The organism is Pontibacter rugosus (genome assembly GCF_042678745.1).
In the GTDB taxonomy this organism is placed as follows: Bacteria; Bacteroidota; Bacteroidia; order Cytophagales; family Hymenobacteraceae; genus Pontibacter; species Pontibacter rugosus.
This window is the reverse complement of record NZ_JBHTLD010000005.1, coordinates 1-50,579: the sequence shown is the minus strand read 5'-3', so window position 1 is coordinate 50,579 and position 50,579 is coordinate 1. Positions and strand designations below refer to the sequence as shown.

Annotated in this window: 49 protein-coding genes; 34 read left to right on the top strand and 15 right to left on the bottom strand. The window is 51.8% G+C overall.

Annotated elements, in window-relative coordinates; all coding sequences use genetic code 11:
• Positions 1-635 precede the first annotated feature (635 nt).
• From ACFQ2O_RS01330 to ACFQ2O_RS01305, 6 genes are all read right to left on the bottom strand, one after another.
• Positions 636-1,241 carry a transporter associated domain-containing protein gene (locus tag ACFQ2O_RS01330; protein WP_377522306.1) on the bottom strand — a complete coding sequence of 202 codons (606 nt, stop codon included), beginning with the start codon at positions 1,239-1,241 and terminating at the stop codon, positions 636-638.
• Between the two features lie 211 nt (positions 1,242-1,452).
• On the bottom strand, positions 1,453-2,625 hold the full coding sequence (locus tag ACFQ2O_RS01325) for a TolC family protein (RefSeq protein ID WP_377522303.1): 1,173 nt from the start codon (positions 2,623-2,625) through the stop codon (positions 1,453-1,455).
• Between the two features lie 4 nt (positions 2,626-2,629).
• Entirely contained in the window at positions 2,630-5,722 is a 3,093-nt protein-coding gene (locus ACFQ2O_RS01320) for an efflux RND transporter permease subunit (protein ID WP_377522302.1), read from the bottom strand.
• 56 nt (positions 5,723-5,778) lie between these two features.
• Positions 5,779-7,401 carry an efflux RND transporter periplasmic adaptor subunit gene (locus ACFQ2O_RS01315; RefSeq protein WP_377522301.1) on the bottom strand — a complete coding sequence of 541 codons (1,623 nt, stop codon included), beginning with the start codon at positions 7,399-7,401 and terminating at the stop codon, positions 5,779-5,781.
• A 31-nt stretch (positions 7,402-7,432) separates the two neighbouring features.
• Positions 7,433-7,699 (bottom strand): hypothetical protein, encoded by a 267-nt coding sequence (locus tag ACFQ2O_RS01310; protein ID WP_377522300.1) that lies wholly within the window; start codon positions 7,697-7,699, stop codon positions 7,433-7,435.
• Between the two features lie 157 nt (positions 7,700-7,856).
• Positions 7,857-8,189, bottom strand: a complete 333-nt coding sequence (locus tag ACFQ2O_RS01305; protein ID WP_377522299.1) for a hypothetical protein — start codon at positions 8,187-8,189, stop codon at positions 7,857-7,859.
• Between the two features lie 265 nt (positions 8,190-8,454).
• On the opposite strand from ACFQ2O_RS01305, the gene ACFQ2O_RS01300 reads away from it, so the two are divergent.
• From ACFQ2O_RS01300 to ACFQ2O_RS01290, 3 genes are all read left to right on the top strand, one after another.
• Positions 8,455-9,501 (top strand): PDDEXK nuclease domain-containing protein, encoded by a 1,047-nt coding sequence (locus ACFQ2O_RS01300; RefSeq protein WP_377522297.1) that lies wholly within the window; start codon positions 8,455-8,457, stop codon positions 9,499-9,501.
• Positions 9,502-10,015: 514 nt separating this feature from the next.
• Positions 10,016-10,330 (top strand): hypothetical protein, encoded by a 315-nt coding sequence (locus ACFQ2O_RS01295; protein WP_377522294.1) that lies wholly within the window; start codon positions 10,016-10,018, stop codon positions 10,328-10,330.
• Positions 10,327-10,878 (top strand): DNA-3-methyladenine glycosylase I, encoded by a 552-nt coding sequence (locus tag ACFQ2O_RS01290; RefSeq protein WP_377522291.1) that lies wholly within the window; start codon positions 10,327-10,329, stop codon positions 10,876-10,878. The genes ACFQ2O_RS01295 and ACFQ2O_RS01290 overlap by 4 nt, the downstream gene beginning before the upstream one ends.
• Positions 10,879-11,258: 380 nt before the next feature.
• On the opposite strand, the gene ACFQ2O_RS01285 is transcribed toward ACFQ2O_RS01290, so the two are convergent.
• On the bottom strand, positions 11,259-11,579 hold the full coding sequence (locus ACFQ2O_RS01285) for a four-helix bundle copper-binding protein (protein ID WP_377522287.1): 321 nt from the start codon (positions 11,577-11,579) through the stop codon (positions 11,259-11,261).
• Positions 11,580-11,797: 218 nt separating this feature from the next.
• On the opposite strand from ACFQ2O_RS01285, the gene ACFQ2O_RS01280 reads away from it, so the two are divergent.
• Positions 11,798-12,817 carry an ion channel gene (locus tag ACFQ2O_RS01280; protein WP_377522285.1) on the top strand — a complete coding sequence of 340 codons (1,020 nt, stop codon included), beginning with the start codon at positions 11,798-11,800 and terminating at the stop codon, positions 12,815-12,817.
• 24 nt (positions 12,818-12,841) lie between these two features.
• On the opposite strand, the gene ACFQ2O_RS01275 is transcribed toward ACFQ2O_RS01280, so the two are convergent.
• From ACFQ2O_RS01275 to ACFQ2O_RS01265, 3 genes are all read right to left on the bottom strand, one after another.
• On the bottom strand, positions 12,842-14,173 hold the full coding sequence (locus ACFQ2O_RS01275) for an amylo-alpha-1,6-glucosidase (protein ID WP_377522283.1): 1,332 nt from the start codon (positions 14,171-14,173) through the stop codon (positions 12,842-12,844).
• Positions 14,157-15,740, bottom strand: coding sequence for a vitamin K epoxide reductase family protein (locus ACFQ2O_RS01270; protein WP_377522281.1), 1,584 nt, complete (start codon positions 15,738-15,740; stop codon positions 14,157-14,159). The genes ACFQ2O_RS01275 and ACFQ2O_RS01270 overlap by 17 nt, the downstream gene beginning before the upstream one ends.
• A gap of 419 nt (positions 15,741-16,159) precedes the next feature.
• A complete protein-coding gene (locus ACFQ2O_RS01265) occupies positions 16,160-16,792 on the bottom strand; it encodes a DUF2911 domain-containing protein (protein WP_377522279.1) in 633 nt (210 codons plus the stop codon).
• A gap of 352 nt (positions 16,793-17,144) precedes the next feature.
• Between ACFQ2O_RS01265 and ACFQ2O_RS01260 the strand changes: the two genes are divergently transcribed.
• The 25 genes from ACFQ2O_RS01260 (at position 17,145) to ACFQ2O_RS01140 (ending at position 39,330) form a co-directional block, all read left to right on the top strand.
• A complete protein-coding gene (locus ACFQ2O_RS01260; RefSeq protein WP_377522277.1) occupies positions 17,145-19,283 on the top strand; it encodes a copper-translocating P-type ATPase in 2,139 nt (712 codons plus the stop codon).
• 70 nt (positions 19,284-19,353) lie between these two features.
• The gene (locus ACFQ2O_RS01255) at positions 19,354-19,809 is read left to right on the top strand and encodes a hypothetical protein (RefSeq protein WP_377522275.1); all 456 of its coding nucleotides are present in this window, start codon (positions 19,354-19,356) and stop codon (positions 19,807-19,809) included.
• A 68-nt stretch (positions 19,810-19,877) separates the two neighbouring features.
• Complete coding sequence (locus ACFQ2O_RS01250) at positions 19,878-21,257, top strand: hypothetical protein (protein WP_377522273.1); 1,380 nt, start codon at positions 19,878-19,880, stop codon at positions 21,255-21,257.
• Positions 21,258-22,156: 899 nt separating this feature from the next.
• Positions 22,157-22,351 carry a YgaP family membrane protein gene (locus ACFQ2O_RS01245; RefSeq protein ID WP_377522270.1) on the top strand — a complete coding sequence of 65 codons (195 nt, stop codon included), beginning with the start codon at positions 22,157-22,159 and terminating at the stop codon, positions 22,349-22,351.
• A 38-nt stretch (positions 22,352-22,389) separates the two neighbouring features.
• On the top strand, positions 22,390-22,776 hold the full coding sequence (locus ACFQ2O_RS01240) for a DUF302 domain-containing protein (RefSeq protein WP_377522268.1): 387 nt from the start codon (positions 22,390-22,392) through the stop codon (positions 22,774-22,776).
• A 103-nt stretch (positions 22,777-22,879) separates the two neighbouring features.
• Positions 22,880-23,548: a methyltransferase domain-containing protein gene (locus ACFQ2O_RS01235; RefSeq protein WP_377522266.1), complete on the top strand. Its 669-nt coding sequence runs from the start codon at positions 22,880-22,882 to the stop codon at positions 23,546-23,548.
• A 46-nt stretch (positions 23,549-23,594) separates the two neighbouring features.
• Positions 23,595-24,437: a universal stress protein gene (locus tag ACFQ2O_RS01230; protein WP_377522265.1), complete on the top strand. Its 843-nt coding sequence runs from the start codon at positions 23,595-23,597 to the stop codon at positions 24,435-24,437.
• A gap of 57 nt (positions 24,438-24,494) precedes the next feature.
• Positions 24,495-25,892 carry a porin gene (locus tag ACFQ2O_RS01225; protein ID WP_377522264.1) on the top strand — a complete coding sequence of 466 codons (1,398 nt, stop codon included), beginning with the start codon at positions 24,495-24,497 and terminating at the stop codon, positions 25,890-25,892.
• 174 nt (positions 25,893-26,066) lie between these two features.
• The gene (locus ACFQ2O_RS01220) at positions 26,067-27,410 is read left to right on the top strand and encodes an MBL fold metallo-hydrolase (protein ID WP_377522263.1); all 1,344 of its coding nucleotides are present in this window, start codon (positions 26,067-26,069) and stop codon (positions 27,408-27,410) included.
• 60 nt (positions 27,411-27,470) lie between these two features.
• On the top strand, positions 27,471-27,782 hold the full coding sequence (locus tag ACFQ2O_RS01215) for a rhodanese-like domain-containing protein (protein WP_377522262.1): 312 nt from the start codon (positions 27,471-27,473) through the stop codon (positions 27,780-27,782).
• Between the two features lie 451 nt (positions 27,783-28,233).
• The gene (trxB, locus tag ACFQ2O_RS01210) at positions 28,234-29,217 is read left to right on the top strand and encodes a thioredoxin-disulfide reductase (protein ID WP_377522261.1); all 984 of its coding nucleotides are present in this window, start codon (positions 28,234-28,236) and stop codon (positions 29,215-29,217) included.
• Positions 29,214-29,453, top strand: coding sequence for a hypothetical protein (locus tag ACFQ2O_RS01205; protein ID WP_377522260.1), 240 nt, complete (start codon positions 29,214-29,216; stop codon positions 29,451-29,453). The genes trxB and ACFQ2O_RS01205 overlap by 4 nt, the downstream gene beginning before the upstream one ends.
• A gap of 21 nt (positions 29,454-29,474) precedes the next feature.
• Positions 29,475-30,122 carry a Crp/Fnr family transcriptional regulator gene (locus ACFQ2O_RS01200; RefSeq protein ID WP_377522258.1) on the top strand — a complete coding sequence of 216 codons (648 nt, stop codon included), beginning with the start codon at positions 29,475-29,477 and terminating at the stop codon, positions 30,120-30,122.
• A gap of 155 nt (positions 30,123-30,277) precedes the next feature.
• Positions 30,278-31,141, top strand: a complete 864-nt coding sequence (locus ACFQ2O_RS01195) for a sulfite exporter TauE/SafE family protein (RefSeq protein WP_377522256.1) — start codon at positions 30,278-30,280, stop codon at positions 31,139-31,141.
• A 126-nt stretch (positions 31,142-31,267) separates the two neighbouring features.
• Positions 31,268-32,680, top strand: coding sequence for an MBL fold metallo-hydrolase (locus tag ACFQ2O_RS01190; protein ID WP_377522254.1), 1,413 nt, complete (start codon positions 31,268-31,270; stop codon positions 32,678-32,680).
• A 169-nt stretch (positions 32,681-32,849) separates the two neighbouring features.
• Complete coding sequence (locus tag ACFQ2O_RS01185) at positions 32,850-33,176, top strand: rhodanese-like domain-containing protein (protein ID WP_377522253.1); 327 nt, start codon at positions 32,850-32,852, stop codon at positions 33,174-33,176.
• An 81-nt stretch (positions 33,177-33,257) separates the two neighbouring features.
• Positions 33,258-33,815, top strand: coding sequence for a YeeE/YedE family protein (locus tag ACFQ2O_RS01180; RefSeq protein WP_377522252.1), 558 nt, complete (start codon positions 33,258-33,260; stop codon positions 33,813-33,815).
• Positions 33,816-33,862: 47 nt separating this feature from the next.
• Positions 33,863-34,276, top strand: coding sequence for a YeeE/YedE family protein (locus ACFQ2O_RS01175; RefSeq protein WP_377522251.1), 414 nt, complete (start codon positions 33,863-33,865; stop codon positions 34,274-34,276).
• Between the two features lie 113 nt (positions 34,277-34,389).
• Positions 34,390-35,253, top strand: coding sequence for an MFS transporter (locus ACFQ2O_RS01170; protein ID WP_377522250.1), 864 nt, complete (start codon positions 34,390-34,392; stop codon positions 35,251-35,253).
• Between the two features lie 9 nt (positions 35,254-35,262).
• Positions 35,263-35,655 carry an MFS transporter gene (locus ACFQ2O_RS01165; RefSeq protein ID WP_377522248.1) on the top strand — a complete coding sequence of 131 codons (393 nt, stop codon included), beginning with the start codon at positions 35,263-35,265 and terminating at the stop codon, positions 35,653-35,655.
• A gap of 76 nt (positions 35,656-35,731) precedes the next feature.
• A complete protein-coding gene (locus ACFQ2O_RS01160) occupies positions 35,732-36,094 on the top strand; it encodes a hypothetical protein (protein ID WP_377522246.1) in 363 nt (120 codons plus the stop codon).
• A gap of 143 nt (positions 36,095-36,237) precedes the next feature.
• Positions 36,238-37,122 (top strand): DoxX family membrane protein, encoded by an 885-nt coding sequence (locus tag ACFQ2O_RS01155; protein ID WP_377522243.1) that lies wholly within the window; start codon positions 36,238-36,240, stop codon positions 37,120-37,122.
• A gap of 51 nt (positions 37,123-37,173) precedes the next feature.
• Positions 37,174-37,812 (top strand): TlpA family protein disulfide reductase, encoded by a 639-nt coding sequence (locus tag ACFQ2O_RS01150; protein ID WP_377522241.1) that lies wholly within the window; start codon positions 37,174-37,176, stop codon positions 37,810-37,812.
• Positions 37,813-37,939: 127 nt separating this feature from the next.
• On the top strand, positions 37,940-38,386 hold the full coding sequence (locus ACFQ2O_RS01145; protein WP_377522240.1) for a DsrE family protein: 447 nt from the start codon (positions 37,940-37,942) through the stop codon (positions 38,384-38,386).
• 20 nt (positions 38,387-38,406) lie between these two features.
• Entirely contained in the window at positions 38,407-39,330 is a 924-nt protein-coding gene (locus ACFQ2O_RS01140; protein ID WP_377522239.1) for a sterol desaturase family protein, read from the top strand.
• Positions 39,331-39,410: 80 nt separating this feature from the next.
• Here ACFQ2O_RS01140 and ACFQ2O_RS01135 read toward each other — a convergent pair whose 3' ends face one another.
• The 4 genes from ACFQ2O_RS01135 to ACFQ2O_RS01120 all read right to left on the bottom strand — a co-directional run bounded on the left by ACFQ2O_RS01135 (position 39,411) and on the right by ACFQ2O_RS01120 (position 43,939).
• Positions 39,411-41,033 (bottom strand): bifunctional metallophosphatase/5'-nucleotidase, encoded by a 1,623-nt coding sequence (locus ACFQ2O_RS01135; protein WP_377522237.1) that lies wholly within the window; start codon positions 41,031-41,033, stop codon positions 39,411-39,413.
• Between the two features lie 25 nt (positions 41,034-41,058).
• The gene (locus tag ACFQ2O_RS01130) at positions 41,059-42,504 is read right to left on the bottom strand and encodes a bifunctional metallophosphatase/5'-nucleotidase (protein ID WP_377522235.1); all 1,446 of its coding nucleotides are present in this window, start codon (positions 42,502-42,504) and stop codon (positions 41,059-41,061) included.
• Positions 42,505-42,604: 100 nt separating this feature from the next.
• Positions 42,605-43,543 carry a YeiH family protein gene (locus tag ACFQ2O_RS01125; RefSeq protein ID WP_377522233.1) on the bottom strand — a complete coding sequence of 313 codons (939 nt, stop codon included), beginning with the start codon at positions 43,541-43,543 and terminating at the stop codon, positions 42,605-42,607.
• Positions 43,544-43,546: 3 nt separating this feature from the next.
• Positions 43,547-43,939, bottom strand: a complete 393-nt coding sequence (locus ACFQ2O_RS01120) for a rhodanese-like domain-containing protein (protein WP_377522231.1) — start codon at positions 43,937-43,939, stop codon at positions 43,547-43,549.
• Between the two features lie 158 nt (positions 43,940-44,097).
• On the opposite strand from ACFQ2O_RS01120, the gene ACFQ2O_RS01115 reads away from it, so the two are divergent.
• The 5 genes from ACFQ2O_RS01115 to ACFQ2O_RS01095 all read left to right on the top strand — a co-directional run bounded on the left by ACFQ2O_RS01115 (position 44,098) and on the right by ACFQ2O_RS01095 (position 49,165).
• Positions 44,098-44,484 (top strand): hypothetical protein, encoded by a 387-nt coding sequence (locus ACFQ2O_RS01115; RefSeq protein WP_377522230.1) that lies wholly within the window; start codon positions 44,098-44,100, stop codon positions 44,482-44,484.
• A gap of 204 nt (positions 44,485-44,688) precedes the next feature.
• Complete coding sequence (locus tag ACFQ2O_RS01110) at positions 44,689-46,341, top strand: bifunctional metallophosphatase/5'-nucleotidase (protein ID WP_377522229.1); 1,653 nt, start codon at positions 44,689-44,691, stop codon at positions 46,339-46,341.
• Positions 46,342-46,509: 168 nt separating this feature from the next.
• Positions 46,510-47,556 (top strand): c-type cytochrome, encoded by a 1,047-nt coding sequence (locus ACFQ2O_RS01105; protein WP_377522227.1) that lies wholly within the window; start codon positions 46,510-46,512, stop codon positions 47,554-47,556.
• Between the two features lie 616 nt (positions 47,557-48,172).
• The gene (locus ACFQ2O_RS01100) at positions 48,173-48,601 is read left to right on the top strand and encodes a plasmid mobilization protein (RefSeq protein ID WP_377522226.1); all 429 of its coding nucleotides are present in this window, start codon (positions 48,173-48,175) and stop codon (positions 48,599-48,601) included.
• A gap of 147 nt (positions 48,602-48,748) precedes the next feature.
• Complete coding sequence (locus ACFQ2O_RS01095) at positions 48,749-49,165, top strand: hypothetical protein (protein WP_377522224.1); 417 nt, start codon at positions 48,749-48,751, stop codon at positions 49,163-49,165.
• A 44-nt stretch (positions 49,166-49,209) separates the two neighbouring features.
• On the opposite strand, the gene ltrA is transcribed toward ACFQ2O_RS01095, so the two are convergent.
• Positions 49,210-50,547: a group II intron reverse transcriptase/maturase gene (ltrA, locus tag ACFQ2O_RS01090; protein ID WP_377522221.1), complete on the bottom strand. Its 1,338-nt coding sequence runs from the start codon at positions 50,545-50,547 to the stop codon at positions 49,210-49,212.
• Between the last annotated feature and the right edge of the window lie 32 nt (positions 50,548-50,579).

The following is a 50,579-nucleotide window of genomic DNA, read 5'->3' as shown; positions in this document are numbered from 1 at the left end:
GACAATTAATATATAGGTATTTTTGCACTAACAGACTTAGGTAAAGCCTGCGTAAAGGCAAGAGCTGCTTAAGCAACAGCTTATGACCTCACTTGGGGGCTCCAATACTTGCCACCGGCGCTTTACCTTCCCGGGCGGGCTTTGCTACTTCAACTGGTTCAGCAAGCACTTCCCGAATGACTGCGGCTTTTTAATTCTTTTGTTCGAGAAGACAATTATCCTTTTCAATGTCAGCAGACGGAAGCCGATCAGAAGGCGTTCCTGGTTTTCTGCCGCAATACTTACCTGCAAGACAATATAGCCGACTTTGCAGCATGACTGGACAAGTTTACCCAAACAGAAAAATTCTACCGCTTAAGAGTAAAACACCTCGCCATCCACCAGCGACTAAAAAATGAGCGAGACGCCGAGACAAGATACTACCTATGCAGGCCCAATTGGAAGATGAACCGCAGTAACTTGCAAGGGGAAGACATGGCTGCAGCAGTTGCAAAACACCTTCATCCGGTGAAAGGACACAGTACTATATCGACAGCCATGGTTCTTCCGCTAACAATTCTTGCGAACGCTCAGGTTGGTGACTATAACAGTTAAGTTCTTTAGGGGCTCCTCTGTGTCGCCTACATGCTTCAGAATTACCTTGTCACCCTAAACCCATCCATGTCCACTATCTCAACCTCATAGCCGCTAACCTGAAGCTTGTCACCAGCAGCAGGAAGCTTGCCGAACGTATAGGAAATGAAGCCTGCGAGCGTCAGGTAATTATCGGCGTCCATGGGGATTACCTCCTGCTTTAGCTCCCTGTTGAGGTCGTATATTTCGGTAGAGCCGTTCACCAGGAGCGAGCCGACCTCTCTTTTGACAATGCCCGGCTCATCCAACTCGTCCACGTCCGGCAGGTCTCCCACGGTAGCCTCCAGGATGTCGTGCAGCGTGACGATGCCCTCAATCGAGCCGTACTCGTCAATGACAATCCCCAGGTACTGCTTCTGCTTTTTGAAGATGTTGAGAACGGCACTCGCCAGCATTGTTACCGGTATATAAATAGGTTGCTGCAAAACGTTCCTAAGCGGCTCGCCTTTGTTTTCAGCCAGGTACTCATAGAACCGCTTCGCTGTTAGGATGCCGATGATGTTGTCAAAGCTGCCATCGTTTACCGGGAACTTGGGGTGCGCGCTGCGCTGAACTATGTTTTTTACAATTTCAATCGGCTGGTTGATGTTTACGTACTCCACGTCCATAGCCCCGCAACTGGCCCAGGGATTATGGGCGGCGCTTGATGAATTGGGCAGGCACGGCAAAAGTAACAGGATGAAGCATTGAGTATGCTAAGAAAGTATACAACTTTTCAATATGTTCTAAAACGAAGGAGGCAAGGGTAGTTCCTTGCCTCCTCCTATAATTATACCTCCTAAAGTACAAAGCGGATTGCCTATACTTTACCCTCAAACGTTACAACGTGTAGCGCAGCAGCTCCGCTGCCTTATGCTGCGCCTCAGACTCCAGCTCCAGGTACTTGTCGTAGGTGTCGTAGAAAAAGCTCAGCTCCATAAAATACTCTGCGGCCGAGATTTCTCCCAGCCGCAGGGCCTTCTCCAGCAGCCGAAAGTTCTCCGGCCTGGCCATCAGCTCCTGGTAATCACGCAGCGATTCCTGCAGCACCTGGTACTCTTCGTATGTCTGCCTCACTTCCTGCCGGTGCGAAACTAGCTCAGCCTCCAGCTGCGCCTGCGCGTACTGGCTGTAGGCTTGCTGCGTGTTCACGGTGTTGCGGCGCTCCCACAACGGTATGGAAATGCCTGCATGTACTCCTTGGAACGTCTGCCCCAATATACTTTGGTAGCGATAGCCGCCCTCTAGTTTAGGAAGGGCCAGTGCCCTGGCCAGTTTCACCTTCTCCTCCTGCACCCTTGCTTGCTGCTCCAGCGTTTTCAGGCGCGGGTCCGATATTTCAATCAGACTGTCCAGCACTTCAAAAGCGGGAACAGCCGGCATAGCGGAAAAGGCTGTATCGGCTAAAGCAACGGGATTGCCGCCGTTTAGCTCTGCGAGTTTTTCTTCCAGCACCCTGCGTCTGGCCCTGTTTTTCTGCAGCGTGGTGCGGATGTCCAGCAGCCGGACACGTGCCTTGTTCTCGTCCAGCACATTGCCCTCTCCGGCACGCGTGCTTTTCTGGAACCTGAGGTACAGCGCCTCTACATCCTCGTAGCGCCTCTCCAGCTCCCTTGCCTGCTTGTTTAGGTAGATCAGTTGTAGCGCGGCTTGCTGGGCCTCCAGCAAAATGTTCTGCCGCTGCTGGGCATACTGGTACTCCGCCTGTGCCTCCTGCAGGTTGGCCACGCGCCTTTTCCTGCCATAGGCTGTAGGAAAGTCGATGCGCTGCGTCACAGCGAACTCCTTCTGATTTCCGGCTTCTGCGGGCTGACCGTTAAAGTAGACATACTCTACAAAAGGGTCCTCCGGATTTAAACCAGTTTTATACTCCAGCTTCCGGGCTTCGCTGTACTGCGCCGCCGCCTGCAGGGTTTTGTTGTTGGCCGCCACCTGCTGCAACACATTGGCAACGGTTTGCTGTGCCTTTGCCTGCACCGCTACAAGCAGATACAGGCACAGGCTGGTTATCATATATCTATACATTGTCTTTCTCATTTTGATTGGACATCAGGAACACCGCCGGCACAATAAACAGGTTCAGCAAGGTCGAGCTCAACAGGCCACCCAAGATCACCTGGGCCATCGGGCTCTGGATCTCGTTGCCCGGTAAGTCACCGGCCAGGGCCAGCGGAATAAGCGCCAGACCTGCCGTAAGCGCTGTCATCAGGATAGGACTAAGCCTGTCCCTGGAGCCCAGGATCACGCTCTCATACAGGCTGTGCCCCTGCTGCAACAGCAACTGGTAATGCGACACCAGCAGAATACCGTTTCGCGTAGCGATACCGAAAAGCGTGATAAAACCGATAATGGCCGGAATGCTGATGATGCCTGAAGTGAAGAAGATGCTCAGCACACCACCGATCAGGGCCAGCGGCAGGTTCAGCAGGATGATACCAGAAAGCTTGGCCGACTTGAACTCCTGGAAAAGCAGCAGGTAAATAGCCAATAATGAAAGCAGCGAAGCGAACAGCAAGGTGCGCGACGCTTCTTCCTCCGCCTCAAACTGCCCGCCATACTCTATGCGGTATCCTTCCGGCAGGTCCACATTGGCCTGAATCTTTTCGCGCAGCTCCTCCACGGCGCTGCGCTGGTCACGCCCGGCCACGTTGGCCGACACCACCGTCTTGCGCTGCACATTCTCCCGGTTGATGGTGTTCGGCCCGCTGGTCGACACAATGTCGGCCACGTAATGCAATGGTATCTTCTGCCCGTCATGGGTGTCGATCAGGGCGTTCTTCATCTTCTCGAACTCCCCGCGGCTGCTCTCGTCATAGCGCACCACCAGGTCGAAGCTGCGTGCCCCTTCGTATACTTCCGACACCTTCTCGCCAGCAAAGGCCACGTCCACGTACTCGGCAAACTCGCCGGTGGTAATGCCATACTTTGCCAGCATATCGCGCCTTGCCTTGATCTGTATCTGCGGGATCTCAATTTGCTGCTCTACACTCACGTCCACCAGCCCCTCCACGGTTTTGGCCTGCTGCTCCACCTGCTTGGAGATGGAGAACATCTTCGAGAGCTCAGGGCCGAAGATCTTCATAGCGATGTTGGCCCGGGTGCCCGACAGCATGTGGTCGATGCGGTGACCGATGGGCTGCCCGATGGTGATGTTGGCACCGGTAATGCCCGCCAGCTTTTCCCTTACCTCGGCCATAAACTCCTCCCGGCTTCGTTCTTCGAGCACAAAAGGCGCGTCAATCTCGGAGGCGTTCACCCCTTGTGCGTGCTCGTCCAGCTCGGCCCTACCGGTCCTGCGGGTCGTTATTTGTATCTCCGGAACGGTCAGCAGCGCTTTCTCCACCTGCGTGCCGATCTTGTTGCTTTCCTCCAGCGAGATGCCCGGCTTGCTGACGGTGCTGATCACCAGGGAGCCCTCGTTGAACTCCGGCAGGAAGCTGCGCCCAAGCGTGGTCATGACAAAGAGTGCCCCCACCAGCAGCAGCACAGCAGCACCCAGAATCGCCTTCTTATGCCGCATGGCGCCTCTCAACGAGCGCTCATAAACAATGTTCAGGCGGTGCACCAGCCAGCTTTCCCGGTGCTGCTTCAACAACATTTTGTCACTAGTGAGCATGTAACTGCAAAGCACCGGTGTCAGGGTGATGGCCACGATCAGGGAAGCAAACAGCGAGACAATAAAGGCGATGCCCAGCGGTGCCAGCAGCCTTCCCTCCATGCCGGAAAGGAAGAAGAGCGGCACAAAGGCAGCGATAATGATAAAGGTGGCGTTGATCACAGAGGAACGTATCTCCACAGAGGCGTCGTAGATCACCTGTAATTTACTCAACTGCTCCTCCACGGGTTTTCGCGCATTCTCCTTTAACCTACGAAACACATTCTCCACGTCGATGATGGCATCGTCCACCAGGTCACCGATGGCGATGGCCATACCGCCCAGACTCATCGTATTGATGGAAAAGCCAAGCCACTTTAAGGTAAGTATAGCCGCCATCAGCGAGATAGGTATGGCGAGCAGGGAGATGACAGTGGCCCGGATGTTCATCAAAAACAGGATCAGGATCACCACCACAAACACAGCACCCTCCAGCAGCACCTTCTGTATATTGTTGATGGAGGCGTTGATGAAGTCTGCCTGCCGGAAAATTTTCGTGTTGATCTTGACATCCTCCGGCAGGTTCTGGCTCAGGTCGGCCATGGCCTCGTCTATCTCTTCGGTCAGCTCCAGGGTGTTGGTGTTGGGCTGCTTCATCACGGTCATAATCACGGCCGGCTCGCCTTTCAGAGAACCGTCGCCGATCTTCACGGCCGCGCCCACCTTGATGTCGGCCACATCCCCGATCCGTACGGGCGCGTTGCTATTCACCTTGATCACCGTGTTGGCCAGCTCCCCCAGATCGCTGGTGCGGCCGATGCCGCGAACGATGTACTCGTTGCCGTACTCCTGTATAAAACCGCCCGAGGCATTCTGGTTGGCTTCTTCTGCAGCCTGCAGTAACTCATGCAGCGACACGTTGTAGTACTTCAGCTTTTGCGGGGAGGCCAGCACCTGGTACTGCTTGTACTCTCCCCCTATTACCACCACCTGCGACACACCGCCCGTAGCCAGTAACCGCGGACGAATGCTCCAGTCGGCAAGCGTGCGCAGGTCCATTTGGCTGGTGCTGTCTCCTGTCACGCTGATGAGCATAATCTCGCCCATGATGGAAGACTGCGGAGCCAGCGTGGGAGTACCCACGCCCTGCGGCAGTCGTTCGGCCACGGTGGCCACTTTCTCGGTCACGATCTGCCGTGCCTTGTAAATGTCGGTGCCCCAGTCAAACTCCACCCACACGATGGAGATGCCGGCAGAGGAGGAAGAGCGCACGCGGCGTACGTCGGTGGCCCCGTTCACGGCTGTCTCTATGGGAAAAGTCACGAGTCGCTCTGCTTCCTCCGGCGCCATGCCGTGAGCCTCGGTCAGCACCACCACCGTCGGGGCCGTCAGGTCGGGGAACACGTCCACCTCCATGCGGGAGGCCGTGATCCCGCCGAAGACAAGCAGCAGCGAGGAGGCTACGATAACCAGCAGCCGGTTATGCAGCGAAAATTTTATGATATTGTTAAGCATTTCTTCTCTTTTTGATGCTGATGGGCAGGGTTCGTAAAAGCCCTCACCCTCCGTGGTTAATGTTCGTGCCCGTGGGCGGGCACCTCACCCGATGCCGAGGAAAGCTTGATCTGGTAGGCTCCTTTCGTCACCACCCGCTCGCCCGGCTTCACGCCCGAGAGCAGCTGCACGTTAATGCCGTCGGAGGCGCCTAGCTTTACTTCCCGCTTCTCAAAGGTCTCCCCCGCCGTTTGCACGTACACATAGTGCGTGCCCTGGTCTTCCATGATCGCGCTGACAGGCACGGTTAAGGCATTGGGCAACGACGCAGAACGCAGGTATACTTCCACGAAAGATCCAGGAACCAACTCGCCACGGTTGGCTATTTGGAAGGTGATGGGAATAAGATAGGAGTCGGCACCGGCGCTTTTGCCGTAGGCCAGCAGCCTGCCATTCAGGTTATCGGTATCGTATACCTCCCCGCCCGGCACTTTAAAGCTGGCAGACTTCACGTTGGCTAATTGGGATGCTTCCGTCTGCGGCACCTCGGCTCGCAGCACCAGTCGCTCGTTCTGTGTGATGCTGGCCAGTGGCTGCCCCGCCTCCACAAACTCCCCATCAGAAACCAGCACAGATTTGATGAACCCGCCCTGCGGTGCGGACACGCTCAGGCCCTTTGGACCATAGTTGCCGGCAATGGTGCGGTAAGCCGATGCGGCATTTTCGTAAATGGCTTTACGGCTTTCAAACTCCCGCTGAGAGATGATCTGGTCCTTCACCAATTCCTTTGCACGCTCGTAGTCGGCCTGCGCACGCTGGAAATCGGTGCGCGCCTCCCTCACACGGGTATCGATGTTGCCCTCGGCCACGCCGCCGCCGGAAATGGTGAAAAGCCTTTCCCGCGCCGTCACTGGCGCTCCGACGATCACATCGTTACCAGCCAACGACACAACCCCGCTCGCACTGGCCGCGATCGTTTGCTCGTCTCCCGGAGCCGGCATGATCTGGCCGGAGGTTCTGATAATGTTGTGAAAAGGCTGCGGCGTCACCTGCTGCGTGGCAAACTCTACTTTCCAGGCTTGCTCCTTCAGGAACGGTACTTCCTCACCCATTGGAGCGTCGGCCTCTTTGGTATCGGCCAGCGCGGCTTCCGCGTTCGGGTACACCTGTAAACTGTCGATTACGATCCTGTCGGTGACATCCCCTGACTTGACGTCAAAAATAAGTTTGTATCCGCTTCCGGCTTCCCTGGGCTGGAGCGCAGGTCCAAAGATTCCCGGTGAGCGCGGCTCCTGCACCGTCTGGCGGATGCCTTTGTCACCCTTCACAAGGCTGACGGTTAGCTGCCCCTCCGTAAGGGGAGTAAAATTTTCACCGAGTTTGGTGACGTGTGCCGCAAAGGAGGAAGTTTCGCCGACTACCAGGGGCTTAAACTCCACGAACAGTTCGGTTTTATCGGTATAGATAGTATAGGAGACCGGCTCCAGCTCGTCTCCGTGGGGATGGCCGTGTTCCGCTTCGGTTTCTGCCCCGTCGTGGGCGTGCTCCTGATCCTGGCCGCAGCCTGAGGCGAAGAGCACCAGGCAAAAAGCCATAAGGCTTACATATGATTTTAACATGTGATTCTGATATGGCTGTAACTCAAGTGTACATTTAGTCCATAGCGGCTTGCCCGGGAAGAATGCGGCAGTTTGCCGCACTCCCCGGGTAGCGCATCAATGGTTCAGCAGACTAGTGCTGGTGGTCGCCCTGTCCGTCGTGTGAGTGGGTTTCCGTGGCGGCTTCGGTCACGGCAGAGTCGCCCGCTACCGTGAACTCCTCTTGCTCATGCGGGTGTCCGCCGTCGCTATCGTGCGGGTGGCCGTGCTCCTCTTCTGAAGTGGCCTCGTGCTGGTGGGAGTCCGGCCCATGCTCATGCCCTTCTTCGCTTGTGGTGTTCGAAGAGCAGCCGAAAGAAAACAGCGCCATCGCTGCAATAGAGAAAAGAACCTTTTTCATTTTGCTTAAAAGTTAATGTTGTAAAAAACAGGGGTTAATTAAAAGAAGGGGTGCTCTTTGCCATTCACGGAAAAGTATAAGCGCACGCATAAAATGCACTCAAAGACCGTAGCCTAGTAGGTCTCGGCTGAGCTGGCAAGAGCGATAACTGGATGGGTTAGGCAGCCGGAGGGCCGCGCTGCGGGAGGTGGGTTTGGTGTGGTGGAGGCGAAAAGCCTATGATGTGCAAGGCACTTCTCCGCACTATGCCGGCGACCGGTGCCTTAGGTGTAAATAGGAACCCGTCGCTTCTGGCGTCCGAGAGAGGAGCCAAAATTAAATTGTTTTGTCGGGTTGACACATGCGGCTCTCCCTGTACGGCCGAGTGGAAGTAGTGGCTGAAAGGGCTCTCCTTCTCTTCCGGCCCGTCGTGGCCGTGGGAATGCCGGTGGCTATCGTGGGCGTGGTGCCGTGCCTTTATATCTGCTTGGTGGAGATGCTCGTGCGGCATGATGCCGTGCACCAATACCAGCGCATAGGCAAAAAAGGTGAATAACAGGACGGCAACACGTTTAGACATCAACCAAAGTTAGCCAATAATTGGCTTATGTCCAACCTGTGGGATCTCATAGCAAGGTACAGGTACATTTAGGAGCAGCAGTCAGATTGTAGCGTGTGTGGAGGGTCTTCATATAACAAAGAGGGCCACCTTTCGCTGTCCTGCAAAACAGTCAGATAATAATAGGTAAATTGCGTTTTCTTAGATCGCCTACCTTATGACGCAGGATAAAAAACACCTATCGCAAAACCAGGAAGCAAGAGAGCTACTACATCACGTAGTTGCACTCATCGAGGAGAGTAAAAAACAGGTTGCCCTGACGGTTAACCGTGAAGTCACCCTCCTATACTGGCGTGTCGGAAGGACCATCAATCAGGAGCTCCTACAGGAACAACGAGCGGGGTATGGAGAGCAAATAGTTTCTTCCCTGGCCTCTCACCTGACCAAGTCCTATGGTAGAGGTTGGTCAAAGCGCCACCTGTGGCATTGTGTACGCGTTGCGGACACTTTTCCGGGAGACCAGATTGTGAACGCACTGAGTACACAATTGAGTTGGACGCACCTGCGTATACTGGCAGCGATGGAAGATGAACTCAAACGAGTGTTTTACACTGAGCTTACCATTCAGGAGCGGTGGAGCACGCGCGTCCTGCAGGAGCGGATTGACAGCATGCTGTTCGAGCGCTCCGCGTTGTCCAGGAAGCCGGAAGAGCTCCTCAGGCAAGAGCTCAGCACCCTGCAGTCAGCCGGGGCCGTGACACCTGACCTAGTGTTCCGGGACCCTTACGTGCTGGACTTCCTGGGCCTGAGCGACACATACAGCGAAAGGGATCTGGAGTCTGCTATTCTGACGCAACTCCAGCAGTTCATCATTGAGCTGGGAAGTGATTTCGCTTTCCTGGCGCGGCAGAAAAGGATTCTGATAGACAATGAGGACTTCAAGATTGACCTGCTGTTTTACCACCGCGGGCTCCGGCGCCTGGTGGCCATTGACCTGAAGCTCGGCAGGTTCAAGGCGGCCTACAAAGGCCAGATGGAGCTGTATCTGAAATGGCTCGACAAACACGAGCGCAAAGAAGGAGAAGAGAGCCCCATCGGCCTGATTCTGTGTGCCGAAAAGAGCCAGGAACAAATCGAGCTATTGGAGCTGGACAAAGGGCATATAAGAGTATCAGAGTACCTCACACAGCTGCCCCCTAAAGAGGTATTTGCCAGCAGGCTGCACAAGGCCATAGAGTTGGCACAGGTAAAAAAGGTTGAGTAACAATCTATCATGCCTATTTCAAAGCTTTCACAAAAACAGATCAAATAGAGCTCACCGCCTCCTGCTTAACATATCGCAAATTATAATACTATAAACATATAGTAGTTTTTACACCAATTCGACAAGGGTAAACTCCTGCAAAGGTCTCCGAGTAAGCACAAACTTCATCAAAGTCAGAACTTCTACACCATCTCGGCTACTCATCTCACAAAACAAACCCAGTACTTGATTTGTGAGACGGCAAAACGGGAATCTTGAATTCTCCTAAGCTTCATTATTATCCGCTTTTCACACTAGCTTCCACAAGCTCATTTTACCGCCGTTTCTTGGGATTGAAATTTCAGGAGAGGATCCAGTGGTTGTGAGTTTAATGTATAGTATATTCGTTAGTCTAGTTCCGTTTGGCCAACTAACGGTGGACGGATAAACGGAATAATCCCCTTGATACCGTAGTTGCGTGCGACTGAACTCAACCAATCAAAGAAATGAACTAACACTACCATAGAAAACATAGATGACCAACCTCGATATTATTATAGAACGTTCGTTAGCGATACGCAAAAGATACCATGAGTTAGAGTTAACTCATCACGGAAGTGAGTGGACTGTAGAAGAAGACGCATTGGCATTTCTAACCGATGCAGCTTTGGTTGGCAGACACACAATGTCGCAACAGCATCGTTGGCCAAAAGCCAACACTGATGAGGAGTTGGAACACAAATTGGGAGAAAGCATTTGGTGGCTTGTTGTGTTGGCAAACCGAATGGGTATTGATCCCAAAGAAGCATTGGATAACTTTTTAACCAAAACCGAGAACCTGGTAAAATGAGCTATTGCTTTGCCATTGAAACAATGCAACCAGAGGAAAGAAAGGCGTTGCACAAAAACTACCACGACAACCATTACGGTTTTCCGATACACGATGACAACGAATTGTACGGCCGTTTGATAATGGAAATCAATCAGGCAGGTTTGAGCTGGGAGACGATCCTGAAAAAAGAAGCCTCTTTACGGAAAGCTTACGGCAATTTCAACATCAAAGAAGTTGCTGCCTACGCTGAGGAGGACCGTGAACGGCTGTTGGCAGACGCAGGAGTTATCAGGAATCGCCTAAAGATCAATGCAGCCATTGAGAACGCCAAAACTATTCTGATGTTACAAGCTGAGTATGGCTCATTTGAAAAATGGCTGGAACACCATCACCCCAAAACAGTGGAAGAATGGGTGAGGATCTTCAAAAGAACCTTTCGTTTCACCGGTGGTGAAATAGTAAATGAATTTTTGATGAGCATCGGATATTTGCATGGAGCGCACGCTGAAAGTTGTGCTCTATATGATACAGTGCTGAAAGAAAGGCCAATGTGGAAGGAAAAATAACAGCTACAACAACTTGTTAAAGCGACGGCCGTCGCTAGTGTACCGCTTACAAAACATGTTGTACATTCACCACATTTGTCTCCTTATATCCTCTATTACCGGGACAGAAGCAATCCAGAGCAAGTACGGGCAAGCGGAAGCAATATTTGGGTTGAGCTTCAAAACTTGTATCGGGAAAACGGGGGAATAGTGATGGTGCGTGCTTTTGCAGTCTGCAGGGGCTGCGCCAGGATATGCCGCGAGTGCTAGGAAGCCTGCTACCAAGGAGTGAACGCCTGGTAGAGGGCTGCAAAAGGTAAATAACTATACAACTTTAGCCCTAACACAGGAAAGGCCCGTGCGATCACGGGCCTTTCCTGTGTTAGGTTATATATACAGGCTTATGCTGACTGATACTGCTCGCAAGCCTCAGCGCATTTGAAGCAAGCCTCGGCACACTCTTTGCAATGCTGCGCCTCATGCTTCTGGCACTCCTGGCCGCAGTCTCTGCAGATTTTGGCGCACTGCTGCAGTATCTCCCCTGCGTAACGGGAATCACGTGAGACATAATCCAGGGCAGCCTTGCAGATGGCGGCGCAGTCCAGGTCCAGGCGGATGCATGGAACCATCATCTTGATGTCTTCTTCTCCAAGGCAGGAGATGGCACAGTTGTTACAGGCAGCGGCGCATTCGGCCAGTGTTCTAATCAAGTCCTTGTTCATAGTTTATATGTTTTAATGATTAAACTTTTATGTGCTCCTGTTATACCCGAGCAAGCACCCTTGCGTTTTATACAATTTTAGATAATCGTTACATAATTTCTTTATGGAGTATGCTTGTGTGCCTGTAGCACCTCCTGTTTTCTGCCCTGTTCTGTTGAGAGAACTCTAGCGCCAGGCATACGTTTATCGGAACTAACCAATGTCGCTACACGCATTATATGAATGTTCTCTATCTGTGCCTTGGGGTAGTCCTGTTCGCCTTCACCATACTGGATATTGTCAAGACTGCGCTCTCTTCCAATGGCGGGGGCTTGATCACAAACCAAGTGACCCGGGCCGTGTGGAAGGCTTTTTTCCTGGCGTCGGGGAAGAACGGCAGGTCGCAGCTAATCCGGTACGCGGGGCCTGCCATTCTATTGTCGATCTTGTTTACCTGGATTATGGCACTGTGGGGAGGTCTGTTCCTGGTGCTGCTCTACGAGGCAGGCTCCATCGTGAACAGCAAAACCATGGCAAGCGCAAGCGTCCTGGAGAAGCTCTACTACGCGGGATTCACGCTTTCCACACTTGGTGTTGGTGACTTCATCGCTTCGGGAATCGTATGGCGCATAGTCACGGATGTGGCGGCTTTTGCAGGCCTAGTGTTCATCACCACCTCCATCACCTACTTTGTGCCCGTGCTCTCGGCGGTCAGCCTGCAGAGCAAGCTTAGCCTCTACATCAACGGCATGGGTAAAACGCCGCAGCAGATTTTAATTAACAGCTGGAACGGCAAAGACTTTTCCGCTTTCTTCGGCAACGCCTCCGACCTGTGCCAGCTGCTGATGCACCACACCCTGAACCACCACTCTTACCCCGTCATTCACTATTTCCACAACAACCAGCCGGACCGCTCCATCGCCCCTTCCGTTGCCCTACTGCATGAGGCTTACCAGCTGCTGGCCAACGCGGTGCCGAAAGAAGCTGTGGGAAACCAGTTGATGATGAGCATGCTGGGGACGGCCTTGAACGCTTACCTGGAAACGGTGAAGGGAAGTTTCCTCAAGAATCCATCGCCCAAGGAGATCGCCCCAACACCAGATTTAAGGGAACTGGAGGAAAAAGGCGTACCGCTCAAAGACAGAGACAAGGCACGGCACACGTTTGAGGTTGACCTGCAGGAACGCCGCAAGGTGATGACAGCCATTCTGGAGATGGACGGCTGGACGTGGCAGGATGTATACACCACTACTGACTGATAAAAGCATAAACCGATTGTTCATCTAGCTACTCCTATCTTTCTTCTGTTGCCTCCGAATTATATCCAGCACTAAGCCAGACCATGTGAAATCATGTGCGCCGTGGCCCTCGCCGGTAAAAGGATCGTAATACTCCCGGAAGCCGCTTTTGGTGATCAGCCGCTTTATACTTAGCAGCAGTTCCTCTGCCTCTCGGGTGTAGCCTGCATCGAGCAGGTACCCGTGCATAAACCAGTTGAACATCACCCAAGTGGGGCCGCGCCAAATGTAGAGCGACTCATCAGGATTGAAAGCGGGTTCATCCACAGCCAGCGAGGGAATGGGATAAGGCACATGAAAGCCGTCCCGCTGTTGCAGGTGCCGCTGCAGCACGCGTCTGCTAACCTCCTGAGGCACCTGGCGCAGCACCACCGGGAAAAAGATTGTGCCCGTCCTGACTTTCAGCTTTCGGTAGTTGTGCCCAGCCAAGTCGTAGAAAGCGGCATCGGCCTCATCATACATATACTTCAGAATGCTCCTTCCTGTCTTCTCCGCCTGCGCCTGGTAATATCCGGCACTCTCCGAATCGCCTGCCAGGGCACAGAGTTGGGCCAGCGCCTCCAGGTTCTGCACGTAGATGGTGTTAAAAGCGGCATCTTTCACAATAAACTTGTTGCTGCGGTAGATGGCTGGCAGATTATAGTTATGAAAAAAGTTATGCGCATCCACCTGCAGTACTTTCCAGAACAACTGCAGCCCCGCCAGCCCTTTATCATACTTTAGCACAGGGTCAAAGCTTGCCTTCCAGTCCAGGCCTGACTCATAGGGAGAGATGATGGAAAGCAGCCCCTCTCCCTCAAAATCGCGGTTGCGCAGAAGCCAGTTATAATATGCCTTTAACCTGGGCAGCATCTCATTTAAGAAGTCCTGATCTGGTGCGTGTTGGTAAATGCGCAACACGGCCTGAGCGGCTAGTGGCGGCTGCACCAGTGCTGACATGTGGGGTTTGTACACACGCAGTGCATCCTTGGGCCGGAGCTGAAAGATATCGGTGATGCGGGCGGGCCAAAGGCGCTTCCAATAGCTCATGTGCCCGACGAAGCCATCCGGCCGCTGCATCTGGAACAGGCTGCGCATGTGCTTTTTGGCCATGTCCGCCTCGTCCATCGCCAGAAGTATAAACGCATGAAAACAAGTGTCCCAGAAGTACTGGTAAGGGTAAGTGCCCGGAGACGGCTTGGTATAATGGTAGTTAAACCCGCCGCGCTGCCCGCTGATCATATTCCGGTACAGCAAGTCGCGTACCTGTGCCGCTATCTCCTCGTCCGGCAGAAGCCCCTCCTCCTCCTGCACCTGCTCCCTACTTGATGTACGCATCCCAGCCTGCATAATTTTGTGTTTTAGGCCCCAGCGGAAGTGATAGTGCCGCTACCGCCAAACCCAGAACAACGCCTGTTATACTTAAGCCTATTGGGCTGTTGCTCAAAAACCACGGCGCCACAACCACTGTAAGCCCCAGCAGTATGTTAAAGTAGCGCCCCCTGCGCAAGGGCTCGCCCATGCAGAAAACAGAAGTGACCACCACCAGCGAACCTGCCAAATGGAAAATATCTGCCACGGTTTCTTTGATCTGCACCCCGAAAACGGCTGGCGCAAAAACCATGGCTATACCCAATAGCGTGGCTACGGATAGCGTCCAGGGGAAGCTGATGCCCCAGATGGAGGCGCTGTATACCGGCCCCGGCTTCTGCGGGAACGCCATCATCTCCGGTGCCTTGTCTTCTGAATCGCTCTCGATGTTGCCGCCTTTCCAGAATATCTTCCAGAAGCTTTCTCCCTGGTTTACCTTCTTTTTCATGAACTGCCCCATGGCTATCACCTCATCTACTTCCAGCGGGATCATCGGAATCATGATAGCTGCCGCCAAGAGGCAGAACGTGCACCAGGCACCAACTATAATTGGCTGGCTGATGACAAGGAAAATGTGCACCATGCCCAGCGGGATCACCAGAATACCGAAAATGGCCACCATCCACGGCATCGTGCGCCAGCGGCTCGGTGCCCCCATCCAGCCCATCAGAAACTCCAACGTATAAGCAATGGCGCCCAGACCTGCATCGGAAACAGGCATACTGTGCGACATGGCCGAGTTTAGCACCTGCTCGCTCTGCTGCCCGAAGAAAGGGTCCCAAACAGAATCGATGTAGCCCAGCTGGAATGCGGCCAAATAACGGGATACCACCCATCCAATGAGGCCTAGCACCATCATGATCCAGCGCTGCGGCCAGCTAGAAGGGTTGTAGCTCCAGCCGGGAGGTGTGTCGGGGCCCATCTTCATGTATAGGATCATGTTAGGCATACCGGGTATAAGTATGGTAAGGGCAATGATGAGTGCGCCCACCATGGTGTCGTTCAGGTAGGCCACCGCCGTGGGTGCCCAGAACAGCAGCGGTGCCATTGTAAGCCAGATACCTATGAAGCAGCAGATCCAGAGGCTAACGGGGCGGTTAGGCGTGAGTCCGCGCCAGCCGAAGAACATTAGCAAGGCGCCGCTGATAATGTCGCTCCACTTCATGAACTGGATGCGCTGCTCCATGGTGAGCCACAGGCTCCTGCCGCCCGATGGCTCCACCGTGCCGATACCGTAGTCAAAGGTGAGCGGCGAGAGCAGCACCCAGGCCCCAAGTATAATGATCATCCAGTATACCCACAGCGTCTGCATGTGGTGCATGTGCAGCATTTGCAGACGCATGTCCTCCGACATCATCATGCCTTTTTTGCCTTCATGCTTCTGCTCGTCGTTAGGTTTATCATCCTGCCCGCCCTGGTGCATTTTCTGGTTGTGCTGGCGTATCTCCTTTTCGGCCATGGGGCGCGTAACGCCGCGCATGCCCATACCGCCGCTGTGCTGTCCGTCCTGCTGCTTGTGCTTGTTATCTTCCATTATCCTGATGTTTAGTGAATGACAGTCAGGTTCTGCTATACGGAGTGGCAGCAGACAGGATATTTTCAGCAGGTAATAGGATAAAGCAGGTTTATGAAAAAGCACCGCAGTCATCATAACCGGAGAGCTTGGGCAAGTTCCTTTGCAGGAAGAGGAGACCTATTCTTGAAGGGCACTAACCAGTGCTTGTACGCCTCCAGTGGCTGCCTTCACAGAAAACATGATTAGTTAAGTCCTTACAGTTAAATGTGGCAACGCTGGTCACTACCCTTGCTAGAAAGTAATGGCAGCCTTCAGGCAGTTACAGCGCACTATAACCTCCCAACCAAGGTATGCGTTGCAGTTATTGGCGACAGTAATAGATGCCAGCAACTGCAATGCATACTCCTCTTTGCTTGGGATTGAGTACAAAGTTTGCGCTATACGCTCACCGGGAACGTCAGCTTTAGCCTGTCCCATGTCATGACAATCGCCCCCTGCGCATCACGCTGCGGTACGATTTGATAGCGCAGCCGCTCCTGGTGCTGCTCCATTGTCTCAGGTGTCACCGTGAAGCGTACCACGTCTTCTGCTTCCGAGTAATCGTCTGCCAGGTGCTGCTCCCAGTTTCTGTTGATGATCACCGTCCACTCCCTCTCCCCCGGAATGGTGAACAGCGCGTATTTCCCTGCCGGCAGCGGCTGCCCTCCTATCGTGATCGGCTGGTCCGTCTGCAGGCTGGTAGCCGAATGTGCCCCCGTTACCCACACCTGGTTATGGGCCACCAGGCCACCCCATATCACTCTGCCGCGCACGGCAGGGGAATGGTAGGCTACCGTTAGATGGGCAGGCCCGACTTGCCCGTGCGCCTCGGCTTTCAGGCTGCCTTTCAGGGTATCAGGCTCTGCCTGTGCCTGTATGGCCAGCGCCCCTTCCTGCGCGTTTGCCCCATGCGCGGTGGCATGATGGCTTTCCTGTTCCGGAGTTTTCTGCTCTGCCACCTGCCCGTTGCAGGAAGCAAGTGCAACACCAAGGGCAACAGCCAAGATGGCGCTGCGTAGTTCTGTTGTCATATGAAGTTTTCCTAAACGTGTGAAGCGTGTTTTGTGTGAGCGAAATAACACCTAAACCGGCAGTAATGAAAGCGCCAACAGCCATATTCTGGCGGCGGCGGCCGCTTTTTCCTTGTAACTGATGCCGCTACCCTCCATCCTCCCGCCACTACAGCCTGATGCACAGTAGTTAAGCGGTTTAACATGTAACAAAATCAGGAATCGTGTGACAGAAGCCCGGATTGTTCCTGCTAATTTGCTTTTTCACAAGCCGGTCGACCGTGTAAGGAGCTGGAGCGGCAGTAAAAAGCAAACATACTTACCGTTAGTGAGGTACTTATTTAAAGGGACCTGAAACGAGAGTTTTTAAACCATGAAAAACAACCAAAGTCACCATCAGGAACACAGCCATCACCAGGGAGCAAAGTCACAGGCGAAAAGCAAGGCAGGAAAGGTAGAGGAGCAACTGGAGGAGAAAACGCTACATGCCCACAGCGAAGCCATGCCACACGGAGAGGGAACCCCGCCGCCGCACGGGGAGCATGTAGGGCATGGCGGGCATGGACACGACCACCACCGCATGATGATAGACGACTTCAAAAAAAGGTTTTGGGTTTCGCTTCTGCTGTCGGTACCGGTGATTGTGCTAAGCCCGATGGTGCAGCACATCCTCGGCTACGCGCTTGATGTGCCTTACAGCATGTACATCGCCTTCGTGCTGTCCAGCATCATCTTTTTCTATGGCGGGTGGCCTTTCCTCACAGGGCTTGCCGAGGAGGTGAAGAAAGGCGCTCCGGGCATGATGACGCTGATCGGCGTGGCCATCACGGTGGCTTACGGCTACAGCACGGCCGTCACGTTCGGCCTGGAGGGTATGGATTTCTTCTGGGAGCTGGCCACGCTGATCGTGGTGATGCTGCTGGGGCATTGGATAGAGATGAAGTCAGTGCTGGGTGCATCCAAGGCGCTCGAGCTGCTGGTGAGCATGATGCCTGCCGAGGCGCAGGTGATCAGGGACGGGCAGACGGTAACGGTGAAGGTTGAGGAACTCCGGCAGGGAGACGTTATCGTGGTGAAGCCCGGTGAGAAGGTGCCTGCCGACGGCACGGTGGTGCAGGGGGAAAGCTACCTGAACGAGAGCATGCTGACGGGGGAGAGCAAGCCTGTGCAGAAGGTGAAAGACGACAAGGTGATCGGCGGCTCCATCAACGGAAACGGCTCGCTGCAGGTGCGCGTGGAGAGCACCGGCGAGGACAGCTACCTGAACAAGGTGATCAACCTGGTGCAGGAGGCGCAGAAAACGAAGTCCGAGACGCAGCGCCTTGCCGACAAGGCAGCCAAATGGCTGGCCTACCTGGCCCTGACGGCCGGCTTCGGCACTCTTGCCGCCTGGCTGGTGGCCGGTGCCGAGCTGGACTTCGCCCTGGAGCGCATGGTGACGGTGATGGTCATCTCCTGCCCGCACGCCCTCGGCCTGGCCATTCCGCTGGTGGTGGCCATCTCCACGGCCGTGTCGGCTAAAAACGGCCTGCTCATCCGCAACCGGACCGCCTTTGAGAACTCCCGCAACATCACCACCATCATCTTCGACAAGACCGGCACCCTGACCCAGGGCTCCCATGCCGTTGCGCGAGTCGTGGTGTTTGGGCAGACTGTAGATGAACGGGAATTGCTGAGGTTGGCAGCCGGTGTGGAGCAGCACTCGGAGCACTATATCTCGCAGGGCATCCTCAAGAAGGCAAAGGCCGAGGGCATCACAGTGCCAGCATCAGACAACTTTCACTACTTACCCGGAAAGGGACTGGAGGGCACAGTGGAGGGGCGCGAGGTGAAGGTGGTTGGCCCGAACTACATCAAGGAGTTTAACGTGCAGGTGCCCCAAAGCCAGGCGGAGGAGGGTGTGGAGACGGTGGTGTATGTGCTGGTAGACGGGCAGGTGGCAGGTTACATCACGCTGCGCGACCAGATACGCCCTGAGTCTGAGGGAGCCATCCGGATCCTGAAAGAGAACGGCATCAGGAACCTGCTGCTGACCGGGGACAACGAGCGCGTGGCCAAAAGCGTGAGCGATAAGTTGGGCATGGACGGCTACCTGGCCAACGTGCTGCCGCACCAGAAGCAGGAGAAGGTGAAGGAGCTGCAGCAGCAGGGAGAGTTCGTGGCCATGACAGGCGACGGCGTGAACGACGCCCCTGCCCTTGCCCAGGCTGATGTGGGCATCGCCGTAGGCTCCGGAACGGACGTGGCGGCAGAGACAGCCGACATTATCCTGGTCAACAGCAACCCGCAGGATATCGCCTCGCTCATTCTCTTCGGCAAAGCCACTTACCGCAAGATGATTCAGAACCTTATCTGGGCCACGGGCTACAACATTGTTGCCCTGCCGCTTGCCGCCGGGGTGCTCTACCAGCAGGGCATCATGATATCTCCTGCCGTGGGTGCCGCCCTCATGAGCCTGAGCACTGTGATTGTGGCCGTCAATGCGCAGCTGCTCAGAAGGCAGCTGAAGTAAGCCAGCTGTTGAACCCGTACCTACGTACAATATCTTAACGGGTGGCAAACCTTTATTGAGACTAGAAACTATGAAAGGAACGATGTTAACAATGTTTTTGGCAGCAGCCGTTTGGCTCACAGGCTGCCAGTCCTCTGCGAATGTAGAGGAGGTGCTGGAAGACGAGTCGCAACGCAGGGAGCTGTATTCCACCATCCTGAACAATGAAGCATACCGTACTGAAATGACGGCCATGATGCGGGACGCTCCGGCTGGTGGCATGATGGGTAACGGGGAACACATGGAAGGAATGATGGGCTCTGACGGCATGATGATGAACCAGAACCCGGAAGCAATGGAAGATATGATGCAGCAGATGATGGCCCGGTGCGAAACAGACACGGCTGCCTGCAGCATGATGTCGCGGATGATGATGCGCAACAGCGGCATGATGCAGAACATGATGCAGCGGATGCATGAGAACGGCATGATGGACGAAGCTTGTATGCAGCAGATGATGCGCAACATGAACACAAACAGGAGATAGCGTTCTGCTTACCCTCCTAAACTATAGAACAGACATTCTCACACGTACAGCCACCGTTTTAATACGCTATGAAAACCTTGAAAAGTCTACTATACTGCCTGGTCACCACCGCTTTGGCTCTGCCAGCCACAGCACAGCACCAGGGCCACCAGCAACAGGCCCAAGATACAACGCATCAAATGGGGCATCAGGAGCACATGCAGCATTCGGGCATGCAGCACGGAGAGACGCAGATGCCGATGTCGCATGCCTTCTCCCGAAACCTGCCCATGAACCGTAATGCCTCCGGCACAGGCTGGCTTCCGGACGAGTCGCCGATGTACGGTAATATGTACCATCGCGGCGACTGGATGTTTATGCTGCACTACAACCTGTTTCTGCGCTACAACAAGCAGGACGTGTTTGAAGCCGGCACCCGGGGCGACAGCCAATTTGACGCACCGAACTGGCTGATGCTGATGGGGCAGCGCTTTGTAGGAAACAGGGGGCTGTTGCGGTTCAGCGGCATGATATCCCTGGACCCGCTCACGGTGGGCGGCAACGGCTATCCGCTGCTTTTCCAGACGGGCGAAACATTTGAAGGCTCTCCGCTAATAGACCGCCAGCACCCGCACGACCTCTTCAGCGAGCTGTCCGTGGGGTACACGCACATGCTATCGGAGGAGGCAGACGCGTTCCTGTACCTGGGCTACCCCGGTGAGCCAGCCCTGAGCAATGTGGCCTTTATGCACCGCCCCTCGGCGCTCAACAACCCAGATTCGCCGCTGGGCCACCATTGGCAGGACGCTACCCACATCACCTTCGGGGTGGCCACGTTGGGAGTCCGATACCGCAATTTTAAATTGGAAGGTTCCTCTTTCACTGGCCGGGAGCCGGATGAGGAGCGGTATGACTTCGACAAGCCCCGCTTTGACTCCCGTGCCGTGCGATTCACCTACAACCCCTCCACCAACTGGAGTTTGCAGGCGTCAACTGCCCTCGTGAAGAGCCCGGAGGTGGCCGAGCCTGACGAGGACGTGTACCGCACCACGGGGTCTGTGCTCTACGGCAACATGCTTGGGGGCGACAACCGTTACTTTACCGCCTCCGCCAACTGGGGCTACAACTACGTGGATGCGCATCACAAAGAGCATTCCTTCCTGCTGGAGTCCAACCTGCAGAACGACAGGTTTGCCGTTTACGGGCGCTATGAGTTTGTACAGAAGTCAGCAGAGGAGCTGGGATTTGAGGAGGAAGCCTTTGGGCACGATGAGGTCTTAGGTGTCAACGCCTTGACAATAGGGGCCAACAGGCAACTCTTCGAGATTGGTACCGTGAACGTGAATTTGGGGGCACAGGTAAGCCTGTTCAGAGCCGGGAACCAGCTGCACCCTTACTATGGAGAGCTCCCGGTTAGCGGACAGGTCTATCTGCGTCTCTTTCCCAGGGTGATGGTGCCCCGCAAGTAGTGGTTTGGTGCTTTAGGGCAGCCCTGGAAGCAAGGCGGAGCAACAGCGTTTCTTTGCACAGGTTCCCGCGTGTAAGATATAATCCGCCATAAATCTCTCTTAACTGTGAAAAAGGCCATGTGCTTCCTAATGACAAATGTTGTGACAAGTAGGGAATTGCTTTAATGGACTTTCGCTTCATACCCAAGCTCTACATTTACCTGACATGCTCTTGCGAAGATCCGCAAGAGCGTTACCACTACGGTGTGTCACCTCAATAATGAATAATTGAGTATGCACAACAGTCACATTTGTCTTGGAGCATATGTAAGTTCTCGTATAATCCGACAATAATTCTGTCTAACAATCCGTGGTATTTTAGGCACTTTCCCCCCTTGCCGTTCTTCTCTTCATGGTAAAGTACTAGCGCTTCACAAAAGGGGAAAGCACCCAATGGCACGTTCTTCCCTTTATGCCATTTTAATTCTGAAGGAAGCAGGCAACAATCGTTATGAGGAGTAGCAGCGGAATCCGAGCATAAAAAGCAGGGGCGTGTACTTTAGACGAAGCGTGCTGCACCGTTCTAACGAAGAAGCATTGATTGCATGTGCTTGACGTCTCGCTCTGCCGGGCTTCTTTTCATTAGGTAGAAGCCTGGCAGCAATAACAACAGGCCTGCTGCATTCCAGCTAATGTTGTAGGGCTGTATATCTACATAGCGTGTGCAACACTTTAGGAACTACAACCCCATTGAAAAGCTGAAATCCACCCAGCCCAAAAATAACCCGACCCAGGCTCTCCTAGTCACTAACGCGTTATCATGGGAGTGGTAAAGGGTTCATTGATCTAGAACACTCTTAGAAGACCTGCGTTAATTAACTTGCTATCGATAGCAATTAGAACCACTTAAATAGAAAGCTATGACAAAGAACATGGGAACAACAGACCGCATGGTGCGGTCGGCACTGGCAGCGGGCGCAGCGGCGCTTATTGCCACCAAAACAGTGAACGGACCGACAGCCGTGGCGTTGGGCAGCCTGGCCACCATCTTTGCGCTTACCAGTTCGGTGGGGCATTGCCCGGCTTACGATGTGGCCGATATTAACACCCTATAACACGCAGAAGTGATCAAAACCTCCAAAAACAACAAGCTATGAGTTACCACTTAAGTAAGAAAATCAACGGCTCTTTTGACGATGCCACCGCTAAGGTAAAGGAAGCCCTGCAACAAGAGGGATTCGGCGTGATCAGTGAAATAGACCTGAAGGAGAAATTTAAGGAAAAGCTACAGGTAGATTTCAGGAACTACAAGATACTGGGTGCCTGCAATCCCAAACTGGCACACCAGGCCATTCAGCAGGAACCCAACATTGGCGTGATGCTGCCCTGCAACGTACTGCTGCAGGAGCATGAAAATGGGGAAGTGGAAGTAACCGCTATCAACCCCATGGAAACCATGGCCGCCGTCGACAACCCAAACCTTTCTTCTTTGGCAGAAGAGGTAAGCCAAAAGCTTAAAACTGCAGTCAACAATCTATAAAGATTAATCTATGATACATTATTTAAGAAGGCTGTGCTGAAAAGTGCAGCCTTTTTTGTTTCCAGTTGGGTTGAATTTCAAAATTAACCAGCTTGTGTAACCAATGTCACTGAACCAGGGCAGACCATACCCCATCTTTGTATCGAACAACATAAAAAGCATGCCTATGAAAGACTTCTGGAACGACCGCTACAGCCAGGAACAGATGATTTACGGCGCTGAACCTAATGTATTTTTCAGGGAGCAACTACAGCAACTGCGGCCAGGAATGCTGTTGTTGCCTGCCGAAGGGGAAGGCAGAAACGCTGTGTACGCGGCCTTGAATGGATGGCAGGTAACAGCTTTTGATTTCAGCGAAGCAGGCTACAAAAAGGCGATGGCACTTGCAGAACAGCGAGGTGTAACCATCAACTACCTTGTCACAGATGCCGCGCAATACACCTGTGCGCCTGATAGCCTTGATGCGGTGGCCCTGATTTATGCGCACTTCCCGCCTGCGCTGCGCCAGCAGCTGCACCAGCAGGTGATCAAGTGGCTCAAACCCGGTGGCACTTTGATACTGGAAGCTTTCCACCCAAATCAGTTGAGCTACAGCTCCGGCGGACCTAAAGATGAAAGGATGCTCTATACCGCCGAAACCCTACAGGATGACTTTTCCTCCCTATTAATACAACAATTGGAAGAAGTAGAAATACAGCTGAACGAAGGGGCCTACCACAACGGTGCAGGCTATGTAACCAGACTGGTCGCTCAAAGGAAGACAGCGGATTAAGAAAATTTATACAGCATAAACATAACGGCTGACAGCCTCTACGCAAATGAAAGATAAACTGAACGTCATGGTGCCGGTAGACTTTACTCCGGTGTCTTACAGCGCCATCGAGTTCCTGGCTTTCCTGATGCACAAGACGCCCATCAACACCCACTTGGTGCATGTGGTTGAAGTAAACTCAGCTGAATGGGCCGGCTCCGTAGATGCATCGGAAACACTGAGCAAATCCGAAATGAAGCAAAAGGTGCAACTAGCTGAGCAGAAGTTTGCAGCGCTGAAACAGCATGTAGGCTTCAGGTTCAGCAGCGAGGTTCTTTTTGGAGGGTTAACTACCTCTCTCGCAAAATATGCTGCACAGAATAGCATTGACCTGATCATCATGGGGACAGACGGCGCTAATGGCTGGCTTGAGAAAGTGTCTGGCTCCGAGGCGCAGCATGTGGTCAGGTATACCAGCGTTCCTGTCATTACCATCCATCAAGATGCGGCCATCACACCACTTCAGAACCTGCTATGGGTGGCAGACTTTGAGGCCGAAAAACAGCCGGAGCAAAGCCTAGCAACTATTAAAATGCTGCAACAGCTCTTTCATGCTAAACTACACCTGTTGCAGATTATGGACGCGGAAGATGAAGACCGGGCACAAGAACTGAAGGGCCAGATGCAGACTTTTGCGGAGCAATTGGGCTTAGAGCATTACGAGCTGCACCTGCATCATAACTATAAAGTCCCGGCCGGTGTCCGCAGTTTCAATGAAGTGTCCGAAATGGACCTGGTGCTGATCGGTACGCATGGCAGAAAAGGCATCAGCCACCTGTTCTATGGCAGTATCGCTGAAACGCTGGTCAACCACTGCATCCGGCCCTTGATGACCTATCATCTTAACTAGTCTCCTTTCGCTTCATAGGTGCAGCTCAGGCTGCACATCTTTTTTACACCCAACACGATGCGTAACAGATTTACCCTGGCGGCTATGCTGGCTGCCAGTATGGGCTGGGGTACGGCTTCTGCCCAGAAACACCACGAGGCCTATCCACCGGACACTGTACAGGTAAACAGCGTGCAGGAGGTCTTCACGAAAGGTACGGTGCACGGGCATGTACGGAATTACTTCATGGCTACCTGGAACCACCGCGAGCTATCAGATAACTATGCCAATGCCATCGGTGCGGAGATAGCCTATAAAACAGCTCGGTTCCATGGGTTCAGAGTAGGGTTTGCCGGGTTGTTTACCTACAACCTGTTCTCCTCCGGCATGGCACATCGGGATCCTATAACAGGTACACACCCTAAGCTGGAGCTGGAGCTTTTTGATGTGGAAGATCCGGAAAACAAAGCAGACCTGGACCGCCTGGACGAGCTGTACCTGGAGTATAAAGCAGAATGGCTGCACGCGAAAGCGGGACGGTTCAGCTTCACTTCCCCCCTGATGAATCCGCAGGATACCCGTATGAAGCCTTACTCCTTTCAGGGGATAAGCCTCCAGTTCCCGGTAAGGGAGAAGACGCTGCTGACACTGGCCTGGTTTGATCATTTCTCCCCCAGAAGTACCGTGGAGTGGTTCAAAGCAGGTGCGTCCATCGGGACGTTTTCTGCAGGTGTGGATGCACAGGGTAATCCGTCTGGTTACCCGCACCACACTTCCACAAAAGGGGTTGCCGTAACAGGCTTACAGGTTAATTCAGATGCAGCACAGCCGGGCATCCATGCGGAAGTATGGAACTACTGGATCGAAAATGTAGCAAACACCAGCTACGGCCGGACAACCATAGAACTTGCACCGCAGGTAAAAGCTGGTATAGAGGGGCTGTACCAGGTGCAGGCAGGCAACGGGGGCAACCCGGAAGAAGCACTGGCCTATTTCCCGGACCAGCACCAGTGGCTGGTAGGCAGTCAGCTAGCTTACGAGACCGGGACTTGGAACGTGTCGCTCAATTACCTCCACATAGGTGGCGAAGGGCACTTCCTGTTTCCACGGGAATGGGGCCGTGAGCAGTTCTTTGCCACCATCTCCAGGGGCAGAATGGAAGGTACCGGTAAATCAGACCTGCTGGTGGCGAAAGTAAAGAAACACTGGTCAGACAGGCTATCCGTAGAAGCAGCCGCTTCCAAATCCTGGATGCCGGGCCTGGATAACTATACGCACAACAAGTACGGTGCTGTCCCTTACATAGGCTGGTTAGCCGACTTAAACTACAGCCCTGCAAAACCAGTGCTGAAAGGGCTGAACTTTCGGTTGCTTTATGTTGGAAGAACATCGCCGGGTACAGACCTGCCGCTCAAAGCCATGTACTACACGACCAACTTTCACAACCTAAGCTTTATCACGCAGCTAAACTTCTAGGCTAGACACGTGCATGGGCATCAGCTTTATGCTACAGGCACCGCGCTTACACTACCAGGCCTATCCTAAACCTATACAGTACAATTCGTTGTGTGACAAACATCACTGAACTTGGTCCGCGTATACTTTAATTTTGTATTAGAAATTAAATCAACATCAAAAATAAGAAGACCTATGAAAATTAAACAGTTCGAAGACAAGGGCTTAGCGCACTATGCATACGCTATCCTGAGCGAGAATGCGAAGGAAGTAATACTTATTGACCCGGCCCGCGATCCGCAGCCCTACTATGATTATACAGCGGAACACGATGCTAAAATTGTAGGGGTGATTGAAACGCACCCGCACGCGGACTTTGTAAGTTCGCACCTGGAGATACACCTGAAGACTGGCGCCACTATTTACGCGCACAGCCTGGTGGGCGCCGATTACCCGCACAAAGCGTTTGACGAAGGGGCAGCGCTGCATCTAGGAGAAGTTAAACTGAAGTCGCTGCACACCCCCGGACACTCCCCTGACTCGATCAGCGTTGTGCTGGAGCACGAAGGAAAAGACAAAGCCGTGTTTACGGGCGATACCCTGTTCATCGGTGATGTGGGCCGCCCGGATTTGCGCGAGAGTGCCGGTAACGTAACGGCCAAGCGCGAAGAGCTGGCCCGCCAGATGTACCACAGCACCCGCGAAAAGCTGATGCAGCTGGCCGACGATGTAGTGGTGTACCCGGCACACGGCGCGGGCTCGCTTTGCGGTAAAGGCCTAAGCGATGCCAACAGCAGCACCATCGGCGATGAGAAGCTGGGGAACTATGCCCTGAAGCCGATGAGCGAAGACGCGTTTGTAAAAGTGCTCACAGAGGACCAGCCCTTCATCCCAAAATACTTCGGCTATGATGTAGACCTGAACAAGCAGGGCGCGCCGGATTACATCCCTAGCGTGGAAGGCGTGGCAAGGCTGGAGAGAAACTTCCAGCCCGAAGATGGCGCCGTAATCGTAGATGCCCGCAGCGAGAAGGTGTTCAAGCAAGGCCATTACAAAGGGGCGATCAACATCCAGAACGGTGGCAAGTTTGAGACCTGGCTGGGAAGTATCGTTGGTCCTAGTGAAAGCTACTACCTGGTCGGCGAAAGCGATGCGCAGTTAAATGAGCTGATCGCCAAGGCTTCCAAGATAGGGTATGAATTGCTGCTAAAAGGTGCGTTTGTATACGACAGGCAGGATGGTGAGCAGAGCGAGAACTTTGACAGATCTACTTTTGAGGAGAGTATGGCTGACTTCACCATTGTGGACATCCGCAACACCTCAGAAGTGAAAGGTGGTCAGTTCTTCGATAAGGCTATCAGCATTCCGCTGCCTGAACTACGCGAAAGGGCAAAGGAGATTCCGACGGACAAGCCGGTCGTGGTGCATTGCGCCGGCGGTTACCGCTCGGCAGCGGGAAGCAGTATTGTGGCGTCGGCCCTTCCTGATGTGAAGGTGCTGGACATGAGCGAAGCCGTTACAGAGCTGAAGAACAAATAAATTCTAACAGGAGGCCCTGCGCACAAGGGTCTCCTGTTAAACTTAATTATAGCAACGATCATGAACTATAAAGATATATCCGGAGAAGAGCTGAAAAAGCTACAGCAAGAACAGCCTGATGCCGTGGTGGTGGATGTTCGCACGCCTATGGAAGTAAGCCAGGGCAAGATCCCGGGCGCGCAGGTAATAGACCTGATGGATGCCCAGTTTCCGCAAAAAGTGGATGCGCTGGATAAGGAGAAGCCCTATGTGCTCTACTGTAGGTCGGGCAACAGAAGTGCCCAAGCCTGCAACTACATGGCGGGGCAAGGATTTACAAAACTGTACAACCTGAACGGTGGCATTGGCAACTGGCCTTATGAAACTGAATAAGTTAAAAATCAATACAAGCTCCAGGCTAATGTTGAGCATGTTGGCTGGCGGTGTACTGGGCTATCTTTTCTATGCTTTCTACGGGTGTGACGGTAGTTGTGCCATCAGCTCCAGTCCTTTGAATAGCACCCTATACGGCACTGTTGTGGGAGCGTTAGTTTCCAGAAGGTTTCCTTCGACTGACAGAAAATAGTAAGACCATACACCTACTGCCTGTGCTCATGAAGTGTAGGCAGTAGGTGTATGTAAGCCAGTCCTGCCCCTGGAGCATTACGGGCTTCACTGCTATCATGTGTGACTAAAATCACTGACGAGTTCTAAGTATAATGCTTCCTTTGTAAAGCTAGACAGCTTCCTGCTCCCTTATGGAAGTGAGGCTTTATTTGATAAAATTGAACAGGTTATAAGACAGTAAAACATACTGCCATTAGCTAAGAGATACCTATTTATAATGGAAACAGAAAAGGTAAAAGTGTTGATCATTGGTTCTGGCCCGGCTGGCTACACAGCTGCCATTTACGCGTCCAGAGCAGGGTTAAACCCGGTGTTGTATCAGGGCCTGCAGCCAGGCGGCCAGCTCACCATCACAAACGATGTGGAGAACTATCCCGGCTACCCGGATGGCATCAACGGTCCGCAGATGATGGAAGACTTTAAACGCCAGGCAGAGCGTTTTGGCGCCGACGTGCGCTATGGCATTGCCACTGCCGTGGATTTTTCCGCCAGGCCCCGTAAAGTAACGATAGACGATCAGAAAGTACTTGAAGCCGAAACAGTGATCATCTCCACCGGAGCATCCGCTAAATGGCTGGGCCTGGAGTCGGAAGCGCGCCTGAACGGCAGTGGCGTCTCCGCTTGTGCCGTGTGCGACGGCTTCTTCTACCGCGGTCAGGATGTGGCCATCGTGGGTGCCGGTGATACGGCAGCCGAGGAAGCTACTTACCTGGCCAACCTGGCACGTAAAGTATACCTGATCGTGCGCCGCGATGAGATGCGCGCTTCTGCCATCATGCAGGATCGGGTAAAAAGAACGAAGAACATAGAGATCCTGTGGAATACGGTGACAGACGAGATCATGGGCGATCAGGCGGTGGAAGCCGTCAGGGTGCAGAACACCCTGACCGGTGAGACGCGGGAGATACCGGTGCAGGGCTTCTTTGTAGCCATTGGCCATAAGCCAAATTCCGATGTATTTGCTCATTACCTGAACCTGGATGAAAACGGCTATATTCGAACGATACCGGGCACATCCAAGACAAATATAGACGGCGTGTTCGCCTGTGGCGACGTGCAGGACTTTACCTACCGCCAGGCAGTGACCGCAGCAGGCTCAGGTTGTATGGCCGCCCTGGATGCCGAGCGTTACCTGGCCTCTCTGGAATCGGAGCCTGCAACAGAGCTGGGTGCAACACTTAGCTTATCCGAAAAGACATGATGAAGACCTTAAAGCTTCAACTGCTGACGGGCTGGCACCTGGCCCGCTGGATACGCCTGGTGCTCGGCATAGCCCTGCTGGTACAGGCTATCGCGACAGGCGATGTGCTGGTTGGCGCATTTGCCATTTTGCTTTTAGGGCAGGCTGTTACGAATACAGGCTGTTGCGGACCATCAGGGTGCAGCGTGCCCATGACCAGTCAACACACAAAAGATACCACCGGACCTATTAAATAGGAAAAACGTAAATGATAAAATATGGAAAGTACAAGCAAAGAAGAATTACTGCAGAAATTCTCACAGTTAGAGCAGCCCCTGCAGGAGGAGATACTGGCGCAAAGCACCATCAAACACCTGGAAGAGGGTGAGGAAGCACTGCGTACCGGCCAGTACATTAAATCGACGGTGCTGCTTTCTAAAGGCTTGCTGAAGGTGTACCGCGAGGACGAAGAAGGCAATGAGTTTTTGATGTACTACCTGGAACCAGGGAACGCCTGCGCCCTCTCCATGATGTGTACCGCCCGCAACGAACAGAGCCAGATCATGGCAAAAGCAGTGGATGCGTCCGAGATCATCCTGATCCCATCGCACCTGTCTGAGCTGTGGCTGGCCAAGTATAAAAGCTGGCACAGCTTCGTGATTGCCTCTTACCGCCAGCGCTTCGAGGAGCTCCTGCAAACACTCGATAGCGTCGCATTCAAAGCCTTGGATGAGCGACTTGTTTTTTACCTGCGACGCCATGTAAAGGTAAGCGGCAACGAGGTAAAACTATCGCACCAGCAGATTGCCAACGAGCTCAGCAGTTCCCGTGAGGTGATCTCCAGGCTACTGAAAAAACTGGAGCAAACGGGCGCTATCACGCTTCACCGGAATTACATCGAAGTACATGACCTGGATGTCGTATAGGTAGAAAAACAGAAGCAAAAGGCGGCCTGAGAACACTCAGGCCGCCTTTTGCTTTTTAAAACTTACAGCAAATTTTCCTGTGTGACAACAGTCACTGTACGCCCCCCTGCACCACCCTACCTTTGTATCAGAAATCAAGCTAAAACATTAAAAAAATGGAAATACTCGGATACATTGCCGCCATGCTCATTGGCCTTTCACTTGGCCTGATCGGTGGCGGCGGCTCAATACTTACCGTACCGGTACTGGTGTATTTGTTGGGGTTAAGCCCTGTTATCGCCACCGCTTACTCCCTTTTCATCGTGGGACTTACCAGTTTGGTGGGCTCGTACAAGTTTTACCAGAAAGGACTGGTCAGTATGAAAACGGCTGTCGTGTTTGGGCTGCCTTCCATTGTGGCGGTCTACCTGACGCGGCGTTACCTGGTACCGGCCATCCCTGAGGATCTCTTCACAGTAGGGGACTTGGCCGTGACCAAAGGCGTGCTGCTGATGCTCCTGTTTGCCGCCCTGATGGTGTTTGCGTCCATTTCCATGATCCGAAAGAAAAAGGAGGCACCGGCAGAACCAGCTGCTGTGGTAGATGAGAACATAGATACGGAACTCGATGTGGAGCGAACAGATCCTGCGGAGAAGCACCCGAAACCGAAATTCAACTACGCTGGCATCTTGGCTGAAGGCCTGGTAGTAGGTACGCTGACCGGCCTGGTAGGGGCAGGCGGCGGCTTCCTGATCATCCCGGCGCTGGTGCTCTTCAGTAAGCTGGACATGAAGATGGCCGTGGGCACCTCGCTGCTCATTATAGCGGTAAAATCGCTGTTCGGCTTTATCGGCGACATTTACAATTATGAGATTGACTGGATGTTCCTGGGCATTTTCTCCGCCATCTCTATCGCCGGCATTTTCATTGGCACCTACCTGTCTACCAAAATCCACGCCGACAAACTGAAGACCTCCTTTGGCTGGTTTGTGCTCGTGATGGGCATCTATATCATCATCAAAGAAATATTCTTCGCATAGGCCTGGCAGGGTGATATAAGTCACAGACTTAGGCGCTTCTTCTCCCGAAATTTGTAGTGTTATCCAGGTAAAAGGGGGACAGCAAGACTTAGAAACCTAAAATCAAAAACTATAAAATCAACTACCATGAAAGTAGAGCAGATCTATACCGGTTGCCTGGCACAAGGCGCCTACTACATTGAAAGCAACGGCGAAGCCGCTATTATTGACCCATTGCGCGAAGTAAAACCGTACCTGGAGAAAGCGGAGAAAGACAACGCCGCCATCAAGTATGTGCTGGAGACGCACTTCCACGCCGACTTCGTGTCTGGCCATGTGGACCTGGCTAAGGCATCAGGTGCCACGATTGTCTTCGGACCAAATGCCAAGACTACCTATGACGCTTACATCGCAAAGGACGGCGACGAGTTTAAGGTCGGTGATGCAACACTAAAGGTGCTGCACACCCCGGGCCATACGATGGAATCTACCACGTACCTGCTGCTAGATGAGAACGGGAAGGACTACGCGCTCTTCTCTGGCGATACCTTATTTATCGGGGATGTGGGACGTCCGGATTTGGCCGCGAAATCTGACCTGACACAAGACCAACTGGCAGGACACCTGTATGACTCGCTGCGCAACAAGATCATGACGCTGGCGGACGACGTGATCGTTTACCCGGCACACGGGGCGGGATCCGCCTGTGGTAAGAACATGAGCAAAGAGACCAGCGACACACTGGGCAACCAGAAAAAAACGAACTACGCCCTACGTGCTGATATGACAAAAGAGGAGTTCATCAAAGAAGTGACAGATGGCCTGACACCGCCTCCAAGTTATTTCCCGCTGAACGTGAGGCTGAACAAGGAAGGCTACGACAACATTGAAAGCGTGCTGGAGCAAGGCCTGCAGGCCCTGTCGCCGGAAGCGTTTGAGGCGGCAGCCAACGAAACCGGTGCCCTGGTACTGGATACGCGCAGTCCGGAAACATTTGCAGCCGGTTTCATCCCGAACGCGATCAATATCGGTATCGATGGCAACTTTGCTCCCTGGGTGGGAACCTTGATTCCCGACATCAGGCAGCAGCTACTGCTGGTAACGGACGAAGGCCGGGAAGAAGAAGTAGTGACCCGTTTAGCACGTGTAGGCTACGATTTTACCATCGGCTACCTGAAAGGCGGCATGGATGCCTGGCAGCAGGCTGGCAAAGAAGTCGACGCTATCGATTCTATAGCTGCCGCTGCATTTGCCCAGCGCTATGAGCAGGACAATGCCATCAAAGTAGTGGACGTGCGCAAGCCGGGCGAGTTCCAGGCCGAGCACGTGGAGACGGCACAAAGCGCCCCGTTGGATTACCTGAACGAGCACCTGGCGGAACTGCCAAATGAAGAAACCATGTACCTGCACTGCGCCGGTGGCTACCGCTCTATGATCGCAGCTTCTATACTTAAAGCCAGAGGCTACGACAATGTGGTGAATATTGAGGGCGGATTCAAGGCTATTGCTGAAACCAGCGTACCGAAAACAGCTTTTGTTTGCCCAAGCACGCTTAAGTAATTTCCTGTAGTTAAAGACGCTTGAAGCGCTGGCGTAGTGTGATGCTGCGCCGGCCTTTGAGTTTCAGAGAGTTTTCTCTCCTGCGTGACCAAAGTCACAGACAAAGGCTTTCCTTATTCCGACCTTTGTATTGTAATTGAAACACAACAAGAATTTGAGGATAAAAGCTATGTTTAACATATTCGGATCAAAACCAAATAACTACGAAAACCTGGACGGAACAACGTTCAGAACCAGGTACCAAAGTGCTCCAAAAGCAGAATTGCTGGATGTGCGTACAGCCGGTGAATTTGCCGGAGGTTCTATCAAAGGTGCTAAGAACCTGGATGTGTCATCTTCGCAGTTTCAGCAGGCACTTAATACGATGGACAAGGACAAAGAGTACTTCGTGTTCTGCCGCAGCGGCAACCGCAGCGGATCTGCCTGCGACATCATGAGCAAAGAAGGCTTCAAAGCCTATAATCTGGCCGGCGGTATTGGTGCCTGGCCAAGATAATAAAGTGTAAAAATGAAAGAGTGGGAAGCTTAAAACAGGCTCCTGCCCTATCTACTAAACCTAAATTAAAAAGAGTAAGAAATGTTAGAGTTTTTGAGTCAACCATGGCCGTGGTATACATCGGGTATTGTCATTGCCTTTGTTATGGTATTGCTGCTATTCTTTGGAAAATCATTTGGAGTTTCAGCTAACCTGCGTACAATCTGCTCTGCCTGCGGGGCGGGTAACAATGTAAAGTTCTTCGATTTTGACTGGCGCGCCCAAACCTGGAATCTGTTGTTTCTGGTTGGTTCTGTTATCGGTGGTTTTGTCTCTGCCGAGTTTTTATCAAATGGTGAGATCGTGCAGATTTCACAGTCAACGATTCAAGATTTGAGTGCGCTTGGTATATCTGCTCCGGATGACCTGCAGCCGGAAGAAATATTTAGCCTGGAAGCTGCCTTTACGCTGAAAGGTTTCCTTATTCTGTTGCTAGGCGGATTTGCAATCGGGTTCGGGGCCCGTTATGCCGGGGGCTGTACTTCGGGCCACGCGATCAGTGGGTTATCTAACCTGCAGCTACCCTCGCTTATCGCTGTTGTAGGTTTCTTTATTGGTGGTCTGATCACTACCTGGATCTTGTTACCGCTAATTTTCTAAAGAAGCAGCCATAAAACAGTTATTGTTAAAACAAAGAATCAAATACCGTGAGAGGATTAAAATTTATACTAGCCGGCATCTTGTTCGGTATCGTGATGAGTAAATCGGAAGCCATATCGTGGTTCCGTATTCAGGAGATGTTCCGCTTCCAATCGTTTCACATGTATGGCATCATTGGGACGGCCGTGGTGCTGGGGGTGATTATCACCTACGTGATCAAGAAATACAAACTGCGTGATTACCAGGGCAATCCGATCGTCTTCACGCCGAAGGAAATGTCTGTTCCGCGCTACCTGATCGGAGGTACTATCTTCGGGTTAGGCTGGGCATTAACCGGAGCGTGTCCGGGACCGATGTTCGTAAACATCGGGTATCAATACTGGGCAATTCTGATAGCGGTAGGTGGGGCCATAGCTGGCACGTACCTGTACGGCGCTATTAAAGACAGACTACCGCATTAAAGATTTTGGCTAAAAGTTGAGTGTGTTTTGGAAGCCGCGGGCGTAAAGCCGGTGGCTTTCTGACACACTATCTGACATACTAAGTATATCAAGTTAAAAAGTATAAAACCAGCATGGCACAAACTTCGGAAACACAACTCGGCTTACGGGAGAATGCAAAGCAGTTCTGGCTGCTGGTGCTCGTAAACGGCTTTGTGGGCGCGATGGTAGGCCTGGAGCGCTCTGTGATACCTGAGTTTGCCGAAACGGTTTTTGGTATCAACGGACACACCGCCCTTTTGTCGTTTATAGTTGCTTTTGGCCTGGCTAAGTCGGGTGCTAATCTGGCAATGGGCAAGCTGGCCACAAAGTATACGCGGCGGCAGTTGCTGCTGATCGGCTGGCTGTTTGCCCTGCCCGTACCCTGGCTGCTGGTGTATGCCGATGCCTGGTGGTGGGTGATCCTGGCAAACCTGCTCCTGGGTATTAACCAAGGGTTGGCATGGTCAGCCACTGTCGTGATGAAGATTGACCTGGTGGGTGAAAAGAACCGTGGCCTGGCCATGGGGATCAACGAGTTTGCCGGTTACCTGGCAGTGGGGCTGGTAGCCTTTCTGGCAGGTTATATCGCTTCTACAACCGGTGAAGTAAGCTATGCTTTTATTCCGGGTATTGCCTTTTCAATAGCCGGTTTGCTGCTGACCGTCTTCCTGGTGCGCGACACGCACACCCATGTGCAGGCCGAAACCAAGCAGACGAATATCCCGCTGCTGCACAACATCTGGAAAGACACCACCTGGCGCCACGGCAATTTGGGCTCTGTCACGTTGAGCGGTTTTGTCAATAACCTGAACGACGGTATTCTCTGGGGACTGTTGCCTGTCATGTTAAGCACCAAAGGATATTCGCTTACAGAGACAGGCCTGCTAGCCGGTATTTACCCGGTCGTGTGGGGACTGGGCCAGCTGGTAACCGGAAAACTGGGCGATGTGCTCTGAAAAAAACAGTTGCTCAGCATGGGTATGCTGCTACAGGGTGTGGCTATAGGCCTGCTTTTGTTTGCCGGCTCCTACCCTATACTGGTGGCGGCACTCGTTGTACTGGGGGCAGGCACGGCCTTGGTATATCCTAATTTCCTGTCAGTGGTGGCCGAGAACACCCACCCAAGCCAACGGCCACAGAGCCTGGGCATCTTCCGGTTCTGGCGCGACTTTGGGTATGTGGCGGGTGCCGTGGTGGCCGGTGTGTTCGGTGACCTGTTCGGTCTGGATGCAGTAATACTGGGTACGGCCCTGCTCACCCTGGGAGCCGGATTGTTGTCAGAGTACCGGATGTGCTGCACCAAAAAGATGTTGTGGCACAGTAAAGAATGTAATACTGACCTTATGAAGACGACTTAACTTGAAGGGAGGATAGCGCAACGATGGCGTCTGCCTTTGTTCTACTAAAAACAGATACTGTACCGCATAAAAAAACATGAAAAACTACCTGCTGTTATCTTTAAGCTTCATGCTGCTGCTCTTCGCCCTGCCGAAGAACAGCAGCATGCGCAGCTTTGCAGAGCAGGCAGCACTGAAAAAAGACTGCACCTACAGCAAGCGCTTTGGCAAGAGGCCTTGTATAAGAAAATGCCTTAAACACCAGACGCACTCCAGGCAGCAGAACAGCGCCTCAGGCGTAGCTTCTGACTGCAGCCAGCAGGTGTATGCTCTGGTAAATACACTGCACGAAATGCCTGTGGTTTTCTTTACTGCGAAACCCAGTGTTGTACTTCCCCAACTCCGGAAGCACCTTCCTCCTGTGCTCGAGAACGACCCTGAGCCGCCCCGGCTTTCTTAAAATACACGTTGTCCATTGAAGGCACCAGCGTTCCTGCTTGCAGGTACAGCGGGTGCTGCTATACCTATAGCCTCACCAACAGGTGCGTTGGCATAGGGATGCTTACACTTTATTAACAGGTTATTTTAAGAAAATCAAAACGCATGGAAACTTCTCCAAAACAAAAAATATCATTCCTGGTGCTGCGCAGCCTAGGCAGCCTGATCTTTATTATGGCTGGCCTAAGCCACTTTGTGAAAACTGCCGGTGCAGCTGCCCGTCTGGAAAAGGCCCCGTTCGCGCACCTGGCTACCTGGATGGCACCAACCGAAACACTCATCATCCTTTCAGGTATTGGCCTGCTAGTAGGTGGCTTTATGCTGCTGGCCGGCTTTAAAACCAGGCTGGCTTCTGCCGGATTGTTGGCCATTCTGATCCCGATTACGCTGACCGTACAGGTAGGCAGCGGAGACTATGGGCCTTTGTTCAAGAACGTGGCGCTCATTGGTCTGCTTATTTTCTTTATTATAAACGGGGCGCTGTACTATAGTATAGACACGCTCCTGGAACAGAGAAAGCGAATCGTTCCCATGCCTGCGCGAAAGAACGGTTATGTAACGATAGTGGCTGTCGGGCTGATGGTACTGCTTGGTTCCTGCGCCACGACTAGTGCTCAAACCACTACGCAGCAGGGTGTCAGCGACACTACCGCCAATACAAACTATGCCGTACTGATCAGCCAGCCAAACCACCTGAAAGCCGCCGTGAATACGGCGGAGGAGATGACCAAAGACAGCAAGTACAACCGGGATTCGTTTGTGGTGATGGCCTGCGGCAAGTCGGTGGAAGCCTTCAAAAAAGACGGGGCGATGGCTGCAGAGATCGCCAAGGGCCGGGCTGCCGGGGTAACTTACATGTTGTGCGGGATGTCTTTGAAGCAATTCAATATTACTGCTGCCGACCTGGTTGATGGCGTGGAAATCACACCCAATGGCCTGACCTATATGTTTGACCTTAAACAAAAAGGCTATACCACTGTGGAACTTTAGTCACATATCTAGTAGAAATATCAAGCTAACTTAGCTTTAATAAAAATCAACATGATGAAAAAGAAGAAATTTTCGATAAAGGATATACCCGGCTGGGCCGTGATGCTTGGCATTTTCGGAATACTGTATTTAACCGGTTTGCATACCGAAGCCATTGGCCAAGTGCAGCGCATCCTGCTGGCGACAGGCATCAAAAACGCGGACGTGCCGGAAACCCTGCAGCACCCGGACGCTACAGCGGTTGTAGATGCCGCTGCCGTGGCCACTACAGAGATGGCCGGAGCCGGTTTTAAGATGGTAGACCTGCAGGGCAAGCAGGTAGCCTTTGAAAGCCTGAAAGGCAAAGTGGTGTTCCTGAACATCTGGGCCACCTGGTGTCCGCCCTGCATCGCGGAGATGCCCAACATCCAGAAGCTCTACGAGAAGGTAGGCTCAGATAACATCGCCTTTGTGATGCTTTCGGTAGACGAAGGTGGCATGGAGAAGGTGAAGAAGTACATTGACAAGAAGGGCTATACCTTCCCGGTGTACTTGCCAGCCAGCCAGCTTCCACAGGAGTTTCACTCAAATGCCATTCCAACCACGTTCATCATCTCCCCGGAAGGGAAAATCGTAGCCAAGCAGGAAGGCATGGCCGATTATGATACCCCTGAAGTGGTGGCGTTCCTGCAGGGGATGGTGAAAAAGTAATGCCTGCAAACCATACGCATAGTTTGCGAGAAGTGAACTATGCGTATGGCTTCAACCAATTGAATCATAGAAACTATACTTCTAAGCAAAACAAAGTTAGATAGTCATATACTTAAACAAGCAAATTATGAAATTGAAACTGATCATGCTGGTGCTGGTGGCTACGCTGGTGGCGCCCCTTTCCATGGCCCAGGCGCAAACAAAGGCAAAAGCTAAAAAAACCGAGCAAACGTCGCAGCGCAACATTGTGTACGATCTATCGGTAGCTGACACCGCCATGCATGCCGGCCTTATGAGACAACTCAACAATATCAAACGTGGCTGGCCGGATGCACAAATTGAAGTGGTGGTTCACGGCAAAGCGCTCAACCTGCTGGTTACCGGGAAATCTACCCAAGCTGACGCCATCAAAGAGCTGCAAGCAAAAGGGGTAATATTTGCTGCTTGCGAGAACACAATGAAAAGAGCCAAAGTAGAAAAGAGTCAATTGCTGCCTGGCGTTCCAACCGTACCAATGGGCATTGGTGAAATCGTTACCAAACAGGAAGAAGGCTGGAGTTATATTAAGTTTTAGAAACAATAAAAATAAAGCTGTTGTTAAAATACTGGCAGATCTTTCTCTCGTCTTTTACGGATTACGGGAACTACCTTTTGCAGGAAGTTCTGAATCCGGGGTGGGGTAACTATTTCTACTGGCTGATTGGCTTATCGCTTTTCTTCTGGCTTTTAGAAATAGTTAAGCCCTGGCGTACCCATCAGGCAATACTCCGAAAAGGTTTCTGGCTCGATGGCTTTTACATGTTCTTCAATTTCTTCCTGTTCTCGCTTATCGGGTTCAATGCCATTTCTAACATTGGTGTAGAAGCATTTAATGATTTCCTGGCGCTCTTTGGCGTTACGAACCTGGTCGCTTTTGAAGTGCAGTCATGGCCCGTTTGGGGGCAGCTGCTCACTTTGTTTTTTGTCCGTGATTTTATACAATGGAACGTACACCGGCTGCTGCACCGCTCCGAATTTCTGTGGCGCTTTCACAAGGTACATCATTCGGTGCAACAAATGGGCTTTGCAGCGCACCTGCGCTTCCATTGGGGCGAAACGATCCTATACAGAACGATAGAATACATACCACTGGCCATGATAGGCTTCGGAATTCAGGACTTCTTTCTAGTGCACATTTTTGCGACTTCTATTGGCCACTTTAACCATTCCAACCTCCATGTTCCGTTAGGTCCGTTGCGCTACTTGTTTAACAATCCGCAAATGCATATCTGGCACCACGCCAAACATATGCCGCATCGCTACGGGGCAAACTATGGCATCAGCTTAAGTGTTTGGGATTACCTGTTCGGAACGGTTTATATGCCCGAAGATGGCCGCGATATTGCGCTGGGCTTTGATGATGTAGCGCAGTATCCGGAGTCGTTTGTAGAGCAGCAGTTACAACCCTTCCTGAACAATCGCTCGAAGGGTGAGCCAAGTAGAATGGGAAAAGAAGTAAAGCACCTGGAGAAAGTATAACAGGTTAAGCTTTCTGGGAAAACAAAAGCCCCGTGGTAAATCTCTACCAGGGGGCTTTTGTTTTAGGAAGTAGTTTATACTTAGCGTTTGATGGTTACTTCGCCCATATTGGCCGGCATATCCACTGTCTTCATTTCCTTTAATTGCTGAATAATGAAGTCTGTAAGTGGTTGCGCTGTTCTGTTGATGTTTTGCCCCTTCCCTATCTCATCGAAATTGTGCAACCCAGTGAGCAAGCCGTTGTGGGTAACAACCCTATAGTTTTGGTCGTCATTTACTGGCTGGTTTTTGATTTGGGCCTTGCTAATTCGTTGTCCGACTGGCTTAGTAAGGTCCATTTCGTAGTGGATGCCTGCTGTCTGTATAAGGCCACCCACCGCTTCCAGTTTGTCAGCAGGCTTCAGGTTTTTGGCCGCCTGCTCCAGCGTCATCGTTAACTGCTTACCCGTCATGGTCAAGGTTACGATTTTAGATGGGTGTGGCAACAGATTGTATACTTCTTCACTTGTCACAGGGCCTGCCTTGATAGAGATACCATACCCTACTCCCGGCATGATGGCCACATCCCCTTTGAATCCTTCGAGCAGCAGATTGCCTACCAGTTTGTCAAACGGGCTTTCCGATTTGTACTGTCTGCCAATCGTCGCCGTGCTTTCCACCACATGTTCTTGCAGCTTAGCCAGGTGTGGTTTGCGCTGTTCGTCTATCAGCGCCTGTAGGGCTGCATCAGGCTGTAACTGCTCATTCCAGAGCCAATGATGATGCGTTTTCACATCAACCAGTTTATTATTTGTAATAACTAATTCCGTTTCGCCCAGCACCGCTGCATCAGACATGGCCTGCACCACATAGGTCTGCCCTATCTTTTTTCTTGGCTCCAAGATGTCGTGGCTATGGGCGCCTATGATCAGGTCTATGCCTGCTACTTCACGGGCCATTTTGTAATCCACCGCCGTTCCTTCATGCGATAGCACCACCACGATATCGGCTTTCTTTCGGAGCTCCGGCACATACTGTTTCGCGACTTCCTGCCCCACTTTAAAGGTAAGTCCTTTTACATTGTCCGGGTTACCAGTCTTAGGGGTATTGCGGTAGCCAAGCGTCAGAATAGCCACCTTTACCCCATTCTTTTCTTTGATGATATAAGGCTCTCCGAAAACGGGTTGTTGCGTATTATCATCCGTAATGTTAGCTGCCCGCATCGGGAAGGTTGCCATTTGCTCCAGCTCGCGCGTGCGCTGCAAACCATAGTCAAAATCATGGTTTCCGACCGCCATCAAATCATAATTCACCGCATTCATGAAGCGGATCATGGCTTCTCCTTTCGTCAGGTTGCCCAGCTGGTCGTCACTAAAGGTATCGCCCCCATCAACCAGCAATACATTGTCTGCACCTTTCTCCTTTCGCACATTCTTCACAGCGCTGGCCAGGTAGGCAAAGCCTCCTATCCTGGCTGCTTTATCAAACGTGATAAGCGTGTCACGACCCGCATCTCCGGTTTGAGCGGTAGCATTATCAGTTGTCGTCAGAAAAGGCATGTAAGTGCCGTGCATGTCGTTGGTATGCACGATGCTGATCAGTTTCTGTTCCTTTCCTGTCATTTCACTAGAAGTAGTTGATGTTGGATTTTGGTTTGTACAGGCGCCGGCAAACATGAGTGTTGCCATCCCCAATGGGATGCCTAGTTTCCTATTTAATTTCATAGAAGTATCGTCTAGTTAATGGGATTTATACTGCCGTGAAAGTGCCCAGCAAATCAGCACGGACAGGTGAGTACTTTTCCAGGTATTGTTGCATGGCTTCAATGGCCTTTATACCTGTGTCAGAGCGGTTGGTGCCATACTTTTCCGGCACGCCCTGCTCTGTCACGAAGGATACTTTATAGCTTCGATGCAGGTCTAGTTCTTCGTCATTTACAAAAAGCTTTTGGATACGGGTGCCTTTGGGTGCTTCTATTTTTATAAAGGCCCTTAAGCCCATACACCGTTTTACAAAGCCACCTTGCTGTGCGTAGGGGTCCGGCGAAAACGTTTTCTCCAGGTTCTCTTCCAGCATGTCCTGCAGTTCCTGCCCCGTCAGTTCCACCGTTTGTATAGGCGGGTTCATGGGGATGATGTTGTACAGGTCGTTCAGGGTAACAGACCCAGTAACTATTGGTGCTCCGTAACGCCAGCCATTTGAAAAGGCCAGCTCTGCTCCTGTTGCATGCAGCATACTTTGCAGCAGAAAATTATCCATGGTCGATTCCAGAATGTTATTCCGGTCCAGCACAGTAGCCGTCTCCCCCACTTTCTGTCTTAACTCTTGTTTGTAAGGCCGAACAGCTTGCTGCACCAACTCCAGCATGTGGGCATCGTCGGGTAATTTATCCGAGACTTCTACCAGCTCATGTTTATAGTTGGAGATGCTGCCATTTTGTATGGTCAGATCCAGCCGCCCCAGGAAGGAACCATGACAGCCGGACTCTATTACAATCGTTTGCCCCTGTTTCACAGCTTTAGAGGTACGGTAATGGGTGTGGCTACTCAGGCAAATATTTACGCCTTCCACTTCGGAAAGCAACTTCATATTCTGCGGAAAGCCCAGGTGAGAGATCAGAACAATGAGATCAACTTTTTCTTCCTGCTTTAGTTTTTGGATGTAGCCGGGCAGTTCTTCGTTACCCAGCGTAAGGTAGATGCCTTCGCTGAAATGGGGCGGCATGGTCTTATCAACGATGTTACAGGCAATGCCCACTATACCTATTTTCAAGCCATTTACCTCTTTCAGCGTGTAAGGCGCAAACACCAGCTTATCTGTAGCTTTCTCATACACATTGATAGCCAGCATAGGGTAGTTGAGCATGGCGGTCAGTTTCCTGAACTGCTCCGGGCCGTAGGCAAATTCCCAATGTGCCGTCATGGCTGCCAGGCCAAGTTCGTTCAGCACAGGTACCATCACTTCCCCTTTGGATGCAACAGCTGGATAGGTGCCGTGAAAAGTGTCTCCGCAATCTAATGCCAGCACGCCTTTTTGCTCTTTTCGAAGCTGTTTTAAGTACCCTGCTATTTTGGCAAAGCCACCTGCTGGACGGTAGTTCGTTGTGCCACTCTCCCAGAACATTTCCTGGTGTTGCTCCAGGTAGGCATGGGTATCGTTGAGCTGAAGAATGGTTAAGTTCGTTTGTTTTTCCATAGTTAAGTAGCTAGGGCTACACAACTAGGTTTTGTTAGTTGTGCAGCCCTAGCTTTTAATATGTTATATGATACCTTTTACAGGCAATCCTACTACTCTGTTAAATTACATAGTAAACTGCCAGCAGAGAGCCTGTGGCCACCATCAGCCAAAGCACCACTCCTTGCAAGAATGGCCTGATACTAATGGTTTTGAGCAGCGACATGCTGATGCCTGCTCCAGTCAGAAACAAGCTTATAACCAAGCCTTTTCTGGCCAGTAGGATCAGCCAGCCATACACTTCGCTCAGGCCACTTAGAAAAGTGTTGAACAGGGATGCTACCAGGAAGAAAAGTATGAACTTCGGGAAGCTTGCTTTGCCTTCAGACTTAAATAGAAAGCCTGTGATCAGCACCATCGGGAGTATCCACAGCGCCCGCGTGAGTTTAAGCGTAGTGGCAATCTCAAGTGCTTTTTCACCGAACTGGGTGGCAGCCCCTACTACAGAGCTGGTATCATGAATGGCAATAGCGGCCCAAACCCCAAACTGCTCCTGCGATAGCTGCAGCTGCTTGCCGATGAACGGGAAAACAAACAAAGCCAGCGCATTCAGGATGAACACCACACCCAGCGCCACAGAGATTTCCTTTTCTGATGCTTTGATAGCCGGGGCAACGGCTGCAATGGCACTTCCCCCGCAAATGGCCGTACCAGCAGAGATAAGGTGGTTTAGCTTTTTCTCCACGCCAAACAGTTTCGCTAATAGCAACCCCACCACCATGGTGGCAACAAGCGAGATGGCTGTATAGAAGAAGCCTGTCAAGCCCGTTTCAGCCACCTGGTACAGGTTAATGCCGAAACCCAAGCCTACTACCGAAGCTTGCAAAGAATACTTGGTAAATTTGCTCAGCTTTACCGGGTACGGGTTACCGAAAATCAGACCTAACACGATACCTGAGAATAAAGCAAGCGGCGCACCAATAAGGTCGGTTATTACTATCAGCAACAATAGGAGCCAGAAAATGCCCAGTTGAATATATCTTTTGCTTGAAATCTCCACGGTTTATTTTGGTTGTACCCCTGCTGCTTGGAGTGCATCGAACCCTACAGTTGCATTATAAAGGTTGTTGAAACTGTTGCGCTTCATGACTGCTGTGGCACGACTACTTCTGTTCCCGGATTTACAGTACAACAGGTAAGTAGCGGCTGTATCCAGTTTGGCTATTTCCTGTTCAAAATCCGGTGAAGTATAGTCTATATTAACAGCGCCTTCCAGGTGGCCGTCCTGAAATTCATATGGGGTGCGTACATCCAGCACTATAATATCCTGCTCAGACGCAAGAAGCTGCTTTACTTCTGTTGCATTCAAGTTTACGTTTGTACCACCTGTTCCCTGCCGGCAACTGCTAAATCCGAAAAGCAGCACAAAGGCAATTAGTTTTACTGCATAGTTCATAACCATAGTTCAAGCTTAGTTTTAAAATTTCTGTAGGCTGCAAGTACACACATTGTAGCCTGAACCTATGTGACAAATGTCACAGTGAAGCTCATGCGCTTTCGCTTGTTTTGTAAAACAGCACAGCAGAACTGTGTTATAAAACTTAGAACCTGTACTTGAAGCACTACCTGCACATATGGGCTATATTGATGTTAATCCTACATCTTTCGACGCTGACTGCGATCAGCTTCGTGCCGGGAGAGCGTGCGGGTGTGTCAATCAAAAAGGTTTGCCTGAGAAAAGAAGCACAAAAGCTATTGGCGGCATCAGCTGGTCAATCCATAAACTTAAGGCAGCTGCTAAAAGAAGTGCCAGACACCGAGAATGGGCAGCAAGACGGGCTAGTTGAAATCTCTTGTTCTGTACAACTGCTAAGTACCGCACCCGCTGATGCGTTGGTGTTCGTACCACCATACTTGGAGCGTCAAAAATCTGGATACAATCAGTTAGTTTATAAGGCTCTTAGCAAATTCTTAGAGCCTGATCCGCCCCGGCTTAGCTAATCACTTTCCCTATTCAGTGGCAAAAACTGGTAAAGTATAGCCTGTGGTTTGCTACAACTACCAGCACCCTTCCTGCTCCTTTAAGAACAATGCTTTCAGGTTATGAGCTTGAAGAGACGGTATGCCCATCTAAAATTATTTATCATACTTAAGATAAGCCTATTCTGCTTAGGCTTATCCATCATTCCTATTTATCAAAAGACCATGAAGCTGAACTTCAAAAGATTTATACTTTCTACCCTACCAGTTATGGGCTTAGCTGCATTTAGCTCTTGCCAGTCAACAGGAAAGGGTGAAACCACAGCCAACAACGCTGGCATCGAAACCATCACCATTTTACAAACAGCCGACATCCACGGGCAACTGATGCCCCACCAGGAGATGTTCGTAGAGAACGGCGCGTTTGTGTTCAAGGAACGTGGCGGTATGGCCCATATTCAAACACTCTTCAAGCAGGTAAAAGCGGAAAACCCTGGCGGAACTGTGATAGTGGACGGCGGCGACCTGATACAGGGGAGCGCCGTGGCCGCCATGTCGGAAGGAGATGCCATTGCCCCTGTTATCAAGGCAATGGATTATGACTTTCTGATTCCGGGTAATTGGGAAGTAATTTTCGGTAGCCAGAAAATGCGCAGCATACTGGCCTCCTATGGCAAGCCGGTGGTATGTGCCAACATCTATGATGAAGCCAGTTCAGAGATGCTGTACCCGCCTTATATCATCAAAGAAATGAAGGGTATTAAGCTGGGCTTTATCTCCTACAACGACCCGGAAGTGCCGGTTCGCCAAAACCCGGTATTCAGCAAAGGGCTTATTTTTAAAGGTCTGGAAGATAACCTGCAACCGCTTATAAAAGAACTGAAAGTAGAAAAAGGCGTGGACATCCTGTTCCTGGTAACGCACCTGGGTATTTCGAAGCAGATCTACCTGGCTGATCAGCCTGAAATGGAAGGCGTAGACTTTGTATTGGGCAACGATACGCACGAGAGAATCAGAAAACCACTGAAGCGCAAGTATGCGCAAGTGGTAGAACCGGGTGGCTTCGGTTCTTTTGTTGGTCGCCTGGACCTGCAGGTTAAAGACGGTAAAATAGTAGACCAGCGCTATGAACTGATAGATGTAGACCCAAAGAAATACCCGGCTGACCCTGTCGTACAGGAAATAGTGGACGAGCAGATAGCACCTTACAAAGCGCAAATGGATCGTGTGTTAGGCCATACTACGGAGCCGCTGTACCGCTACCTGGTAGTGGAGAATGCGCTGGATAACATGATCACCGACGCGGTTCGCTGGAAGACGGGCGCTGATATTGCCATCTCCAACGGCTTCCGGTTCGGTACCCCGATCGTACCGGATGCATCGGGTAAAGCGCCCATCACCTACAGCGACATCTGGAACATGCTGCCCGTGAACGAGAATGTAAAAACAGGCAAGGCTACTGGCCAGCAGATACAAAACTGGATGGAACAGGAACTGCACAACGTGTTTGCCGAGAAACCGCTGGAGCGTTTCGGTGGCTGGGTCATTCGCTTCTCCGGTATGGAATTGACCTTCAAAGCGAATGCCCCTAAAGGCGAGCGTGTGCAGTCTATCACGGTTGGTGGCAAACCGCTTGACCTGAAGCGTGAATACACCATGGCTGCCTGCCGCAGAACCGGTGAGCCAGACCATGTGCTGTGCCGCATGCCGAATACCAAAGATCCGAAAGTACTGGATTATACCGTTCACGATGTGATGGAAGAGTACCTGAAAAAGAATGGCACCGTATCTCCGAAGATAGATGGAAGAGCCAACGTATTGGACCTGGAGTCGCCGGTACTTTCGCAGCTGCCAAACGTGGATTATACTTTCAGATAAGAATGTAGTTTAGTGTTTGTGTTTCTAAGAGCAGGAAGATTATACTTCCTGCTCTTTTTTATGACCAATTGCTAAGGTTTTGTAATGAAATACATCATGTGACAAAAGTCACATACATGTTCATAGGTATAAACTAGCTTGTACTGCTATTCACGCTATACTGCCCTTATGAAAAGAGATCATGACAAAGAGTTTGGAAGTCTGCTGATTAAGTTCTCTAATTTAATAGGCTTGAGCGCACTTACTACCATGCTACTGCTACTACTAGTAGTAATCTTCCGTTTAACTCCGGCTCATACATATCTTCCCGACCTGAACCAGGTTTTTCAGAATAGTGCTTCAAATGAAGTTACTGAACCTATAACAGACGGTGAGATGTGGAAAGCCCCTGATTTGGCATCGCTACCTGCCACACCAGAGGGTGATCTGATACGCTATGGGCACGAACTGGTAAAAAACACAGCTCAACACCTTGGACCTGAAGGAAGTGTATTGCATATATCAAACGGAATGAACTGCCAGAACTGCCACTTGGATGCCGGCACGAAGCCCTTTGGTAATAATTATGCGTTAGTTGCGTCTACCTACCCTAAGGTTAGAGCAAGATCCGGAATGGAAGAGGATGTGACAAAGCGGGTAGAAGATTGCTTTGAACGTAGTTTAAACGGGACTGCACCTGCTAAAGACTCAAAGGAAATGCAGGCATTGGTTGCTTACATTCAATGGGTTGGGAAAGACGTTAAGAAGGGAGATAAAGTAAAGGGCTCCGGTTTGCTAAATATAGAGCTGCTGGAACGTGCAGCCAGCCCTGTACTAGGCAAGGCAGTATACATACAGAAGTGCCAGGTATGCCACGGCGAAGAAGGCGAAGGCATGAAACCAGCAGGAAGTGCGGTGTATGTGTACCCGCCACTATGGGGTGAAAATAGCTACAACGACGGCGCCGGTTTATACCGTATTTCCAATTTTGCCAAATACGTGAAAGCTAATATGCCGCTGGGGGCAACGTATGCCAACCCTCAACTGACCGATGAAGAAGCCTGGGATGTGGCTGCTTATGTGAATTCACTGCCGAGACCCAAGAAAGACACCAGCAAAGACTGGCCGGATATTTCGAAGAAACCATTCGACCATCCCTTTGGTCCTTACTCGGACAGCTTTAGTCAAGAGCAGCACAAATATGGGCCGTATCAGAAAATTAAAGAAGAACGATAACTTACCTAATTTTCTATAGCGGTAGTTAAAAAGTCGCTTTAACCACAGCTTATCAGCTTCATTTAAGGCAATAATTAACCGTTCCCGATGCCGATGGAGAAGGTGTCACAGGCACCTTTGCGAGTCATCCCATCAAACATGTGTTGCATGTTCTTCCCTACCCCTCTAATCAGGATAATTAGCAAGACCGGCTTAAGTATGCAGGATGTGCGCAGCCTCTTGGCTCTTTCCTGAAAAAGCCTTAGGTCTTGCTTTAAAGTAGGATTAGAGCCGGGCAAAGGTTATGCATCTTGGGAGAAACCACGCTCCTCATGTGCCCTTTCTCCCTTTTGTACTTCACCCCCACTGGCGAGAATCACAGGTACAAGCTGCACAAGGAAGGGAGGGAACAGGGAACATCATTCGGAAATTATTTCCCGTTTTGGCAATCCTATAGCGCCCCCGCCGCATGCGCAGTGAAAATTCACGATCCTGCCTGTTCCGTTTTTGAACCACTCCATCCGGCAGCGGTCTTGGTTTTGCAAGATGTGTTTTTGTGCCCACAAAAACCCCTTGCCCCCTTTCCGCCGTAGGCGGTAAGGGAGGGTATGGATTATTCGCAACTCATCATCCAGGTATGGAAAAGGGAACAAAAGCACAGGAGTGGAAACCGCGCGGCGGCAGGCCCAAAGTGAGAGCGGAAGACCGGCGGGAGAACCTCCTGAAGGTGCGCCTGACCAACAAGGAGCGCAGTGACCTGGAAGCCAAGGCCGGTGCGGCGGGTTACACTGATTTAAGCGCCTATATCCGGCTGCGGCTGTTCTCGGAGCAGGGCGCTGGCCACAACCCGAAAGAGCTCTTCCACGCCATCGACAAAACCGGGGCGGCGCTCAAGAAGGTCGGCACCAACCTCAACCAGGTGGTGCGCTACCTGCACTACCTGGAGAAAAACAACATGGTCAGCGAACAGACCATAGCCGAGTACAACCAGCACTTCCGGATGCTAATCGAGGTGGAGGAGGAGTATGTGAAAGCGATACGTGCCTTCCTTCGGACTACCCGCTAATGGGCATTGCGTGTTGCGGAACACGCAATGCGGATACTATATATCACAGGCTATATATAGTATATTCGTTAGTCCAGTTACGGTTATCTGTCAAAAACGACATTAAACCGTATGTTTACGCATATCCAGTAGTTGGGCGATATAGAAATGGAAAATTGGGATAAAATAAAGGAGTCAATACTATTTGAATATCAAGGTGACTGGAAGCAAATAGTAATTGAGAATTATGCTCTGCACCAGCACAACGAGTTGGTTAGCTTTATTGACCAAACATACGGCATAAATCCAGCAGAAATTCCTGCCCAAGCTGATAGCTTTCAGATAGACAAAATCACATTACATATCTATCAGAATGAGGATTGGCAATTTGATTTTAATCCAAAGCAAACCAGTAATACCGCTGACTTAAACAACGTAATTGAGTTTATGACACGGTTGTCCTTAAGATTTCAGGAGCGTGTATTCTTAACCCATGAAGCTATCAATGACTACCCCTTAATTACTGTAGGTGAAGACATGCTCAGCTTCAACTATGAATTTTGGAATAAGTATAAAGAATTATAAAGCAGAACTACACTGCCCAAATCGTGTAGACGGCCCCGCCACCGTTAGGTAGCGGGGTGCGCCTCACACACCACTGTACAAGCGGGTCTCGCATACAGCGGTTCGTTAAGTTGTGGAGCTACTTTCCTGTAGTAATCGAGCATCGATTCGTATCCCTTTCGGACTAGCCGTTTCACCGTTACCGTCGTTATCAGAATCGGACTTTGAGCTACTGCCCAGCCTCCTTTCCTGGTCCTGCTCCAGGCATAGGCCTGCCACTTGGGGACGCCCAGCCGAATCAGGTTCTTCCTTTTCCGTTCCGGTCGCTTCCAGTCATGCCAGATGCAGTGCCTCAATCTGTTGCGCATCCAACTGTCGAGGTCTTTGAGTTTGCCCTGTATACTTGCCATGCGGAAGTAATGGACCCAGCCTCGCTGCGCCTCTTTCAGTTCCCGGACACGCTCCTCGAAAGCTCTTGGCGTGGTTTTCCGGGTGATAGCCTTCAGCTTTTGTTTCAGCCTTGCCCACGCCTTCTTTGCCACCACCAGCTGGTATTTGCCCTTGTCGCCCTTTCTGTAGGTAGGCACGAACCCGTGGCCCAGCAACTGGAAATCCACAGGCCGCCTGATGCCGGACTTCTCCCGGTTGATGGGCAGCTTCAGCCTGTCCCGGAGGAACAGGAACATAGCATTGCCCACCTTTCGGGCTGTCTCTTCACTTTGGGTGTAGACGCTGAAGTCGTCGGCGTAGCGGACGTAGCGCAGCCCCTGCCTCTCCAGCTCCTTGTCCAGCTCGTGGAGCAGGATGTTGGAGAGAAGCGGCGAGAGCGGGCTACCCTGCGGCACACCTTTCCTGCGTTTGACCAGCCTCCCGTTGATGAGGATGGGAGCCCGGAGCCATTTGCGGATGAGGCGCAGCGTGAGGGGGCATTTTACCTTCCGGTAGAGCAGTTGCAGCAGCAGGCAGTGGTCCACCTCGTCAAAGAAGTTTCTCAGGTCTATATCCACAATATGCTGATAGCCCTCATGGATGTACCTGTGTGCCTGCTGCACTGCCTGGTGGGCGTTGCGGTTGGGACGGAAGCCGTAGCTGTGCTCCCTGAACTCCAGCTCAAAGAGCGGGCTCAGCACCTGGTTAACCGCCTGTTGCAGCACGCGGTCGGTGACGGTGGGAATGCCCAGCAGGCGATTCTTGCCGTTGCCCTTGGGTATCTCTACCCCCAGGATGGGCCCGGGCAGGTACCTGCCGTTGCAGATGGCCGTGGCGATGGCGTCCCTGTTTTGTTTCAGGTGCGCTGCCAGTTCCTCTACCCGCATACCGTCCACGCCGGCCGAACCTTTGTTGGCCACAACGTGCGTGTATGCCCGGAGCATGTTGCCCCGGTGGAGTACCTTCTCGATCATCTGTTGCTACTACTTGTACTGTAATCTCTGCC

Bases quoted from the DNA above. Each gene is read 5' to 3' on its own strand.
- ACFQ2O_RS01330 (WP_377522306.1), bottom strand. From the start codon at position 1,241: ATGGACGTGGAGTACGTAAACATCAACCAGCCGATTGAAATTGTAAAA.
- ACFQ2O_RS01325 (WP_377522303.1), bottom strand. From the start codon at position 2,625: ATGATAACCAGCCTGTGCCTGTATCTGCTTGTAGCGGTGCAGGCAAAG.
- ACFQ2O_RS01320 (WP_377522302.1), bottom strand. From the start codon at position 5,722: ATGCTTAACAATATCATAAAATTTTCGCTGCATAACCGGCTGCTGGTT.
- ACFQ2O_RS01310 (WP_377522300.1), bottom strand. From the start codon at position 7,699: ATGAAAAAGGTTCTTTTCTCTATTGCAGCGATGGCGCTGTTTTCTTTC.
- ACFQ2O_RS01305 (WP_377522299.1), bottom strand. From the start codon at position 8,189: ATGCCGCACGAGCATCTCCACCAAGCAGATATAAAGGCACGGCACCAC.
- ACFQ2O_RS01300 (WP_377522297.1), top strand. From the start codon at position 8,455: ATGACGCAGGATAAAAAACACCTATCGCAAAACCAGGAAGCAAGAGAG.
- ACFQ2O_RS01295 (WP_377522294.1), top strand. From the start codon at position 10,016: ATGACCAACCTCGATATTATTATAGAACGTTCGTTAGCGATACGCAAA.
- ACFQ2O_RS01290 (WP_377522291.1), top strand. From the start codon at position 10,327: ATGAGCTATTGCTTTGCCATTGAAACAATGCAACCAGAGGAAAGAAAG.
- ACFQ2O_RS01285 (WP_377522287.1), bottom strand. From the start codon at position 11,579: ATGAACAAGGACTTGATTAGAACACTGGCCGAATGCGCCGCTGCCTGT.
- ACFQ2O_RS01280 (WP_377522285.1), top strand. From the start codon at position 11,798: ATGAATGTTCTCTATCTGTGCCTTGGGGTAGTCCTGTTCGCCTTCACC.
- ACFQ2O_RS01275 (WP_377522283.1), bottom strand. From the start codon at position 14,173: ATGCGTACATCAAGTAGGGAGCAGGTGCAGGAGGAGGAGGGGCTTCTG.
- ACFQ2O_RS01270 (WP_377522281.1), bottom strand. From the start codon at position 15,740: ATGGAAGATAACAAGCACAAGCAGCAGGACGGACAGCACAGCGGCGGT.
- ACFQ2O_RS01265 (WP_377522279.1), bottom strand. From the start codon at position 16,792: ATGACAACAGAACTACGCAGCGCCATCTTGGCTGTTGCCCTTGGTGTT.
- ACFQ2O_RS01260 (WP_377522277.1), top strand. From the start codon at position 17,145: ATGAAAAACAACCAAAGTCACCATCAGGAACACAGCCATCACCAGGGA.
- ACFQ2O_RS01255 (WP_377522275.1), top strand. From the start codon at position 19,354: ATGAAAGGAACGATGTTAACAATGTTTTTGGCAGCAGCCGTTTGGCTC.
- ACFQ2O_RS01250 (WP_377522273.1), top strand. From the start codon at position 19,878: ATGAAAACCTTGAAAAGTCTACTATACTGCCTGGTCACCACCGCTTTG.
- ACFQ2O_RS01245 (WP_377522270.1), top strand. From the start codon at position 22,157: ATGACAAAGAACATGGGAACAACAGACCGCATGGTGCGGTCGGCACTG.
- ACFQ2O_RS01240 (WP_377522268.1), top strand. From the start codon at position 22,390: ATGAGTTACCACTTAAGTAAGAAAATCAACGGCTCTTTTGACGATGCC.
- ACFQ2O_RS01235 (WP_377522266.1), top strand. From the start codon at position 22,880: ATGTCACTGAACCAGGGCAGACCATACCCCATCTTTGTATCGAACAAC.
- ACFQ2O_RS01230 (WP_377522265.1), top strand. From the start codon at position 23,595: ATGAAAGATAAACTGAACGTCATGGTGCCGGTAGACTTTACTCCGGTG.
- ACFQ2O_RS01225 (WP_377522264.1), top strand. From the start codon at position 24,495: ATGCGTAACAGATTTACCCTGGCGGCTATGCTGGCTGCCAGTATGGGC.
- ACFQ2O_RS01220 (WP_377522263.1), top strand. From the start codon at position 26,067: ATGAAAATTAAACAGTTCGAAGACAAGGGCTTAGCGCACTATGCATAC.
- ACFQ2O_RS01215 (WP_377522262.1), top strand. From the start codon at position 27,471: ATGAACTATAAAGATATATCCGGAGAAGAGCTGAAAAAGCTACAGCAA.
- trxB (WP_377522261.1), top strand. From the start codon at position 28,234: ATGGAAACAGAAAAGGTAAAAGTGTTGATCATTGGTTCTGGCCCGGCT.
- ACFQ2O_RS01205 (WP_377522260.1), top strand. From the start codon at position 29,214: ATGATGAAGACCTTAAAGCTTCAACTGCTGACGGGCTGGCACCTGGCC.
- ACFQ2O_RS01200 (WP_377522258.1), top strand. From the start codon at position 29,475: ATGGAAAGTACAAGCAAAGAAGAATTACTGCAGAAATTCTCACAGTTA.
- ACFQ2O_RS01195 (WP_377522256.1), top strand. From the start codon at position 30,278: ATGGAAATACTCGGATACATTGCCGCCATGCTCATTGGCCTTTCACTT.
- ACFQ2O_RS01190 (WP_377522254.1), top strand. From the start codon at position 31,268: ATGAAAGTAGAGCAGATCTATACCGGTTGCCTGGCACAAGGCGCCTAC.
- ACFQ2O_RS01185 (WP_377522253.1), top strand. From the start codon at position 32,850: ATGTTTAACATATTCGGATCAAAACCAAATAACTACGAAAACCTGGAC.
- ACFQ2O_RS01180 (WP_377522252.1), top strand. From the start codon at position 33,258: ATGTTAGAGTTTTTGAGTCAACCATGGCCGTGGTATACATCGGGTATT.
- ACFQ2O_RS01170 (WP_377522250.1), top strand. From the start codon at position 34,390: ATGGCACAAACTTCGGAAACACAACTCGGCTTACGGGAGAATGCAAAG.
- ACFQ2O_RS01160 (WP_377522246.1), top strand. From the start codon at position 35,732: ATGAAAAACTACCTGCTGTTATCTTTAAGCTTCATGCTGCTGCTCTTC.
- ACFQ2O_RS01155 (WP_377522243.1), top strand. From the start codon at position 36,238: ATGGAAACTTCTCCAAAACAAAAAATATCATTCCTGGTGCTGCGCAGC.
- ACFQ2O_RS01150 (WP_377522241.1), top strand. From the start codon at position 37,174: ATGATGAAAAAGAAGAAATTTTCGATAAAGGATATACCCGGCTGGGCC.
- ACFQ2O_RS01145 (WP_377522240.1), top strand. From the start codon at position 37,940: ATGAAATTGAAACTGATCATGCTGGTGCTGGTGGCTACGCTGGTGGCG.
- ACFQ2O_RS01135 (WP_377522237.1), bottom strand. From the start codon at position 41,033: ATGAAATTAAATAGGAAACTAGGCATCCCATTGGGGATGGCAACACTC.
- ACFQ2O_RS01130 (WP_377522235.1), bottom strand. From the start codon at position 42,504: ATGGAAAAACAAACGAACTTAACCATTCTTCAGCTCAACGATACCCAT.
- ACFQ2O_RS01120 (WP_377522231.1), bottom strand. From the start codon at position 43,939: ATGAACTATGCAGTAAAACTAATTGCCTTTGTGCTGCTTTTCGGATTT.
- ACFQ2O_RS01110 (WP_377522229.1), top strand. From the start codon at position 44,689: ATGAAGCTGAACTTCAAAAGATTTATACTTTCTACCCTACCAGTTATG.
- ACFQ2O_RS01105 (WP_377522227.1), top strand. From the start codon at position 46,510: ATGAAAAGAGATCATGACAAAGAGTTTGGAAGTCTGCTGATTAAGTTC.
- ACFQ2O_RS01100 (WP_377522226.1), top strand. From the start codon at position 48,173: ATGGAAAAGGGAACAAAAGCACAGGAGTGGAAACCGCGCGGCGGCAGG.
- ACFQ2O_RS01095 (WP_377522224.1), top strand. From the start codon at position 48,749: ATGGAAAATTGGGATAAAATAAAGGAGTCAATACTATTTGAATATCAA.
- ltrA (WP_377522221.1), bottom strand. From the start codon at position 50,547: ATGATCGAGAAGGTACTCCACCGGGGCAACATGCTCCGGGCATACACG.